Raw genomic sequence first — 57,671 nt, forward strand, 5'->3', positions numbered from 1 at the left:
CGATTTCTACCTCTGTAATGGATTCCCCCGGTGAGGGAACTTTCATTTCTAAAACCATTCTATTATAGTTTATACTTGAATTATCTTATTTGCATATTATCCTTACTCTTGTCAAAAACGTAGTCCAATACTTGGGCGTGACGTCTTTTGGATCGCACCGCGCTACCTGCTGCAGGCGCACCATAGAATCTACGGGAAGCTACCCTGAATTGCTTGGCCTCGTCCAAATGCATCAACATATGGCTCCATGCCCCCATATTCCTTGGTTCTTCCTGTGCCCAAACGATATCGTCCGCATTTTTGTATTTTTTGATAATACTACGCATTTCTTTCGCTGGCAACGGGAACAATTGCTCCACACGCACCAAAGCTACATCATCCCTGTCAAGTTCCTCTCTCTTGTCCAAAAGGTCGTAGTAAAACTTACCGGTGCAGAACACCAAAGTTTTTACCTTGGATGCTTTTGCCTCGGCATCATCAATTACCATTTGGAAACCTCCATTGGCCATTTCCTCTTTTGTGGAATGTACTTTTGGGTGTCTCAACAAACTTTTGGGCGTAAATACCACCAATGGCTTACGGAACTTTGCTTTCATCTGTCTGCGGAACAAATGGAACAGGTTAGCAGGAGTGGTCACATCTGCGACGAACATATTGTCCTTGGCGCAAAGCTGAAGGTACCTTTCCATACGTGCGGATGAGTGTTCAGCTCCTTGGCCTTCGTAACCATGGGGCAACAACAGCACCAAGCCGTTCTGCATTTTCCATTTATCCTCGGCAGAAGATAAGTATTGGTCGATGATAATTTGGGCTCCATTACTGAAATCCCCAAACTGTGCCTCCCAAATGGTCAATGTTTTTGGGCTGGCCATGGCATAACCATAATCAAATCCCATTACGGCATATTCGGAAAGCAGGGAATTGTAGATATGGAATTTACCATTTTGGTTGTCTCCCATCTCGTTCAACAACACTACTTCCTCCTCGTGCATTTCGGTTTTGATGACCGCATGCCTGTGGGAAAATGTTCCTCTTTCGACATCCTGACCGGTCATCCTAACATCATAACCTTCCTCGATCAAAGACCCATAGGCCAATAGTTCGCCCATGGCCCAGTCGAGCTTGTTGTCCTCGAAGTACATTTTATGTCTCCCTTCCACCAATCTCACCAACTTCCTCAAGAATTTTTTGTCCTCGGGCAATTTAGTGATACTCTTGGCCACCTCATCCAATTTTTTCAGATCATAGGAAGTGTCCATAGGCTTCAACATCACTTCTTCGGTGACCTGGCCAAAACCTTCCCATTCATCTTGCATGAAAGGTGTAATCCTTGTTTTCTCAATCTTACGGGAATCCAAAAGATCTTCTTCGAGATCGTTTTTGTACTTCTCCTCCAAATCCTTCACATAATTCTCATCGATGATTCCCTCGGCTATCAATTTTGCAGCGTAGATATCCCTTGGGTTATCGTGTTTGGAAATGGACTTATATAACAATGGCTGGGTGAATTTGGGCTCATCACCTTCGTTGTGTCCGTACTTTCTATAGCCCAACAGGTCCAAGAATATATCGCGCTTGTAGCGCATCCTGTATTCCAAGGCAAATGTTGTTGCATGCACTACGGCTTCGGCATCATCCGCGTTTACGTGAAGAACCGGTGAAAGGGTCACTTTGCCCACATCGGTACAATAAGTAGAGGACCTGGCATCCAAATAGTTAGTGGTAAACCCAATTTGATTGTTCACCACAATATGAATGGTTCCTCCCGTGGTATAACCATCCAAACGGGCCATTTGTATGGTTTCGTAAACCACTCCCTGACCAGCGAATGCAGCATCTCCATGTATCAAAATTGGAAGCACCTCGGAAATATTATCACCATGATCGTGATCCTGTTTTGCCCGAGTGATTCCTTCCACGATTGAATTGACGGTCTCCAAGTGTGAAGGGTTCGGTGCAATGTTCATATTGACCATTTTACCAGAATCAGTTTCACGCTTCGAGGTCCAACCCAAGTGATATTTTACATCCCCATCAAAAATGGTTTCCTCATAATCCTTACCGTCGAACTCGCTGAAAATATCCTTTGGCGATTTACCAAAGATATTGGTCAGCACGTTCAAACGCCCCCTGTGGGCCATCCCCACAACAAATTGTTTCACCCCTTTGTCAGCAGCCTTCTCAATGATCACATCCAAAGCAGGAATCAAGGATTCACCTCCCTCGAGCGAAAACCTCTTTTGCCCCACATACTTGGTGTGCAAAAAGTTTTCGAACGAAACGGCCTCGTTCAATTTCCTCAGTATGTTCTTCTTTTCCTCGGGGGTGAAATTTGGGTGGTTATCGTTTACGTTCAGCCAATCCTGGATCCATTGGATACGTTCTGGCGTACGGATATACATGTATTCCACACCTATGGAATCGCAGTAAATGCTCTCCAAATGACGTACAATTTCCTTTAGGGTCGAAGGACCGATCCCCAAAATCTTACCTGCATCAAATACGGTATCCAGATCTTCATTGGACAAGCCAAAATTGGCAAGTTCCAAAGTAGGTTCGTACTTCCTTCTTTCCCTTACCGGGTTGGTCTTGGTAAACAAGTGTCCACGCGAGCGGTAACCATCGATCAAGCGAATAACCTGAAACTCCTTTTGGAGCGCCTCGGGCATCTCAACCTTCTTTCCATTGGAAAGCACGACCATTCCGCCTTTGTCCGATTCGATTCCCAAATCTTCGAGGGAACCTTCCAAACCAAAATCAAATCCCTGAAAAAAAGCCCTCCAACTGGGCTCAATACTATCGGGGTTCGTTAGATATCTTTCGTATTGCTCCGCAAAATATGAAGTGTGCGCAGCATTTAAAAATGAATATTTGTCCATTCTTTCTATTTCTCCAAAACTTTATGGAAAATTTTGTCAAAAATACGGGTTTTACTGTTTACATGCTTGTGTTTTTCTCAATTTCTTGTTCAAAATCAAAACTCTGTTACAGAACCCACAGGAAAGCGATAAAAATTAAATTTTTAACTCAAATTAACAGGGGATACTAAAAATAATTTAACTTGACCTCCAACCTAAACCGACCAAACATGTCCAAACTAAAAAACAGGTTCCTTTCCCTTGACGTTTTCAGGGGGCTGGATGTTGCCTTGATGATCGTGGTAAACTCTCCCGGAAACGGATCGACTTCTTTTGCCCCATTACGACATGCGGAATGGCACGGTTTTACATTGACGGATCTGGTTTTTCCCACTTTTTTGTTCGTTGTTGGAAATGCCATGAGCTTTAGCATGAAAAAATATGAAAGTATGGGCAACCCCGCTTTTTTTAGAAAAGTGCTGAAACGAACGTCAATTATATTCCTACTGGGCTTTTTAATGTATTGGTATCCCTTCTTTGATGATGGACAATTGAAACCTTTTTCGGAAACGCGGGTTTTTGGCGTATTACAACGCATCGCTCTCTGCTATATGTTCGCTTCAATTATCCTTCATTTTGTGAAGACCAAAACAGCCATATGGCTGAGTGCCGTTTTTTTGGTGGCATACCATCTTATCCTAATAGGATTTGGCGACCTTACCCTTACCGGAAACGCGGTTATAAAATTGGACGAATGGTTGATCGGTGCGGACCATATGTACCACGGAGAAGGAATAGCCTTTGACCCCGAAGGTTTGCTGAGTACGCTTCCTGCGATTGTAAATGTAATTATTGGTTATTTGGCCGGTAGGTTCATACAGAACAATGGCCAGAATTTTGAAACGGTCGCCAAACTGATGATGTTCGGATGTGTTCTGGTTTTCGCAGGTTTGACATGGGACCTTATATTACCGATAAACAAGAAGCTTTGGACAAGTTCCTTTGTGTTGCTTACCTGTGGGATAGATCTCTTCGCCATAGCCATTCTTATTTATATACTGGATATGAAAAAAGCAAAAAGCTGGAGTTACTTTTTTGAAGTGTTCGGAAAAAACACCTTGTTCATTTATTTGCTCTCAGAGGTTTTTGTAATATCACTTTTTGCAATCGATATTGGGGATAGCTCCTTATATAGATGGATAGCGGACAACATTTTTATTTCTTGGTCCGGTGGCTACATGGGGTCCCTATTGTTTGCCCTATGGGTAATGCTGAGCTGCTGGGCGGTCGGATATTTTATGGACAAAAAAGGGATCTACGTAAAAGTCTGACCTTGGATCATCTGCTATACTTGGCCTTGTACCAAACTTTTTGCCATTCCCTTTTCAACAATAAAAAAGATACCTCCGCCGAAATATCAACAACATCCGACGGAGCGATCTTTTTCACCTCTTTCTCGGAAATATCCACCACATAAAGCAGGTTCAGATATTCCGGAAATTTTTCCACGATCAAAAAGTAAATTTTTTCGTGGATAGTACTTTTCAATTCTTCTGGGGATATGTCCATGGGAATATTGATCGGCACATTGGCCAGATCAAAATCCTTTTTCAATTGGAGCAATAATTTTTGGTACAGCTGTTCCTTTTGAACAACTTCCAACAACTCCGAACTGGTATTAAAGTTGGACAGCATATCCTATTTACGAAGAAATCCTAAAAAGGGATTATTCCCCTTTAAAGATTTTACCGTCCTTCATCACAAAAGCAACCTTTTTCAAGGATTCCACATCCTTATCAGGATTACCATCAACCGCAATGATATCGGCAGTAAAACCTTGTTTCAACTGACCTAGGCCATCAAGACCCAAAAGAGCTGCATTGGTCATCGTTGCAGACTTAATGGCTTCAAGTACCGGCATTCCAGCCTCTACCATATAAACAAACTCTCTGGCATTCTCCCCATGTGGATAAACTCCGGCATCCGTTCCAAAAGCAATTGGAACTCCTTTTTTATAGGCTCTTGCGAACATTGCCTGGAGCTTCGGACCGATTTCTATAGCCTTTTTAGCCACGACCTCTGGATAGTATCCTGGTTTTGCGCCATTTTCAGCGGCTTGTTTTCCTGCAGTAATCGTTGGGACCAAATAGGTGTCGTGCTTGATCATCAAGTCCATGGTTTCGTCACTCATCAGTGTACCATGCTCAATGGTTTTTATACCTCCCAATATCGCTCTTTGCATTCCTTCGTCCCCATGGGCATGTGCAGCGGTCAAAAAATTATAATCTTTTGCTGTGGAAGTGATGCTCTTGATTTCCTCTAGGGTAAACTGTGGGTTTTGCCCACTCTTGGCAACGCTCAACACCCCGCCTGTCGCGGTAATTTTGATAACATCCGCACCCTCCTTGTAACGTTGCCTCACCGCTTTTCTCGCATCTTCGACGGAATTTACCACACCTTCTTTTGGCCCTGGGTCTTCCATGAGGGATTTTTTTACACCATTGGTAGGGTCTGCGTGTCCACCTGTGGTCCCAATGGCCTTTCCAGCGGTAAAAATCCTCGGTCCAACAATAATTCCTTTGTTAATGGCATTTCTCAAGGAAATATTCACCCCACTACCTCCTAGATCGCGTACTGTGGTAAATCCGGCCATCAAGGTTTTCTTGGCATAAATTGTTGAATTAAATGCCACATCGGCCTCGTTCAGGGTGAATTTTTGAATATATGCACCTGGATTGGACTCCGACTCGATATGCACGTGCATATCGATAAACCCCGGCATCACGGTCTTGTCCTGCAAATCCACAACAAAGTCTTTGGAACCTCCTTTTTTAAATCCATCCTCTATGGATTTAATGGAAGTACCAGAGACCACAATAGTTTTCTCGGTCAAAATCTTTCCGCTTTCCACATCTACAATGCGACCACATTGTAAGTAAGTGTCCTGGGCAAATACAATTGCCGTAAATAGGAAAATGGAAAATGTAAATAGTTTTTTCATTGGTTTTGAGTTATTTGAATTAGTTACTCTTCAAAATTAACCTTTCCTATACTATTCTACACAAAACTGTTTTGCCAACGACAAAAAAAAGCCTGTCTACGGACAGGCTTTGACACTTTATAACGGATATTGTTTATCCCCTAACTATTTTCTCCCATTCCCATGCTGATTTCATGGCAACATCAAGACTGGATTTTGCCTTCCAGCCCAAAACTTCATTGGCCTTTTTGGTATCCGCATATGCCTGGATGACATCACCCGGCCTACGATCAACAATTTTATAGTTCAGTTTTTTGCCTGAAACACGTTCAAAGCTCTGAATAACCTCCAATACCGAGCTACCTTTTCCAGTTCCCAAGTTGAAAACCTCATAATTTCCTTCATTCTCGCTCTTCAATAATCGTTGAAGGGCAGCTACGTGGGCCTTTGCCAAGTCTACCACGTGAATGTAATCCCTGATACAGGTACCATCTTCGGTGGGATAATCATCCCCGAAAACGGAGAGTTGCTCTCGAAGACCTATCCCGGTCTGTGTAATAAAGGGTACCAGGTTTTGCGGCACTCCTATCGGGAGCTCCCCGATCTTACCTGATGGATGGGCCCCGATCGGATTAAAATAACGAAGGGCAATGGATTTGATCTCTGGGTTCGCCCTGCACGTATCCTTTATGATCTGTTCTCCCACTTGCTTGGTATTCCCATAGGGGGATTCGGCCGGCTTTACCGGGGCGGATTCCGTTATGGGCATCTGATCGGCCTGACCGTATACCGTACAAGAGCTGCTGAATATAAAACTTGCACCTCCCTTTTTCTTCAATTCCTGAAGGATATACACCAATACCCCCAGATTGTTCTCGTAATACAGCAGCGGTTTTTCCACGCTTTCTCCAACAGCTTTGGAGGCCGCAAAATGAATCACCCCCTCCACATCGGGGTATTTTTGAAAAAATGCCTGGACTTTTGATTTTTCCCTTAAATCGAACTCTTCAAAAATGGGACGTTTGCCAGTGATACTTTCAATTCCGTCCAAAACGTCTTTGGTGGAATTGGAAAGGTTGTCGATGATCACCACCTCAAATCCTTCGTTTTGAAGTTCAACAACAGTATGGGAACCAATAAACCCGAGCCCCCCTGTTACGAGTATTTTCATTGTTACTTATTTACGAAGTCAATAACCAAATTGGTCATAAAGTCAATCTGCTCATTGTCCAACTCCGTATGCATCGGAAGTGATATAACTTCGTTGACCAATTGATTGGTCACTGGGAAATCCTCTTCGACGTATCTCTCATCCGCATATGCTTTCTGTTTGTGCAACGGAACTGGATAATATACACCACAAGGAACGTTGTTATCGTTCAAATGTTGCACTAGCCCGTCACGTTTTCCATTGGTTATCCTTAGTGTATACTGATGGAACACATGGCAATCACATATGCTTTTCTCGGTGTCGCAGCCACAGGATATTCTTGGAACCACAATATGTTCCTGACCTTTAAAAGCCTTTGAGTATTTCGATGCTGCTTCCCATCGCTTCTGGTTATAAAAATCCAATTTTGGCAATTTTGCCCTGAGTACGGCGGCCTGAATGGAATCCAACCTTGAATTTACACCAACAACATCATGATAATACCTTTTGTACATGCCGTGATTGACAATACCGCGAATGGTATGCGCCAAATCATCATCGTTGGTGAAAATCGCTCCTCCATCCCCATAACAACCTAGGTTTTTGGATGGAAAAAAAGAAGTGGCCCCTACATGTCCAATGGTTCCTGCTTTTTGTTTGGAACCATCCTTTGAATAATAGGATCCCCCTATGGCCTGAGCATTATCTTCGATAACATACAAATCGTGCTTTTTAGCAAGCTCCATGATATCGTCCATATTAGCACATTGTCCAAACAAATGCACGGGAACGATGGCCCTTGTTTTTGGGGTAATGGCCTTTTCAATTGCGCTTACATCAATGTTAAATGTGTCCGGCTCAACATCCACCAATACCGGAGTCAATTGCAACAGACCAATGACCTCAACGGTGGCAGCAAAGGTAAAGTCGGCAGTAATCACCTCATCGCCGGGCTGCAATCCTAGACCCATCATACATATCTGCAATGCATCGGTACCGTTAGCACATGGTATCACATGCTTTACATTGAGATACTCTTCCAACTCGTTCTGAAAGGCATGGACATGAGGTCCATTTATAAATGCGGATGAATCCAAGATTTCCGCAATAGCTTCATTGACCTCGGTTTTTATACCTTCATATTGACCTTTTAGGTCAACCATTTGTATTTTCTTCATCGGAATAAATTAATAGTTCAAAATTAAGAAATAAAGACGCCATAATGGTCTATGAACTAAAGAATGTATTTTAGCAAAAAATGATGCCATTGCGTTTTCTTTACAATATACTTATCAATATAACTTGGTTTGGCCTTAAAGTGATTGCGCTTTTCAATCAGAAAATTAGGCTGTTCGTACAAGGACGAGGAAAAACTTTGTCCCTATTGAAGCAACATATAGCGGCCGAGGACAAAACCATTTGGATGCATGTGGCCTCACTTGGAGAGTATGAGCAAGGGCTTCCCATTCTGGAGCGGTTGCGAAAATCCCATCCAAAACACAAATTGATTCTGAGCTTTTTTTCACCTTCGGGCTATGAGGTCAAGAAGGACACTTCTGCAGCAGATGTCGCAGTGTATTTGCCTATGGACAGTAATGCAAAGGTCAAACGATTTTTAACCCTCGTGCATCCGGACATGGCCATTTTTGTTAAATACGAGGTCTGGCCCAATTACCTGCACCACTTAAAAAAGAGAAAAATCCCCACTTTATTGGTATCTGCAATATTTTCTGAAAGACAGATTTATTTTAAGCCCTTGGGAGGGTTTATGCGAAAAAGCTTGGGACTGTTCGACCACTATTTTGTTCAAGATAAAAAATCGCAACACCTATTGGAATCCATCGGACACAAAAACTCCACTATTGGCGGTGACACACGATTGGACCGGGTTTCCGAGATTCTTAAAAGGGACAACCAGCTGGATTTTATGGAGGAGTTCAAGAATACCGACTTGTGTATGGTCGCCGGAAGTACTTGGCCGGAAGATGAAAAAATATTGATCGACTTTATCAACACCACCAAGGAAAAAATAAAGTTTGTAATAGCACCCCACGAAATCAAAAAAGAGCATATTGACAAAATCATTTCGGCATTGCATAAAAAAACATGCCTCTACTCCAAGATGAACGATCAAAATTTAAGCGAAGCCGATGTACTTATTGTTGACACCATTGGTCTCTTGACCAAAATATACAGCTATGCAGATATCACTTATGTCGGAGGGGGGTTTGCCACGGGACTGCACAATACCATGGAACCTGCGGTGTTCGGTATCCCGATCATAATAGGCCCAAAGTTCAAAGGATTTAAAGAAGCGGAAGATTTGGTAGCGGCAGGCGGTATAATATCCGTTTCCGACCAGAAGGGTTTTGATCTTGTCATGGAAAATCTATTGGCGGACACCTCCACGATAAAAAAATTAGGCCAAATCAATTACAACTACATCAACACCAATACCGGTGCAGCAAATCTGATCATGGAACACATATCTGGAATTTTGTAAAATTTGGTTAGCTTTAACAAAATTCATCCCGTATGGACAAGCGTATTTTTAGAATATCACTGACAGCGGCCCTTGCGGGCTTTTTGTTTGGGTTTGATACCGTGGTTATCTCTGGGGCCAATCAGCCCATCAAGGAAATTTGGGGCACCAACTGGTTCTTGGGAGACTCCATTTTTACATTTCACGGTATCTTTATTATGTCCATGGCACTTTGGGGAACCGTTCTGGGTTCGCTCTTGGGAGGCATTCCCACCGATCGATTAGGAAGAAAAAAGACCCTTTTCTGGATCGGTATCCTTTATTTTGCTTCTGCAGTGGGTTCCGCCCTTGCTCCAGAAGCCTACAGCTTTTCCCTTTTTAGGTTTATTGGTGGTGTCGGTGTTGGAGCCTCTTCAGTAGCCGCTCCAGTTTATATTTCTGAGATTTCCACTGCACAGACCCGTGGCCGGTTAACGGCGATGTATCAATTCAATATTGTTTTTGGCATTTTAGTGGCCTTTATTTCCAACTATCTCATCGGGATGATCTTTGACGAAAGTATCGCTTGGCGATGGATGTTAGGAATCGAAGGGCTCCCAGCACTTATTTATACGATTATGGTATTTAAAATACCGAACAGCCCCAGATGGTTGTTAATGAAGGAACGAGCCGATGCCGTGGTCATCGAGAGCATTACCTTGCTGGGGGTTGCAAGGGACAAAGCCACGCTTCACTTGGAACAAATAAAAATAGCCCTCTTTGAAACCAAGGAGGAAGAAAAGGGCAATTTGTTTTCCGGCAAGTATAAAAAACCCTTGATATTGGCATTTTTACTTGCTTTTTTCAACCAACTATCAGGCATCAATTTTGTTTTATACTACGCACCGGAAATATTGGAACGGGCAGGACTCGCCTCGGGCGAATCGCTTTTCAGCTCCATTTCGATTGGTGTCATTAATTTGATCTTCACATTTGTGGGTATTTCCATGATCGACAAACTAGGAAGAAAACAATTGATGTACATCGGCTCCATAGGTTATATTGTAAGTTTGGCCATGGTTGGTTGGTGCTTCTATTCAGGTGCAAATTCCGTACTCCTTCTCACCTTTATCTTGATTTTTATCGCCTCCCATGCTGTTGGGCAGGGTGCAGTGATATGGGTGTTTATCTCAGAGATATTCCCCAACAAGGTGAGGTCCTATGGCCAAGCGTGGGGAACTGGGACACATTGGGTGTTTGCGGCACTTATAACCTTGTTGACACCGACATTTTTGGATGCGGAAATAGGGGTTTTCAAGGACAACCCTTGGCCCATTTTTATCTTCTTCGCCTTTATGATGGTGCTTCAATTGCTCTGGGTAATATTCATGATGCCAGAGACCAAGGGAATAACATTGGAAGAGCTTGGAAAATTACTAAGCGGTAAGAAGGAAAAAAAGAACTGATTGACTTACAGTACACACAGAAAAAATATCCGTTAATCGAATAGTGGCCACTACATTACTGTAAATGAGCAAATAATTCCTTAAATTCAAGGAAATTACACTATTATGGCAGATGAAATTAGCTTTGGAAACAAACTTATGGTCGGGTTTTTACGGATCATGGTTTTTGTGCTGATCGTAATCCTGATCGCGATTCCCGTACTTATTATATTGGATTTTTTAGGGATATTGGAGGCGATAGGACTTTCTAATTAAAAATCACATCTTGCTCACCCATGGATTTGGTGACCAACTTAATGTAAGAGCCAATGGCTTTGTTCACATTGTCCGGTTCTGTGACATCTACCTCACCTCTCCATATCAATTCTATCTCCTTTCCTACACAGATACAATATAGGGAGGTCTCTGCATGATAGATATTGAAACTATCATAATATTCCGGATCGTAATAAATGTTTTGGTGCTCTAGGTAATCGCTGGTAAAGCGAACAAACATTTTATCCACTTCGTTGATGTGCTCCCTAAAGGTTCTTCTGTTCTCGGTCCCCACGACCTTGGTAAAAAGGATGGCATCGAAGCCCTTGTCCAATAATTGTTGCTCGACTTCTTCCAATTCCTCTTCGGACCTTTTGGAGGAAGTAAATTCCACATCAAAAAGATCCATACTGCGCATGGCATCTATACCTTGTTCCTTTAGGGCATTCACAAAACTGGTCTCGAATTCCATTCGAGCATTATCGTCCTGCACCATTCCCACCACGAGAACTTGGTACGCATCGAAAAACACTATGTCGGGATTTTTCCATGTACCCACCAACTTGGTGGAGGAACAGCCCATTAACAAAAGTATGAGGCCAAAAGCCATTAATTTTGATTTCATCACAGTGTTTTTTAAGATTGATGCGCAGTATGGATTATATCTTGCCCATTTTAATGGGTAGCAAAGGTAGCCTGCCTTTTTTCAAGCTGCCTTCTGAGGTCTTCAATGGTATTGGCCATGGACTTTTCAAAATCATCCGTATTGGATTTGGCAAATATTCTAGGACCAGGGGCACTAAGCTCAATTTCACAAATCTTGCCTTCCCCGGTCTTATCGTTCTCTGTTTTAAAAAGCACGTTGGCCTTTATCAACCAGCTGTACTTATTTTCCAAACCTTCCAGTTTTTTCATTAATAATTGGGTCAATGATTCACTGGTCATCATTTTTTGATATTGAACATGTACTTCCATGATTATTGTTTTATTTATATTCAAATCTATGACTACTAAAGATAAGATTTAATGACAATTGTCAGTTTGATAATGGGCATTTATCCCAATGAGAATGGCTGTCCGGTACTTTGGAGAACCGAGAACCAAAACTCTCCTTCCAAATCAATTTTTTTCCGCTTCTTGGTCACTTCGGAGATGGGAACATATACGTAACGGTTGTTCACTCTACTGGCCACAAACTTTGTCTTTCCTGCCATGGCACCATGTACGGCATGGTACGCCAATCTGCTACAGAACACGCTGTCACTTGAATTTGCCGGGGCACATCTCACTATATAACTTGGATCGATATATTTGATGGTGACCGGGCTCCTTTCCTTGAAATATTCGGCAATTTTCTCTTTGAGCAATAGTCCGATATCCTCATGTTGTACATTGCCCGATGCATCTTTGACTATTTTTCTATCCTTGAAAAGTTGTTGTCCGGCGCCTTCCGCCACTACGATTACGGCATGTTTCTTTTGGTGCAATCGCTGTTCAAGTACTTGCAAGAACCCACCTACACCATCCAGTGAAAAATCCATTTCGGGAATCAGTACAAAATTTACCACAGGCATTGCCAAAGCAGCGGAGGCTGCAATAAAACCGCTGTCCCTTCCCATCAATTTAATGATGGAGATGCCATTATAGGCTCCCGTGGCCTCGTTGTGCGCATCCCGTAATATGGGGCTGGCCACATCAAATGCGGTTTCAAAACCAAAGGACTCATCGATAAGATCGATATCGTTGTCAATGGTCTTAGGGATTCCCACTACACTAATTTTGGCGTTTCGCTTGGATATCTCCTCTCCAATGGCGTTCACTCCCTTTAATGTGCCGTCACCACCTATGGCAAAAAGCATGTCCACTTTATTTTCCTCCAAGGTGTCCACCATTATCGAAACATCCTGCCCCCCTCTGGAAGAGCCTAAATATGTTCCTCCAAATTGATGGATGTCCTTTACTTTTTCCGGCGTCAACTCTACCAGTTCGTGCCCTTTATCAGGATTCAGTCCCTCATACCCGTAGGGTACGCCTATGATTCTTTTCACATCATAGAAATAGTGCAGGGCCATTACAAGACCTCGAATCACATTGTTGATCCCAGGGCATAGTCCACCACAGGTAACAATGGCCGCGGTAACGTTCCTCGAATCAAAATAAAGATTCTGTCTTGGACCCGCTTTCTCCAGACTAAGGGGCGCAATGCCATCTTTAAGGCATTGTTCGTACTCGGACATGGAAAGGTCAAAAACCAGCTTATCGGATTCACCGATAAAATCAAATATCTTGTCTCCCTTAACTTCACTGAGCTTTAGGGGCGACTTAAATTTTGTCGCCCCTAAACTCTCTATATCAAATTTATATTTACTGTTCACTTTGTTTTGGTTCTTATAGGTGTTCGGTCAAACTGTGGTGTGAATCGATCAGTGGGCCACCGTTCATAATTTCCTCCGAGGCCTGACTTGCAAACTTGTCAAAATTAATATGGAACGAATGCGCCAATTGAATGGCCTTGCTGACATAAGCTCCTTTTTGCAGCCAAGTATTCATGGGATCGAGAATTTCTGTCGGGACCCCTGGACAATATTTTGGCATATTGAGCCCAAAAATCGGATGGGTATCATAATCCACATCGTCCAATTTACCTTCTAGGATCGCAGAGATCATGGCCCTTGTATATTTGAGCTTGATTCTGGAGCCCACTCCATATGGGCCACCGCTCCACCCAGTGTTCACCAACCAGACATTTACCCCTGAAGCCTGCATTTTTTCACTCAACATCTCAGCATATACTGCTGGGTGCAATGGCATAAAGGGCTCTCCAAAGCATGCGGAGAAGGACGGTACCGGCTCTGTTATTCCAGCTTCGGTCCCGGCAACCTTAGCGGTATAGCCAGAGATAAAATGGTACGCAGCTTGTCCCGGTGTCAACTTACTGACCGGGGGCAATACGCCAAATGCATCACAAGTTAAGAAAAAGATATTTTTAGGATTGGATGCATACGATGGCTCTTGAATATTATCTATATGATAAATGGGGTAACTGACCCTGGTGTTCTGGGTAATGGAGCTATCAAAGTAATCAACTTCCTTTGTTCCTTTTTTGAATACCACATTTTCCAAGAGGGCCCCTGGGCGAATGGCCCTGAAAATATCGGGCTCCTTTTCTTCGGTAAGATCTATCACTTTGGCATAACAACCACCCTCAAAGTTAAAAATGGTATCCTCTTTGGTCCATCCATGCTCATCGTCACCGATAAGTTTTCGGTCTGGATCGGCAGACAAAGTAGTTTTTCCCGTTCCCGATAGACCGAAGAAAATAGCTGTATCGCCTTCTTCTCCCACGTTGGCCGAGCAGTGCATTGGAAGCACATCCTTTTCTACGGGAAGTATTAGATTTAGGGCGGAGAATATACCTTTTTTCATTTCTCCGGTATAGGCCGAACCGGCCACCAGTGCAATTTTTTTCGTAAAATTCAAGATGGAGAAATTACCGCTCAAGATTCCAAATTCGGATGGGTTCTGAGCTTCATATCCCGGAGCACAAAGCACGAGCCATTCCTCTTCAAAATCATCAAGTTCGCTCTCCTTTAATCTCAAGAACATATTTTTGATGAAGTAGTTGGACCAAGGGTATTCGGTAATGGTCCTTACGTTCATTCTATATTTAGGGTCAGCACATACATAGGCATCCCTAACGAAAACTTCCTTGCCATCCAGATAGTCAACGACCTCGTTGTACAACTTATCAAAATTTTCAGGGGATACTGGTTTGTTTATCCTGCCCCACCATATTTTGTCCTTGGTGTAATCATCTTTCACCAAAAAACGATCTTTGGGAGATCTTCCCGTAAACTTACCCGTGTTCACACATAAGGTACCGTTTTCCGTTTCTACCCCCATACCCTTTTCAAGGGTGAGTTTTTGTAAGGTTTCCGCATCCAAGTTCCATTGTGGTCGGACATTTTTTAATCCATACTTGCTTAGATCTTTGATTGTGGTCATATCAGTGGTTTTTAATGGTTAGAAGCTCCATATCCATGGAACCAATAATAATGTTGCTATAAAGAAAAGTAGCAGTAAAGGTCCTCCTACTTTTACATAATCAATGAACTTATATCCTCCTGCGGACATCACCATGGCATTGGTGGTTGTACCTACAGGAGTCAAGAAGGCCGTAGAGGCGCTTATCGCCACGGCTATCATGAAGGGTTTCGGCGAAACGCCCAATGTTGTCGAGGCCATAATGGCTATAGGCGCCATCAGGACAGCTGTTGCCGAATTGTTAATGGTCTGACTAAAGGCCGCCGTCAATAAAAATATACCTGCCAACAAAGCCACCGGATGTATACTGCCCAATGAATTCACCAAGCTATTGGCGGCCAACTGGGCAACACCTGTTTTTTGCAGTGCAAGCCCCATCGGTATCATCGCAGCGATCATCACCACACTGGTCCAACTTATGCCCTTGTAAGCCTTGGATATGGGCACACAACCGGTCAACATCATAATTCCGGCACAAACCAGTGCCGCAATGGCACCGGGCAATATATTGAGTACTAACAACAGTATCATCAATACCAATGTTCCCAGTGCTATATAACTTCTTGTGGTCAATTCATCCACGTTCTTTGACAGTGCTTCCGGGCTTCCCGAAATCACTAGATTTTCATACATGGATTTCAAGGCAATAATATTTTCCCATTGCCCACGGATAACAAAGGCATCGCCTGCCTTAATCCTGATCTTTCCGGTCAATGGGGCATTGTCCCTTGATAGGGCAAGGAGCTGGACACCTGCCTGACGCAAGTAGTGTCCCAGATTAATGGTCTTGCCCACAAAAACCGATTTAGGGGTAATGATCATTTCAGCCATCCCTACTTCTTGATTGATCAATTCTTTTTTGAGCATATCCTTCTCCGGTTTTAAGGGAATAACGCCCAAGTGGAACTTCAACACAAGTTTATCCACATCTTCGGGTTCTCCCTTGACCGTAATAATGTCGTGATACCTCATCTCGGTGTCAAGACCTGGCATCTCCACAAACTGTGGAATCCTGTGCAGTTTATTGGGATGTCTTCTTTTTAAACGCATTACGGATACTTTGTGCTCAGTTTCAAAGTTCCAATCCCCGATCTTGGTATTGATCAGCTGTGACATGGACCGTATCCGTAATCGATATAGGTTATCCCCTATACTATAGTTCTCGATCCATTTGTGCATCTCCTGATCAATCGCCATTGGTTTGTTGTTTGTCCTATGGTCGGGCAATAATTTGTGGCCGATATACCTAAAATACAATACGGAGATAATGAGCAAGGGTACTCCGATAAGTCCAAATTCAAAGAACGAAAATCCGGTAAAACCATTTTCGGCCAAGGCATTGCTCACAATAATATTGGGCGGTGTACCCGTTAAGGTGAGCAACCCTCCCGTATTGGAACCAAATGCAACCGGAATCAAAAGCTTTGATGGCAGCGTTCCGGCATTCCATGCAGCTGTTACCGTTACCGGTAACAATGCCGCCACTGTTCCCGTATTGCTGACAAAACCGGACAATAAGCTGGAGCCCAATGTTACGATTACGAGCAAACGAGAAACATTCTTTCTGGCCCACTTTACAAAATATTGTCCCGCCATCGCCGTCCAACCAGTTCTGGACAACCCCTCTCCGATAATGAAAAGAGCGGCAATCATGATCACTGTTGGATTGCTAAAACCGGCCAAAGTCTCTCCCAAGTCCAGAATCCCTGTAAGAAAGAGTGAAAGCATTGCCATTAAGGCCACTACATCAGGAGGAAATTTTCCCCAAACAAACAATAAAATCGTAATACTTAAAATAATTAGCAGTGGCAGCATGCGCAAGGTTTCAACATTAGTCCAGCGCCAAAACCGGTATCTCGGAATGTAAGGTCAACAATTTGGTCAACCTACCTTCGGACGGGGTACTCTTCTCGGTATGGTTCCGTGGCAAAATGGTTAAAAGATCAATGTTTTTTTCGTTGATGTAATCCAAGATACCCTGTTCCACATCTTCATTTTTACTAAAGGAATGGTCGGCATAAAAATGCTCCAAATAATATTCCAATAGATTTTCATTCGATTCCTTGATAGCCTCTTCGTCGTATATGGAATCTTTATAGATGGTAAGGGCATGTACACGGGCATCGAATGTGCGGGCCACTTCCAAAAGCATCTCCAACACCTCTTTGTCGTCTATTTTTTCCCCTCCCATCACCAAAGCAATGTTCTTGGGTTCCTTAATGGCCGTTCCATAGGGCACCGAAATGACCGGGCAATTGGCCTCCAATACCAATTTTGATGTATTGGTGATGGCTTCATCCGTAATTTTATCGCCCATGGTTCCCATCATGATCAGATCGGCGTTGCTTTTTTCTTGTGTGGCCAATATTGTCTTGGTCACTTCTCCGGTATCGGTCAAAAATTTGGCCCCTACTTTTAATTTGACATCGAAAGATTCCAACATCTTAGAAAAATCCTTGGTCAACTTTACAGCATCCGATTCACTAATGGGCATACTACCTACATAAAGACCCAAGATCTCAATAGATCTTTCTGTCCCCACAAAGTTGACCACGTATTCCAGAGCGTTCACGGACGCCTCGGAAAAATCAAAAGGAATTAATATTTTATTTAAACTGCTCATACCTATTATAATTTATTGGTTTTTATATGCTATCCAAAAGTAGAATCGGCCCTTGACCTAAAACATGACAGAAGTCATCCTTTTCCAACTTTTGCATGATATTAGGAAAAAATCCGCCTCCATAAAAATACGGGAAGTTATTTTTTTGACACCATAATACTTATATTTAAAACCCTTAAAAAAACTCGGATTTAAATATGGATTTAGTGATCGGCATAGACATAGGAGGTACCAAGACCAAGATAGGTTTGGTGGATGAACATGGAGAATGCTATGAAAAGACTTTTTTTAGAACAAAGGAATATCCCAACCTGGACAACTATTTGGATAAAATTAAATCCACTTGCGATGAACTTATCGCACAATTCGGGGAACAGGCGAATATTATAGGTTGTGGGATTGGTGCTCCCAATGCATCCAGTAAAAACGGGACCATTGAAAGTGCAAGCAATCTGGCATGGAAAGGGAGTGTTCCCTTGGTAAAACTGCTACAACAGCGAATGGATATGCCAATCCGTATTATGAACGATGCCAGTGCCGCTGCCTTGGGAGAAATGCTTTTTGGTGGGGCTCAGGGCATGACGGATTTTATTGTAGTGACTTTAGGTACTGGTTTTGGTGCCGGAATAGTGGCCAACGGGCAATTGATAGATGGGTTTGATGGTTTCGCCGGAGAATTGGGGCATGTAGATATGACCATTGGCGATGGCAGGTTAACGGGATTGGGCGTAAAAGGTGGTCTTGAAGCGTATGTATCCGCCACTGGCCTAAAGCGTACCGTTATGTACATGCAAAGCAAATATCTGGTCGAGAGCCGCTTTAGGGATATCGCTTATAACGACCTGCATGGGGAGGACATAACCCGGGCAGCGGAAGAAGGGGACGAAATCGCCCTCAAGGCTTTTGATTACACTGCGAGGATCATGGCCCAAGCGCTCGCTAATTTTACGGCTTTCACCCAACCAGAGGCATTTATTTTAATGGGAGGGCTTACCAATAGTGGAAAATGGATCATGACTCCATTAGAAAAATATTTTAACGGCTTTCTGTTGGATGTATATAAGGGCAAGGTTAAACTGATACATTCGACCATGCATGGAAAAACCGCTGCCATTTGTGGGGCGGCCGCCCTTATCTGGGAAAACAAAAAGAAACAAAGCGCCCAATAAACCTGGATACCTAAGATTAGGCCAATCTATGACAAACATCATACTATAGCCGTTATTTTAATGGCAAACTTTGTACTCCTACAATCCAAAATACATCGCTCATGGAGTTTACAAAGTATAGCTCAACATTGCTTTGTTCCATAATGCTATCTGCTTTCTTGCACCACTCAGTTTATGGTCAAAATTCTGAAGAAAACGAGTATGGGTCATGGTTCGTACTTTGCGGCACTACCAAAATCCATAAAGATTGGAGCGTACCCGCCGTTGGTATCCTAAAGCACAACCATATGGTGGACAAATACGGGTTTTTCTTCTTCAGGACAGGTGCTTCCTATCATATTAGTAGTGCTTCCACAGTTACAGGAGGCATGGCTCTGCTCAACTCAAATTCCTATTTGGAGCAAAACGATGTCGTCAACACAAATCAAATTTGGTTTTATGGCGAATACACGCTCAAATCCAAAATCCACGGTCAATCCATTTCACAACGGGTTCGGTTTGAAAATAGACGATTGATCCATACAGAAGACCCAAAGACCAACAATAGGATCAGGTACCGGCTACAATATGTAAGACCCCTCTATAAAGATGTATACCTTAAGGCTTTTGATGAAGTGTTCCTTAATATGGAGGGCACTACTTTTAGTCAGAACAGGATATTTTTTGGTGTTGGCCGACAACTTACCAAGAATTTGAAGGGGGATATTGGTTATTTTAACCGTAGGTTCAGAAACTCAAGTGAAAATATGATCCGACTTGGACTCACTTTTCAATTTGACTTGACGGACAATGATTTGGCCGGACTTCCACACACAGACATAAACAACTGATTATCTGTTGTTTTACACCCCTTCATAAACCTGACTATTATCATATTTTCTGATTTTGAAGAAAACTACCTTTAACATAGTTAAATAGTAAAAGTCATGAAACCAAAAAAGAACCCAGACGTAGAAATTGGACGTAATAGTAGTCTTTATTTCATGATAGGACTTACTTCGGTATTGTTCATGACATGGCAATCCTTTGAAGTAAAGTTCTATGAAGAGGAATCCAAAGTTTCTGAAGTTGTTCAATTAACCGACGAACTTAAGGAAGATGTACCGATCACTGAAATGATCAGAACCGCTCCACCTCCACCCCCTCCTTCAGCTCCTAACGTGATCGAGATCGTGGAAGATGTGGAAGATGTAAAAGAGACTATCATCGAGAGTACCGAAAGTAGTCAAGAAACATTTATCGAAGATGCTGTGGTACGCATTGAGGATGTAGATGTAGAAGAAGTGGAAGAAGAGATCATCGTACCCTTTGCAGTAATCGAACATGTACCGGTATTCCCCGGTTGCGAGGACCTTCAAACCCAAGCTGAGCGTAAAGAGTGCTTTAACCAGAAGGTACAGGAGCACATCAAGGAAAACTTCAGTTATCCTCCCGCTGCTTTGGAGATGCACATTACAGGCAGGGTATATGTCCAGTTCGTAATCGACACCCACGGTAGGGTAAGTGGAATACAAAAAAGAGGTCCTGACAAATTATTGGAAAAAGAGGCTGAGAGAATCATTGCTTCCCTACCAAAAGTCAAGCCCGGTGAACAACGCGGAAAAGCTGTCAACGTAAAATACAGTATCCCGATCAACTTTATAATGCAAAACTAAACATACCCTAATACTTAAAAAGGCCCAAGAAATATCTTGGGCCTTTTTTATTTATTGAACCATCTCGTATTGGAATACTCTGAAGATTTCGAGGCACTTTCCCTGTTCTTTGCCCTTAAATGGGACCTGTCAAATTTTCTGGCCCTATAACCCATTAAGTGTAAAAAGGATTTGGCAAAAAAGCGTGCCACTCTCTGGTCTACCACCAAAGTAGCCTTTTCTGGATCGCCCCATTCCACACCCGGCAATTTTACCAAGATATGATCCACCCTAAATCGCCTTAGTTGTTTGGACAACCAAAGCAAAAATTTAGGTATGGGCCTTATAAAATAGAAACCTTCATTCCCTTGCGCCTGGTATAACGGCATAAATATTTGACGCCGTTTGGTAGTCTTTAGCTCAACCCCGTCCACAAGTGCCAAACTAGCTCCTTTTGGTATTATCTGAAAATTGATGAACCCCGGGAACATCTTAAAATTATTCTCTGGCCCAATATCGTGCTGGTGGTAGATTTCATAAAAGGTATGGGAATCACGTCCTGAATCGGATATCGCCTTCCTTAACCTTTCCAGCTCATCCTCGGAAGTTTCCAAAGATTGGGTTAGGGCCAAAGAATATCGAATAAAATCCATACAGTTGGTCACAGCTTGCCCATCATCGTGCTGGCCGCTTTCAAAACCTAGGGATACATAGCCCAACTCATTGATATAACTGAGCAATGCCCCTTTTAAATACTCCTCGATTCCCAAAATAATGGGCAAAGGAAAATGGGAGGCAAATTTTCTGTTCAGTAGACTGTCGTTCAGCACCATAAAAGGAATGGTATCACTAGAGGTGGTATGAAGGTCCAGAAAGTAAAATGGCGATGTTCCTCGCCTTAATATATCCTGTAGCAATACATAAAGATGATTCAATTCATTCTCTTCACTATGATGTGCCCTATTACTTTCGATGATGTCCTCGATACGTTCCGGAAACCATATTCTATTGAAGTCTTCCTTTTGAAAACGCTGTCTGGTCTCCAGAGCTCCCAAGTTTCCCGATACACCATAGATATCCCCATGAACAATCGTGTTTTGGCCCCTAATTTGCTTGAAGACTTCCTTTAAGGCAAAAACACCTGCCGTTTCATTACCATGTACACCTCCAAAAAAAACCACGGTAGGACCGCCCGGTTTCCCTTGAACATGGTCAATGATGCGATCTACATGTACATCCTTGTTCAGTGCTATGCTATGGACCAATGGCATGATTATAAATCTGTTTTACTAATGATTCCCACGGTATGGTCATCCACACAGACGGGCAAACACCCAATATTATATTTCTCCATCATCAATTCTGCTTCTTTAATCTCGGTCTTGGGACCGACCGTTATTACTTCCTTGACCATAATATCCGAGACTTTAGCCTCCTTTTTATCCAATTTTTCAAATCTTTCTATATGGCTCCAAGTAAGTAGGCCCACCAATTTTCCCCTTTCATTTTCAACCGGGATATGGTGGATATTGTTCCATTGCATGATCGCAATGGCCAAGTTGGCATAATCGTCCTCGTAAAGTTTCAACAGCTTAGTGGACATGATCTGCCCTACCCAGTGAAAAGATTCCTTGGTCTTTGCCATACCCTTGATTGGCCCCCATTTGTGGACCGGTTCCAAGGTCTCTTGGTTATTGTACATGGCCCTGGTCAATTGGACAATGGCACTGTCCAGTTTCATCTGTTTACGTAAGGCCCTAAAATTCTTTATTTGCCATTCGGCTCCGGTACCACTTGTTAATCTCGACTCTATTACTCCCAATAACATTTTGATATCCTCCTCGTCAATATTGAATTTTCGCAAACCGTTGTAGGCAATCGGTAGAAGTTCTTGCTGTACCATTTTCTTTACCGTCATAGTCTTGCCCATCCAAGAAAACACGGTGTGCCTTCCACTCATAGCCGCCCGGATAAAGTTGAGTTTGGCCACCTTAAAATCCATTAAGCTAGGCATATCATCATACTTTTTGGGCCTGCCGGCCATTAGGCCCACCCAAAAGGCAAAATTGGCCATTTCATCCATTTCGGTTGGGCCGGATGGGATGTATCTATTCTCTATCCGTAAATGCGGTTTTCCATTGCCCACACCATAGCATGGTCTGTTCCAGCGATAGATCGTACTATTAAAAAGACTCAAGGCTTCCAACTTTGGAATATGGCCTTCTTCGAGCAGGTCCATAGAACTCTGCTCAATGGGCTTGGTCAACAAAATACGATGGGAAGATATATCTTGTTTAAATATCTCAGCGACCGATGCCTTTTGCCATCGCTCACCAAAACCTACCCTCGCCACTTGTTCCTTCACAGCTTTGGTCCATACCCTTGCATCGAGGCTTTGTTGGAACAGGGCAATACGGGTCTCCCTCCAAAGTTCCTTGCCCAAAAGGAGCGGTGAATTGCAGCAAATTCCCAAAACCGGTCCCGAAATGGCCTGGGCCCAATTGTAACTTTTGATAAAATCGTCCGGTGGTATCTGCAGATGTAGTTGAAAACTGGTGTTACATGCTTCAAAAAGTACTGAATCATGATGTAATGAAAGCTCATCCGCGCCTTTGATCCTTAAAGAAAAATCATCACCGCGCCAAGTCTTCAGCACTTCATTTATTCTAGAGTACCTCTTAATGGGCGTCATAAAATCCATCCCAAGTTCATCTTTGCTGATGGTGGGAAGTATCCCTGTAAGAACAATTTTGGAACCATGCATTTTTGCTACTTTTTTTGCCTTTTCCAGCAAAGTGTGCAACTGATTCCCCATACTTTTAAAACAATCCTTCTCCAGTTGTATGGGATCTAGGTTGGCTTCAATGTTATAGGTTGCAAATTCTGTGGTGAAGTGACCATCGTCTAAATCTTTCAATATATCCAATGATTTGGGGGAAGGCCTGAATTCATCATTGATCAAACACATTTCCTGTTCTGCCCCGATACGCACAATATCATCCTCGATCAATCCATCCTTGATCATTTTTTCCAACGCTTGGATATCCTCGATTAGGTGCTGAACAAATGCTTTTCGCTCCTGTTCACTGAACGAACTTTCCACATGCTCTCCCATTCTGATAGATTTTAAACCGTTATAAATCAGTATAAATGTAAGGTATAGAACAGCTTAAAAATATGATACTCATCAGGCTCAATATATCGTATTTGGGGCCTTAGGACCGAAAGCCTGACAATTATCATGTTTTATACAAGGCATCAAAGGTAATTTTGACCTATAATGAAATGGTATGTAGCTTATGTGCGAATTAATTCAAAAATATAATGTCCCAGGTCCAAGGTACACCAGTTACCCGACCGTTCCATATTGGGATCTTGAAACATTTTCAGGCAAAAAATGGAAATCCAGTGTACTCAGGGCCTTTGAAGAAAACCCGGACGAAGGAATCAGTGTTTATATACATCTCCCCTTTTGTGAGAGCATGTGTACCTTTTGTGGGTGCCATAAACGCATTACCAAACGTCACGAGGTTGAATCACCTTATATAAAAGCGGTTTTAAAAGAATGGGAACTATACGTTGACCTAATGGGTTCAAAACCCGTTATAAAAGAATTGCATTTAGGTGGTGGCACCCCTACTTTCTTTTCCCCCGAAAACTTAAAGTATCTTATTGAAGGTATTGTTCGTCTGAGCAAGAAAACCGATGACATAGAATTCAGTTTTGAAGGACACCCAAACAATACGACCAAAGAACATCTACAAGCACTGTACGATGTTGGTTTTAGAAGGGTTTGTTATGGTGTTCAAGATTACAACTTGACCGTACAACGCGCCATAAACAGAATTCAACCCTTTGAGAATGTCAAGAACGTGACGGAATGGGCACGAGAGATCGGTTACACCTCTGTTGGACATGATATCATTTACGGATTGCCATTTCAAAATTGTTCGGATGTGGAAACGACCATCATGAAGACAAACGCTATTAAACCGGACAGGATCGCTTTTTATAGTTATGCACATGTTCCTTGGTTAAAAGGAAATGGACAACGCGGTTATAAAGAAGAAGACCTTCCTTCTTCCGTGGAGAAAAAAGCACAGTACGAAATGGGTAAAAGAATGCTGGGCGAATCCGGTTACAAGGATGTTGGGATGGATCATTTTGCACTTCCTACCGATAGCTTGTACAAGGCTTTGGAAAACGGCACCCTGCACAGGAATTTTATGGGTTACACCCCATCCAAGACCAAACTAATGATAGGCCTGGGAGCATCCAGCATTAGTGATAGCTGGTATGGTTTCGCACAGAATGTCAAAAACGTGGAGGAATACGAAAATTTGGTTTCACATGGAGTTATCCCTATTTTTAGGGGGCATATCCTCAATGCCGAAGACGAAATTATACGTAGGCACATCCTCAATATCATGTGTAGGTTCGAAACCACATGGAGCCAAGAGGAAGAGGAGGTAGTTGATTTTGAGAGTATTTTGTCCAACCTTTCCGAACTCGAGGCGGACGGATTGGTCGAAATAGAAGAGACCCAAATAAAGGTCACCGACAAAGGAAGACCTTATGTTAGAAACATTAGTATGGCCTTTGATCTAAAAATGCATAGAAAAAAACCAGATACCCGAATATTTTCCATGACCGTTTAACCTAAAAATGCAATAAAATGAAAAGTATAATCGTACCGGTTGATTTTTCAAATCAATCCGAAAAAGCCCTTAAAGTAGCCGCATCCCTTGCCAAGCAACACGATGCGGAACTATTGGTGCTCCATATGTTAGAGCTTTCTCCCGCCATTATGGGGGAATCTGGATACATATCCCAAGAGCAGGTAGTCCATTTGATTAAACTTGGCGAACAACGCTTCAGCGACTTTTTGGACCAACCCTATTTAAAAGGGATCAAAGTGGTTCCAGTAATCAAGCATTACAAAGTATTTAGTGAAGTGGCCGAGGTCGCAGAAAAGCACAAAGCCGATTTAATTGTTATGGGATCGCACGGTGCCGACGGACTTCAAGAAATATTTATCGGCTCCAATACCGAGCGCGTTGTTCGAACTTCAGATATTCCCGTTTTGGTAATCAAGGGGGATGTTGAGGAATTCAAGCCCAATCATTTTGTCTTTGCCTCCGATTTTGAGGAAGAGAGCGTTCCCGCTTTAATAAAGGCCAATGAAATGGCAGATTTGCTCGGGTCTCAATTACACTTGGTATACATCAACACACCAGGGGACGAGTTTTTGAGCACTGAGGATGCCAACGCCAAAATTTCCAAATTCCTGGATGCCGCCAAGGTAGGAATGGAAGTAGAAATATATAATGATTACACCGTTGAAAAAGGTGTACTAAACTATAGTGATAAAGTATCAGCGGACCTTATCGGAATACCCACACATGGAAGAAGAGGCCTATCGCACTTTTTCATGGGAAGTATCGGCGAGGACATCGCCAATCATTCCGAAGCACCGGTGATCACCTTTAAGATCTGATGGGTTGCATTTTTGATTGGTTTCATGCAATTCAAAAAAAGAGGGGACAATTTTAAAATTGCCCCCTCTTTTAGTTTAATACGTTACCATGGTTATCCATGAAACCTTTCATAGGCCGCTTTTTCGAGCGACTCCCTATGATCTGGATGCGCAATGGAGATCAAAGCTTCCGCACGCTGGTGCAAGTTCTTACCGAAAAGGTTGACCACACCATATTCGGTGGCCACATAATGCATGTGGGCACGCGTAGTGGTAACCCCTGCACCCTGCTTTAAGAAAGGTGTTATTTTAGAAACTCCTTTTTTGGTGGTAGAGGACATAGCTATTATGGGCTTTCCTCCCTTTGAAAGGGACGCACCTCGCATAAAATCCATTTGTCCACCAACTCCTGAAAATTGATAGCCTCCGATTGTATCGGCACAGACTTGGCCGGTCAAATCAATCTCGATAGCACTGTTTATAGCGGTTGCCTTAGGGTTTCTACGAATTCTTGCCGTGTCGTTGGTGTATCCGGAGTCCCTGAAATCACAAATGGGGTTATCGTCGATAAAATCGTATAGCTTTTGTGAACCAACGGCAAAGCAACTAACGATCTTGCCCCGTTTCACGGCCTTTTCCTTACCATTGATCACACCGCTTTCCAGTAATGGCAAAACTCCATCGGAAAACATTTCGGTATGGATACCCAAATTTTTATGGTTGCCAAGGTTGGAAAGCACTGCATTTGGTATGTTCCCGATACCCATTTGTAGGGTAGCACCATCTTCGATCAATGAAGCCACGTGCCTTCCGATTTCATGTTCTACTTCCGATGGCTCTGTTGGATCGTGTTGGTGAATTGGCCTATCCACTTCTATGGCGAACGCTATTTCATCGATATGGACAATCCCTGTTCCATGGGTCCTAGGCACTTGCGGATTGATCTGTGCCACAATTTTCTTTGCGGTCCTCACAGCGGGCAGCGCCACATCTACCGAAACACCCAACGAACAGTACCCGTGTTTATCTGGAGGTGACACTTGTACAAAGGCCACATCCAAGGGCAGGTATTCATCGGCAAACAGCCAAGGTATCTCACTCAAGAAAACTGGGATATAATCCCCCATGTAGGTATTTACATAGCTCCTTACATTGCCTCCGACAAAGCATGCGTTCAATGTAAAGGCCTCGCAATAGGGCTGTCTTGTATATTTTGCATCCCCTTCGGTATGTATGGATATGATCTCAACATCTTTGATCTGCTGGTGCCTATCGCACAGGGCATCGATCAATTCGTTAGGGGTCATTGCCGCTCCTTGGAAGAAGACCCGGTCTCCTGATTTTACAATTCCTACCGCTTCTTCCGCTGACGTTATTTTCATTGTGGATTTAAATTTTAGGGTTGATGGCATTCTATGGTCGCCGATACTGTATCTGCCGGGGCCGCTTTTGGGGAAACATATGGTATTCCCAACCCAAGCCCACGTACAATAAACAAAATACCTATGATGACCACAAATACCGGTATCAATTTCTGGATTTTAAATTTAATGGAATTACTGAACATTCCTTTGGAATACACGACCAATGACATCAACGGGACCGTACCAAGACCAAATATCATCATATAAAGTCCGCCCTCTAAGGCATTGCCCATGGCAAGTGCCCCCAAGAGTGCCATATACACGAGTCCGCAGGGTAAAAACCCATTTAGAAAGCCTATGGTCAAAAAAGTGTCAGGGGTCTTTTTTTTGAGCTCTGATCCCAATTTGGATTTCACCTTCCCGATTATCGAGTATATTGGTGATAAGATCCGATGTCCGTTCAGATATTTGGCTGGAATCAATACCAAGATGATCATAAGTGCCCCAATTCCTATAGAAAGCTTCTGTTGTATGCCAAATAGGGATAAGCCTTTCCCCAAGAGACCAAAAAGCACACCAATGATCCCATAGGCCAATAACCTACCAAAATGGTAGATGGCCAACTGACCTGTTTTCTTGACATTATTGGTTTGATCCAATGGAAGCATAAAAGCTATTGGCCCGCACATGCCCAAGCAATGCAAGCTACCCAATAGACCCAAAACCAATGCAGACGTCAACATGATCAGTACACTAATTTTTCTTTATGTAAAAAGGAGTTACCTTCGTATTGCCAGTTTATGGATATGTCCCAGCGACCGTCTACCAAGCGATTGTCAGGTATGAGCAAATGTGTTTTGGACAAACTTATAGGAAAGTTAGTATCCAAGTGCTTGTTAGACGGTCTATATAGGGACACTTTACCACTAATTTTTTTGGGGTCGAAACGTTCAGGGAAATAAATCATCAAACCTTCTTCGGTCTTTTCTACCTTTAAGTTGGCATTCATTTCAGATGCTGTTTTAGAGGCATCTATTTCCTGTTGATAGGATAATTCCTTTTTATAATATTCTTCCGTTACAAGATCGTGGTTGGCCCTGTCATCAGTACTCATCCGAACCACAAAGTATAGGATGAAGCTGATAAACCCAATAAATGCCAACACGATTCCTGTTCCCCAATTAATTTTCATCTCAGTGTTTTTAATTATAACTCCTCGGTGCCAAAAACTGTGTCACCGTGGTCTCTATGAGTTTATCACCACTGTAAACCCCAATCTTCAATTTATCCTTGTCACCATTCAATGCCGAAGCGTTTATTTCGATGAACAATGTTCCCTCGGCCAATTCCTCGGCAGGAACTGTGAACTTATCCTGTGACACCATTTTTATCTCTCCTTTGTGAGACATGAGCTCAAAAGACACATTTTCAATATCCTTTGTGGTCTTGTTCACCAATTTATAGGTATACACATTACTTATAATGTTGTTTTCCTTACGCTCGTACAACTGCCCAGGTAACCGAAGTACGTTTGCCTCGACTTCGTTTCTCATAAACAACATCCCTATCAAAATACCGATCAATACCACCAATACTGCGGAATACCCTTTCATACGGGCAGTAAACTTGAACTTGTTCTTGTTGGTAATCTCATCTTCGCTGGCGTATCTGATCAAGCCTTTGGGTTTGTTGATACTGTCCATGATATGATCGCACTCGTCTATACAGGCCGTACAGTTGACGCATTCCAATTGTGTTCCGTTACGGATGTCGATACCGGTAGGACAGACATTCACACATTGCAGGCAATCAATACAGTCACCATGTCCAAGAGCTTCACGGTCTTCATTCTTTCTAAACTTTTTTCGGCCATTTTCTCCTTCACCACGTTTATGATCGTAGGCGACCACAATGGATTTATCATCCAGAAGCACCCCTTGCAACCTTCCGTAAGGGCAAGCAATAATACATACTTGTTCCCTGAACCACGCAAAGATGAAGTAAAACACTGCGGTAAAAATCAACAATGGTACCATGGTGCTCAAGTGCGCCATTGGTCCATCCGTGATGTACGCGATCAATTGATCGCTACCGATCAGGTAAGCCAAAAAAACATTGGCGATAAAAAAGGAGATGATAAAGAAGATAATCCACTTTAAAACCCTTTTTCGAATTTTGGTACCATTCCATGGCGACTTGGCCAGCCGCATTTGGGCACCCCTGTCACCGTCTATCCAATACTCAATGCGTCGGAAGACCATTTCCAGAAATATGGTCTGGGGGCACATCCAGCCGCAGAAAATCCGTCCGTAGGCTACCGTGAACAGTGCAATGAATATTACACCAATGATCATGGATATTACGACTAAATGGAAATCTTGTGGCCAGAAAGGAAATCCAAAAATATTGAATCGCCTATCCAGTACATTGAACATCAAAAATTGGTGCCCGTTGATTTTGACAAAGGGAGCTGCTATCAAAAAAATCAGCAGAAAGTAACTTACGTACTTTCGGTAATCATAATACCTTCCGCTGGGTTTTTTTGGATAAATAAAGTTCCTTTTGCCTTCTTCTGTGATTGTGCCTATGGAATCCCTAAAATTCTCTTCCATCGCATTTGTGGTTTATGGATAAATATTTATCACCAAAGTGTCCAAAAGGACTAGTTCATGGCGACTTCTGTGGAATCTGTTACCTGTTCCATTTCCGCCGGGGCGGTTTCCTCGGTTTCAGACTCTGTTCCATTGGTTTCTTCCGGGGCATCTGGGTCTACCCAGATTTCACCTTCAGGATCCTTTGGATTGGCCGGTGTTGTGCCGCCCAAGGTAATCACGTAACTGGCAACCTGAGCCATTTCGGCTGGCTTCAAGGTTTGTTTCCATGCAATCATCCCCTTGCCATCACGACCACCTTCGGAAATTGTGGTAAAGATATTTTTGATACCTCCACCCAATATCCAATGGTTGTCTGTAAGGTTAGGGCCAATTCCACCACCGCCATCTGCCATGTGACAAGCAACGCAGTTAGCTTGGAAAATCTTTTCGCCGGCCGCCAAATCAGATTCATCTGATAGAAATTCTACTGTACTGGCATCCACCAAGTCCTTTGCTGTTTTTTTATACTCTTCGATTGCTAATTGGGCTGCGGCAACTTCTTGTTCGTATTCCAATTTTTGATCGTATTCCCCAATTACATGGAAACGCACCAGATATACTACTGCAAATACAATGGTAGCATAGAACAGGTACACCCACCACGGAGGCAACACATTGTCCAGTTCTCGGATGCCATCATAATTGTGGTCCAGGACAATCTCACCTTCCCGCTCAATGGAGCGGCTCTTGGTGAGTTTCTTCATGAGGTTTTTGGCCCATGTCCATTCAAACTTCTTGCTTTTGGCTTCCAAGTAGCGTTCCTTTCCTTCTTCTGAAAGGGTTTGGAACATAATATTTTCGATAGAAGCTAATATCAATTCTATGGCAATCAAGATCATCAAAACCAACAGCATAAAAAACTGTGTGATGGGATATTCTATGATTGCGGGTTTGTCACCAGAGTCTATAAAGTATTCCATTAATCCGAAGATCAAAAAGAATAAAACTGGGACTCGTATCCACCAAGGTGTTCTTGTACTCATAATGTTATAGTTTGTTTTGTTGATCTTCGTTATCCAATGGTAGTTCGGACATCTCCCTTATGTGTTCCTTGGTAGCGGTAAAGACCCACCAGAATAACAATACGAAAAACACAAAGAAGATTAACAGGGAAACCATGGGATAGTTGGCTATCCCATCAATGGTTTCCATATGTTCTTTTACAAATTTCAACATGGTTATTTGTTTTGAGATATGGTTTCTTCAGTTCCTTCAATCTTAATATCGGTACCCAATCTTTGTAGATAAGCAATCAAGGATACGATTTCACGATCACGCATTTCCACAAATTCCAATCCGTTTTCCTCAGCATATTTTTTATCCGCCTCGTAGGTTTTTGCGAACTCAGGATCCGTGTAAAGGTTCTTTTCGATTTGCTCTGCTTGCTCGGCCATAGATTGGGGAGCATTGGCAATATCTTCTTCGGTATACGGAACACCGAGTTTTACCATGGTTTCCATTTTGGCCTGTACATCGCTACGATCATGCTCATCTGTTACCAACCATTCATAGGATGGCATAATAGAGCCCGCAGATGTACTTTGCGGATCGTACATATGGTTCAAGTGCCAGTTATCTGAGTACTTGCCTCCCACACGCAACAAATCGGGACCGGTACGTTTACTTCCCCAAAGGAATGGGTGATCATAAACAAACTCCCCTGCTTTGGCATATTCACCATAACGCTCCACCTCGCTACGGAACGGTCTGATCATTTGAGAGTGGCAGCTTACACAGCCCTCCCTGATATATAGGTCACGACCTTCCAGCTCCAAAGGAGTATATGGTTTAACACTTGTTATGGTAGGAATGTTCGATTTCACCAGTATTGTTGGTACAATTTGTACAATACCACCAATCAAAATGGCCACGGTAGCCAAGATGGTCAACTGAACAGGTTTTCTTTCCAACCAGTTATGGAAGGTTTCTCCAGCCACTCTTCTTTTAGCAACACGTTCCAATGCTGGAGCTTCTGCGGCTTCATCTTCCACTTTACTACCAGACCTTATGGTTCTTAATACGTTATACAGTAGCACGAACATACCCAATATGTACAGTGACCCTCCAATGGCCCTCATCCAGTACATTGGAATAATTTGGGTTACGGTTTCCAAGAAGTTACCGTACACCAAGGTACCATCTGGGTTGAATTCTTTCCACATCAACGCCTGGGTAAATCCGGCAACGTACATCGGAAGGGCATAAAGTACAATACCCAAGGTTCCAATCCAGAAGTGGAAATTAGCTAAACCTTTGGAGTGCAGTTCTGTTTTGAACATTCGTGGCACCAACCAATAGATCATACCAAATGTCAAGAAACCATTCCAAGCCAATGCACCAACGTGCACGTGTGCAATGATCCAGTCACTAAAGTGAGCAATGGCATTTACGTTTTTCAGGGAAAGCATAGGACCTTCGAAGGTGGCCATACCATAACCGGTAATAGCAACCACCATGAATTTTAACGTGGCATCACTTCTTACTTTATCCCACACTCCACGAAGTGTCAACAGACCATTGATCATACCACCCCAAGATGGTGCGATCAACATCACGGAGAACACCACACCTAAGTTCTGTGCCCAGTCCGGTAGTGCTGAATACAACAAATGGTGAGGACCTGCCCAGATATAGATGAATATCAACGACCAGAAGTGGACGATGGAAAGTCTATAGGAATAAATGGGTCGGTTGGCCGCTTTTGGAACAAAGTAGTACATCAATCCCAAGAACGGTGTGGTCAAGAAAAACGCCACCGCATTGTGACCGTACCACCATTGTACCAAGGCATCCTGAACACCTGCATAAACAGAATAACTCTTGAGTCCTGTCAATGAAACTGGCAGCTCCAAGCTATTAAAAATGTGCAATACGGCAACGGTAACAAAAGTTGCCAAATAAAACCAAATTGCAACGTAAAGGTGCCTCTGCCTTCTTTTTAAGATCGTACCGATCATGTTCCATCCAAATACTACCCAGACAACGGCAATGGCCAAGTCAATGGGCCATTCCAATTCTGCATACTCTTTGGATGTTGTGTATCCCAACGGCAAGGTCAACGCAGCAGCGACAATGATCAATTGCCAACCCCAGAAGTTGATGTTGCTCAGGGCATCACTGAACATTCTTGCTTTTAGCAAGCGTTGCAGAGAGTAATATACCCCCGCAAAAATGGCATTACCCACAAATGCAAAGATCACGGCGTTGGTATGCAATGGTCGTAAACGCCCAAAACTAAGCCATGAAATACCCTCTGTAACATTGGGGAACAAAAACATAAAGGCCAACAAAAGGCCTACTGCCATACCCACCACGCCCCATAAAATGGTAGCGTATAAGAACTTTTGCACGATTTTGTTATCGTAGCGGAACTGTTGTATTTCCATATTTATTGGTTTGTACTTTTAGTTTGTTTGATTTCCTTTTTATTTAGGTTTGATTTATCCACGTCTTTGACCACCTCATCTTCGAACAGCATTCTTACCGAAGGGGTATAGGTATCATCGTATTGTCCGCTTTTTACCGAAAAAACAAAGGCTACAAAAAAGACCACGGCCACCGTTATGCTTATGGCCAACAACACATAAATAACACTCATACCTGCCTGAATTTGGGGGTAAAACTACTGTGATGGTATTCTTCAAAAAATGACATATGTCAGCTTTATTTAATTTTTTAAATCTTTTCCAATAAAGTTTGTTGCCAAGGTTGTGAACACTACTATACTGATGGAACTCAATGGCATCAAAATAGCAGCTATTACTGGTTGCAATTGACCTGTGACCGCAAAATACAAGCCCACGATATTATAACAGAGGGACAACAAAAAACTCATTTTAATTATACGCATGGACCTATTGGACAGTTTGATAAACCTAGGGAGCATCCTCAGCTTGCTCGCATCCAAAATTCCATCACAGGCCGGCGAAAACACGTTGATGTTCTCCGACACTGCCAATCCAACATCACTCTGGGCCAGCGCACCTGCATCGTTCAAGCCATCGCCGACCATCAATACTTTATGCTCTTGCTGTAGGGCTTTAATGTATTCCAGCTTATCTTCTGGTTTTTGGTCAAATAGCATCCTTGTCTTTGCTGGCAGTACTTTTTGGAGCTGTTCCTTTTCTCCGTCATTATCGCCTGAAAGGATACCAAGTTCCAAATGATCTGACATTTCATCAAATATTTCACGCATCCCTTCGCGATAGGTGTTTTTGAATACAAACCTGCCCTTCACATCTTCATCGGCACTGACGTATACCGTGGTATTGGTAATCGAACTGCCCTGGTTTTCGCCGACATAAGAGGCCGAACCCACCTTTATGGAGTGGTGGTTATATTTTCCTTCAATGCCTTGACCTGTATGCTCCTGAAATTCTTCAAGCGTCATTATGGCATTGGATTTTAGAATATTGTACAATGATCTGCTCAAAGGGTGGTTGGAGGCTCTCAAGGTCGTCTTTAGGAGCGCTGTTTCCTCATCCGTGAGTTCCATCCCTTCATAGTGGATGGTATCTTTTTGACTGGTGGTGAGCGTACCCGTTTTATCAAAAATTGCCGTATCGATTTTAGACAGACGTTCGATTACATTGGCATTTTTTAGGTAGAATTTATGCTTGCCAAAAATTCGCAACATATTGCCCAACGTAAACGGAGCTGCCAATGCAATGGCACAAGGACAAGCGATGATCAATACCGATGTGAATACATTGAGTGCCAAACCAGGGTCGGTCAACAGCCAAAAAACGGTAGCCAATGTGGCAATGCTCAATACCGCTATTGTAAATCGTTTACCAATACTATCGGTGAGGGTCTGGAATTGGCTGGCCTTGTCTTTTGAGAATACGGAGTTGCCCCACAGTTGTGTGAGATAACTTTGCGAAACGGATTTCAACACCTCTACTTCCAAAACCCCAGAGAGTTGTTTGCCTCCGGCAAAAAGCTTTTCGCCTGACTCCTTAAAGACCGGTTCCGACTCGCCGGTCACGAAACTATAGTCGATTTCCGCCGTTCCCTTGATAAGTATACAATCAACCGGAATGATCTCGTGACTGCGGATCAGGACCCTGTCCCCTACCTCAATATTATAGATTTGAACATTCTCTTCACCTCCATTTTTATTTAGCCGGGTTACCGCTATCGGAAAATAGGATTTGTAATCCCTTTCAAAAGAGAGGTAAGCGTAAGTTTTTTGTTGGAAGAATTTCCCTAAGAGGAGGAAAAATACCAAACCGGTGAGACTATCAAAAAAACCCGACCCCAAATCGAAAACAATATCGAATGTACTCCTTAAAAAGAGTACCAGAATTCCCAAGGCTATCGGCACATCAATATTCAATAATTTGGAACGGATGCCTTTATATGCGGATATAAAATAGTCCTGAGCTGCATAAAACACCACAGGAATGGAAAAAGCGAACATCAACCAACGAAAAACGTGCTTGTATTGGTCCAACCAAAATTCTTCTACCTCAAAATATTCCGGGAAGGAGAACAACATCACATTACCAAAGGCAAATCCGGCAACACCCAACTTATAAATTAGGGAGCGGTCTACATTTTTTCCTTTTTTGGTGTATTCCTCCAAAGAGATATAGGGCTCGTATCCTATACTTCCCAATAAAAGCACCAGGGCCTTGAGTGAAAAATCCTCTGTTTTATAAGTGACCCGAATTGTTTTTTTGGGGAAATCTACTTGGGAAACCGTAATGGCCGAATGCAACTTGTTCAAATTTTCCAGCACCCATATACAAGAACTGCAATGTATGGTAGGAATACTTAGACTTACGACCTGAACTCCTTCTTCATTGAACTCCACCAACTGCCCTACAATTTCTTGGTTGTCCAAAAAATCGTACTTCTGTCTAATTTCGTTTGGCGTGGTTCCCGCTTTTCCCTCTATTTCGTAATAGGTGGAAAGGCCGTTGGATGTAAAAATCTCGTAAACGGTCTTGCAACCATTACAGCAAAATTCTTTGTCATCAAACTTTACTCCGTTGTTACCACACTCGTCTCCACAATGAAAACATGTCGAGTCTGCCATTTCACATTTGCTTTACCTGATGCAAATTTGTAATACTCTTCTTCTTAAAAATATGATATTTATCAGTAAATTGTGCTTGTTTATCAACTATTTTTGTTGAATCAGGTAAACTAATCATTATTATGGAAAGCAGGTGTGAAAATTGTATAATCAGGCAGTTCAATTCTTTACGTGCCATGAGCAAAGAGGAGTTGAAGAAAGTATCCGACTCCAAAACCACCAAAACCATAAAAAAAGGGGAGCCCATTTTTGAAGAGGGCGACAAACTCAATGGTGTATATTGTGTTAGGAACGGAATTTCCAAACTTTCCAAGCTTAGTGCGAACGGCAAGGACCAAATTGTAAAATTGGCCAGTAAAGGAGAAGTTCTGGGACAACGCTCCGTTATTTCCCAAGAGAGCACCAATTTATCCGCCATAGCCGTAGATGACATGGAAGTCTGTTTTATTCCCAAGGAAAGTATTACGAACACCCTGCAAAAAAACCCAAACTTTACTTTGGAAGTATTGCGCCATATGGCACATGACCTAAAAGAGGCAGACGATGTTATTGTAAACATTTCCCAAAAGACTGTAAAACAACGTATGGCAGAAGCTTTTCTTTATCTAAAGAACAACTTTGGCGAAGATGCCGATGGCTTTTTGGCTCTAACCCTTTCCAGGGAAGATATTTCCAATGTAGTGGGCACGGCGACCGAATCAGCGATTCGAATTATTTCAGAATTTAAAAAGAAAGGATTGATCCATACTTCAGGCAAAAAAATCGGTATAAAAGACGAGCGAAAACTGCTTGAAATGGTCGAGGGCTTTTAGTCCATTTTCCAAAAGCTGACAATTGTCATAGTATCCCCTGACCCATAGGTCTAATTTTATCGCATCGAAAATCTTAGTCCGATGCAAAAGATTCTAATACCTACGGATTTTTCGGAGAATGCATGGAATGCCATTGATTATGCCATGCAATTGTTCCGCAATAGGCGCTGTACATTTTATTTGCTCAACACCTATACACCTGTAATTCCAAGTAGCCGATTTATGGCTAAAATGATTGACGGAGTACGCATTGTTGATGCAGTAAGAGAGAATTCGGAACAGGGGCTGAGCCGCACTGTAGAGCGCATAAAAACCAAATACGGAAACCCGAACCATAGTTTTGAGACCATTTCCTCCTTTAATCTGTTGGTGGAAGAGGTAAAGGATATTGTGGACACCTTTGGCATCAATCTAGTTGTGACCGGTACGAAGGGAGCATCCGGTGTGGACGAGGTGTTTATGGGCAGCAATACCGTACGTATTATAAAATGTACAAAAAAATGCCCGATTTTGGCCATACCATACCACTTTGAGTATGTGACCCCCACAGAAATTGCTTTTGCCACGGATTTTAATCGATTTTATACCACTTCGGAACTCACCCCACTGCTGGAAATGGCAAAAATGTTCAATGCTACCATACGTATAGTTCATGTACAATATGGTATAAAAGCTTTGACGGAGTTACAGCAATTCAACCTTAACATGTTAAGACGGTATTTAGGGGACGTGGAACACTATGTCCATACGGTATCCGAACTCAATTCGGTATCGCATACCCTAGAAACTTTTTCCAAAGAATTGGACATCCATTTATTGGCCATGTTGAACTATCAACACAGCTACATGGAGAAGATGACCCGCGAACCTATCATCAAACGGACAGCTTTCCACACACAAATTCCCTTATTGGTTATTCCGGAATTGGGCATGGAAGGAATTTCGCTGGAAGAAAAAGAAGAAGAAGAGGTCGAGTCGCACAATTAAACTTCCATTACTATCTTTAAACCGAGTTGGAAGTATCAATCCAACCGGTTAATGGATAATTTATGGACAAACAACAATTGCACGACTGCCATAATCGGATAAAACCCTTTATCCATAATACTCCCGTGCTCACCTCCAGACTCATTGATAAGATTTCCGGAGCACATCTTTTTTTCAAGTGCGAAAATTTTCAACGGATGGGGGCATTTAAGATGAGGGGTGCTGCCAATGCCATTATGCAACTTACGGATAAGGAGAAACAAAATGGTGTGGTCACCCATTCGTCGGGCAATTTTGCCCAGGCACTTTCCCTTTCCGCACAAAGTTTGGGGGTCAAAGCATATATTGTAATGCCAAGTTCAGCACCTAATGTAAAAAAGGAAGCCGTAAAGGGATATGGGGGCATGTTGATCGAGTGTGAACCCAACCTTAAGGCCAGGGAATTTGCATCACAACAAATTGTGCAAAAACATGGCGCCACTTTTATACACCCTTCCAATGACGACCAGGTTATTTTAGGACAAGGTACGGCATGCAAGGAGTTGCTGGAAGCACACCCTGAACTAGATCATGTGGTCACTCCGGTAGGTGGCGGTGGATTGATTGCAGGAACAGCGCTCTCGGCACTTTATTACGGCAAAAACTGTACAACCATTGGCGGTGAACCTATGGAGGTGGATGATGCATTCAGATCCTTGAAAAGTGGAAAAATCGAATCCAATACAACTACCAATACGATAGCAGATGGCTTAAAGACCCAATTGGGCGACAGAAACTTTCCCATTATCCAAGAACACGTGGAGGAAATTATAAGGGTGGAAGAAGAAGAAATCGTTTCTGCCATGCAGATTATATGGGGAAGGCTCAAAATTGTCTGCGAACCTTCGAGCGCCGTTGCTTTGGCAGCCGTTTTAAAAGCTAAGGAAAAATTTGCGGGCAAAAAAGTAGGGATTATTATATCCGGAGGAAATGTAGACTTGGGCAATCTACCGTTCTAAGTCAGCGCTGTTTTGGCAAAAGTGATGGTAAAAGTGGTTCCCACCCCCTTTTCACTGGTCACCTCTATTTTACCGTCCATGGCCTCTACTTGGGTTTTTACTAAATAAAGTCCAAATCCTTTGCCTTCGGTGGCACCGCTCAACCGTCCGTACATATCAAAAATCTTTCGCTCTTTTTCTGGTGTAAGCTCCATTCCGATGCCATTATCGGTAAATTTTAGGACAACAGAATCAATGCTTTGTTCAGAATTGACTTGAATGATAGGGGGGACATCTTCTTTGGAATAATTTATTGCATTGAGAATGAGGTTATAAAAAATATTGACCACGTAGCTTTTAGTGCCAAATATGGCCTCAGCCCCAGAAAAATCAGTATTTACTGTTGCTCGATTCTTGATGATCTCTTCAGAAAGCAATCCATCAACATCCTTCATAACATCTTTGAGTAATACCTCCCTGAACATTTCCTTGTCCGCTGATTTCAAAGACAAAGAAAGGTGAAGATCCTTAATGGTCTGATCCAAGGCCTCGGTGGTCAACTCAATCTTTTTAAGAATGTCATCGTTCATTTCATCCTTGCCCCATTCATAGATTTTAGACAGCATTAGAAGGTTGGAAATGGGTCCTCGAAGATTGTGGGAAATAATTCTTACAAAATTTTGAAGCTCGTGGTTCTGTTCCACGATCTGTTGATTTGCCAGCACATCCTTGGTAACATCCTGTGTGGTTCCAGACATACGGTACGGCATCCCATTTTCGTCGTAATAAGGCCGACCTTTTTGGTGCATGTACCGAATGGTCCCATTATCAAGAAGAACCCTGAAAACCATATCGTGTATTTTATTTTCCTTGATGCACCGGTCAACGTCGTCTATGAGAACTTGACGATCTTCTGGGTGAACAATTTTTACGGTAGCATCAAAAGTGGTATTAAATTCCCCCGGCTCTCTTTCGAACATTCTAAATAGCTGGTTCGACCATTGAATCTTATCCTCCCGTAGATCCCAGTTCCAATGTCCAAAATCTGTAATCTCCTGCGCTTCCCTATATCTTAACTGACTTTCCAGCAAGCGTTCCTTGTTTTCCTCTTCCCTAGTAATATCCTTTTGCCAAATACAGCAACCTTTAACATCACCCTCAGTGTCCATAAAAGGTTGAAAAGTGAATTCGTGCACATGAAGCCTACCGTTTTCATCATGTGTAAGCCTGGAAGTTGTGGGAAAGAGCTGTAAGGCCTGTTGACAGCCTTTATCACAGGGCCCAAAAAATTTCCCGGCTTTATAAACCTCTTTCAGGTCCATACCACGTTCCACCATGGTCCATCCGTCCTGCTCCATCCTTTTTTTAAAGGATAAATTAAAGGCGGTCAGCCGGTAGTTTTCATCCATTGCCCAAACAGCGTCCTCCCTATCTTCTACGATTTCAACCTTATTATGAATTAATACATGTTTATGCTGCACCGGTTAAAATTTATAAAAATTTCAATTTTTTCTATAGGGGGAAAGGATTTAAATAATATTATGTTTAAAGGTATTTTACTTGTTGGCACTTTGCAAATAGTCTTCCAAATGCTCTATCCTAAGAGGTTTGGTAATAAACTCCTTTACATACTTGGTATACTTGTCCGCTTCTTCCTTATCGGCCTCGGCCTCCGAAGAAGTTACCAAAAGTACCTCATTGGACTCGGGAAATTCTTCGAGCATCATGAATTCCAAAAACTCAAAACCACTCATTTCCGGCATATTGATATCCAATAAGATCAAAGTTTTTACTTTCGGGTCATCTCTGTACCTGAGATCGTCCAGAGCAAGTTCCGGGTTTGTAAAGCTTTTAACCCGATCTTCCATACCCATTCGTCTAAAGTGAATCGAATTAACGGTATTCACTAGGTCTTCGTCATCGACCAAATAAATTTCCTTGTACATAGTTCAGTTGTTGGCCTGTTAATTTAGTTTAGTTTCAGTTTGGTTCGACCAAAAAATTGACAAATATCAATATTTTGTATATCATACAACTGCAATTAATAGCATTTTATTGTAAAAAAAAACATTAAACAATAAAATCGGTATTAGGCAGAAATCGTAATCGGTCTCAACCTTAAAACACCTATTATTTATTGGTCTGATTGTCATAAATTTATGATTATTATTTCAATTTTAACAAAAAATCAACCTATTTTTTAATTTCTGTAATTTAATCACCAAACCATTTACATTTTATATGATCCAATAACATCGTTATGGGCAGAGCAACCACTATTAAAGTTGAACTTGCGGATTGTTATAATCGATCATCTTTCTAAATCCCTTAACTCCTATTGTTTCCGAAATTTGATGTTCACGACCTAAAATAACATCATTACTTACTGATTTTCTTTCACTTAAATTGCTTTTGACCAACAGGTATCATTAAAAACAATCTCAGATACAATGAAAAATTCAAGTGATATGAACAAAGTATCCCTTTGGGTTCATTCAAAATATAATAGCCAACAATGGGTTCATATTTGTTTAACGTTTTAGAAAACAAATATTTCAAATTTCAGTATATACGTAAATAACACCTACGTGAATCTGTCAACTTCCTTTTACTATTGTTTGGCGAAACTGGAATAACTATCTTAATACCAACAACAACCTCAACTATGTGCTATGATGTCAATGCACAGCTTAGCGCCCAATTAAAAAGGGCCTTAAGAGATGGCAATGAACAAATGATTAAGGAAATTAAGGAGCGAATGGTCCGGGACACCGATTTGCCGCTTTTTCATGTTTCCGGATTTCAACATCCAAAAATGTTCATCTACACCTCGGAAAGTCCCAATGTACCCGTTGTTTCCCAATGGGGACTTATTCCTGATTGGGCACACGATAAAACAGAAATATGGAACAAGACTTTAAATGCTAGGGGCGAGACTATTTTTGAAAAAAACTCATTTAAAACGTCCGCAAAAGAAAAGCGCTGCATTATTTGTATTGATGGTTTCTACGAGCACCATCATCATGGGAAAGAAACCATACCCTACTATATCTCCAGAAAAGATAAAAAGCCCATTTCCTTGGCCGGGTTGTGGAATGAATGGTCCGACCCTGAAACCGGCGAAACACTACATACATTTTCCATAGTGACAACTGAGGGCAATTCAATGATGGGGGAAATACATAACAATCCCAAGCTCAAAGGACCAAGAATGCCCGTAATACTGCCCGATGAATTGGAGGATGAATGGTTAGCAGAATGTAAGGACATGCTGGACCAAAAGAAATTAGAGGAACTTTTAAAGCCTTATCCTCAAACAGAAATGACAGCACATACCGTTGGTAAACTTAGAGGGAAGCATGCAGTGGGCAACCAACCGGAGGCCACGGATTATTTTGAATATGAAGGGGTAAAGGAGGAATATTGATCGGGTTAAATAAAACCCAACGCAAATAAAAAAAGCTCCTCAGTACCTGAAGAGCTTCTTGTGCGGGTGAAGGGAGTCGAACCCCCACGCCTTGCGGCACTAGATCCTAAGTCTAGCGTGTCTACCAATTCCACCACACCCGCGAAATGGAGTGCAAATATAAATCAATTTTCCGATCTGCAAATACACTCCCTTTAAAAACTTGTTTTTTGTACTTTTAGGCTACTTTTTAAATGATTTATGAAAGACATCAATAATTACATTAATTCGAACAAAGACAGATTTATCAACGAATTGATCGACCTCCTTAAAATCCCCTCCATTAGTGCAGACAAGGCTTATGCCAAGGATGTTTTAGAGGCAGCAAAGGCCGTTAAAAAATCATTGGACGATGCGGGATGCGACAACACGGAGATTTGTGAAACCAAAGGATATCCTGTGGTATATGGTGATAAGATCATAGACCCAAATCTACCAACAGTGCTGGTCTATGGCCACTACGATGTACAACCGCCGGACCCAATGGGCCTCTGGACCTCACCTCCTTTTGAGCCTGTGATCAAGAAGACGGAACTTCATCCAGATGGGGCCATCTTTGCAAGAGGGGCTTGCGACGACAAAGGCCAGTTTTTTATGCACGTCAAGGCAGTGGAATACATGATCCAAAATGATGAATTGCCCTGCAACGTCAAGTTTATGATTGAGGGCGAAGAAGAAGTTGGAAGTGACAGTTTGGAAGATTTCCTAATGGAAAATAGTGAAAAACTTAAAAATGATATCATTTTAATTTCCGATACCGGAATGATCGCCAACGACGTTCCATCCATCACTACCGGTCTTCGGGGATTGAGCTATGTGGAAGTGGAAGTTACTGGGGCCAACCGTGATCTGCACTCGGGAATTTATGGTGGAGCTGCACCGAACCCGATCAATATCCTGGCAAAAATGATTGCCCAGTTACATGATGAGGACAACCATATTACCATCCCAGGTTTTTATGATAAGGTTCAAGTAATCCCTGACGATGAACGTGCCGAAATGGCAAAAGCTCCTTTTGATCTAGAGGCCTACAAAAAATCATTGGACATTGGTGATGTGCATGGCGAAAAAGGCTATTCCACACCGGAACGATTCGGTATTCGACCCACTTTGGATGTTAACGGAATCTGGGGCGGCTACACGGGTGAAGGTGCCAAGACCGTAATCGCCAGTAAGGCATATGCCAAAATATCCATGCGATTGGTCCCTGATCAAGATTGGCATGAGATTACCGATCTTTTCACCAAGTATTTTGAATCTCTGGCTCCAAAAAGTGCCAAGGTAAAAGTTACTCCACACCATGGCGGACAAGCTTATGTGACCCCAATAGATAGCGATGGATATCAAGCCGCTTCGAAAGCTATGGAAACCACCTTTGGAAAAACACCTGTACCACAACGCACTGGTGGAAGTATTCCGATTGTTGCCCTGTTCGAAAATGTTTTCGACAGTAAAACCATATTATTGGGCTTTGGATTGGATAGCGATGCCATCCATTCCCCCAACGAACATTTTGGTGTGTGGAACTTTTTAAAGGGTATTGAGACCATACCCTATTTCTACAAATATTATACGGAGATGAAGGCCTAAAGCTTTTTTACGTACTTGGTAATGATCACAATTTGTTGACCATCTACCTTGCCTTCAATATATTCTGCATTCTCGTGATCCAGGGAAATCCGTCTAACGGCGGTTCCCTGTTTTGCGACCATGCTTGAACCTTTAACTTTTAGGTCCTTTACCAAAACTACGCTATCCCCATTTTCCAAAATAGCGCCGTTCACATCCCTATGGATGATTTTTTCACTTTCTTCTTGACCCTCACCAGTTGCTTTGGCCCATTCCAAAGTTTCATCTTCCAAATACATCATACCCAAAAGATCCTGGGGCCACCCTTCAGTTTTTAGCCTATTGAGCATGCGCCATGCCACGACTTTTACAGCATCGTGTTCGCTCCACATACTATCATTAAGACATCTCCAATGGTTTGGGTCCGTATTATCGGGATTCTCGATTTGATTAAGACAGGTTGCACAACCTAACAAACTACCGTCCAACCCACCTGTGGAAACTGGTGGAACTTCGTACACCTGTAAATTATCCGCCGATCCGCACAATTCGCAGACATTACCACTTCGTTCCTTTAAATCTTCCAGTAATCCCATAATATTCTATTTGACGGCAAACTTAACATTTTTAGGAAATCATCTGAGTTCCCTGCCGTGATAAATTCATTCTACATTTGTAGAATTATAATTTTTATTCTATGTTTGTAGAACACAATTAAAAAACAAGGTACATGCAATTGTCAAAATCGGAAGAAGAATTAATGAACATTGTCTGGAAGCTAAAAAAGGCTTTTATGAAAGATTTGTTGGATGCCTACCCCGAACCAAAACCAGCGACCACTACTGTGGCAACATTGCTTAAACGCATGACGGACAAAGGTTTTGTGGCATATAACAGCATTGGCAGAAGCAGGGAGTACTATCCTTTGGTGAAGAAGAAGGATTACTTTTCCAAGCATGTAAATGGACTTATCAAAAACTTTTTTAATGATAGTGCCAGTCAGTTTGCCTCCTTTTTTACACAAGAAACAAACTTGAGCAAATCAGAATTGGAGGAGTTGAAAAAATTGATAGACAACGAAATCAAAAAGAAATAATTATGCTCCCTTTCATTCTCAAATCAACGGCCTGTCTGGCCATTTTCCTTGTTTTTTACAAATTGGTGCTGGAAAATGAAAGCGTGCACCACTTTAAACGATTTTATCTTTTGGGGGCCTTTTTGGCCGCCATCATAATCCCCAATTTGGTTTTTGTGGAGTATGTAGAGGCCACCCAAAGTGCTACCATTCTAAATTCTGTTAAAGACATAAATGACTCTCCTGGGGCAATGGTTGAAGTAACCCATACAGAATGGAATGATATTTTATGGGGGATCTATGCGCTCGGCGTGGTTGTATTTGCCATCCGGTTCTTTAAAAATCTGGGGCAAATTGGGTATCGCATCCGCAAAAACCCAAAGCTTAAGCAGCAATCGACCACTAGGGTATTAATGGGACAGCCCATTCCGCCTCATACGTTTTTTAGCTATATCTTTTTGAACAAAAGACACTATGAGGATTGTACTATTCCTGAAGAAGTGCTGCTCCATGAAGAAACCCATGCCAAACAAAAACACAGTTTGGACATTCTATTGATTGAACTGGCACAAGTCATATTTTGGTTCAATCCACTCATTTACCTTTTAAAGAACAGTATCAAATTAAATCATGAGTTTTTGGCTGACCAAGCCGTAGTAAATAAAAGCCAAGATCGTGTCCATTATCAAAACACCCTATTATCGTATTTATCACACGATAGTTTTGAAACATATCAGTCGACCGGCATAGCAAATGCCATTAATTATTCATCAATCAAAAAACGTTTTACAGTCATGAAAACAAACACATCAAAAAAAGCATTTATCCTAAAGAGCTTTTTGCTTTTACCAATAACAGCCTTGTTACTGTTTGGATTTAGCGAACGACATCAAATTGAAATGGAAACCTCTGTAGACCATATCATCAATATGGAGCTGCTCGATAACAATAGAGTAAAATTGAACGATGGAATTTTTCATTTTAGTGAGATTGCAAAAACTATAAACCAACACTATTTGCCAAATTTTGATTCAAACGCCATCAAAGTTAAAATCAGTGCCCGTGGACCAGTGCATTACAACACCTTGACAGATTTATCCCAAGTAATTAGAACAACAGGAATTGATTTGATCGAAGTAATGGCAGAAGAGGTAATTATGGAAGAAGATCAGTTCAAAAACAATGTTTCGGTCAGCCCTGGGACGACCCTCTTAAACACTGATAAAATGACCTTGGTAGACAATGGAGCTCTGCCGGAACAACAAAGCGCTACTAGAGAGGAAATGAAGGAGTACAATGCTCTGGCGAAAAAGTACAATAAAATGGATTCTGACCACATGATCATTAAAAAGAGTGAGGTGATGCGATTGAAGGTCATTTATGGGAAAATGTCCGAAAAACAGCGTGCAGATGCGGAACCATTTCCAAACTTTCCACCACCGCCACCGGCACCAGGTTCACCAGAAGCACCCAAGTCACCAATGGACACTAAAGAGATCATTGAAATAGAACCGAACAATCCCCCATTGCCCCCAGCTCCTCCCAGCCCTCCAAAGCCTATTGAGCACATTAAAAAAATGGTGGCAAAAGGAGCAAGTTTCACCTTAAACGGAAAAGAAATATCAGGTAAAAAAGCCATTGAAGTGGTTCAAAAAAATCAACATATAAATATTGATGCCAGGGAGGCCAATGGAACCGAACCCATTGTAAAACTATCCACCGAACCCATTGTCATCGAAAATTAAGCTTCTGTGACTTAAAAATTGTTAAAAGCCCCAATTTCGGGGCTTTTTATGTAACAAATCACCCAAAATCACGTTCTAATACCCTATCAATCAAAGAGAACACCTTATGTTATTACGCTTTTTTATTTTCTGCTCAGGAGCGGACACCCAGATTTTAGAAACTTGTTCCAACGGAGAGCGCAACAAATATGCTGGTATCGGCGCCACGGTTTTTTTTACGGCAGTAATGGCTTTTATTGCCTCTGGTTATGCCCTTTACACGGTTTTTGACAATATTTATACATCAATCTTTTTTGGTCTGATTTGGGGTCTACTCATTTTCAACTTGGACCGATACATCGTCTCAACCATTAAAAAACGAGATAATTTTAAAGGGGAACTGTTACAAGCCGCACCCAGGATTGTATTGGCATTGATAATCGCCGTGGTCATTTCCAAACCATTGGAAATGAAGATCTTCGAAAAAGAAATCAATCAGGTATTGTTGGAAGAGAAAAATGCCATGACCCTGAACAACAAAGAACAATTGGCACTCCAATACACTCCAAAAATAGAGGACCTCAACCAGAACATCAGCAACCTAAAAGGTGAGATTGCGTCCAAAGAGGCTGAGACCAATGCACTGTACGATACCTACATTTCCGAAGCAGAAGGTACAGCTGGGACAGGTTTATTGGGCAAAGGGCCCGTGTATCAGGAAAAACGTGATAAACATGATGCAGCACTCGCGGAACTCAATGCCCTAAAAGAAACCAATGGTGACAAAATTGCGAATATTGAAGCTGAAATTGCTGCTTTGCAATCGGATTACGACACCGCAGTTGCCGGTTCCCAACCCATTATTGATGGTTTCGATGGTCTCATGGCTCGTATCGATGCTTTAGGTAAATTACCTTGGTTTCCATCCTTTTTTATCTTTTTATTGTTCCTTGCCATAGAGACAGCCCCGATAATTGCCAAATTATTGGCACCCAAAGGCGAGTACGACTACAAATTTGAAGAACAGGAAAGTGTTGTTGCCACATGGGTGACCCAAAAAGTAGAGCAACGCAAATTGTTGTTGGCCACCGATGGGGAACTCAATCAACAGATTTATGCCGACATCAAAAGTGAGGAAGAACTATACCGTTACAAAAAAGAGAAAGCCGAGGAATTGCTTCGCTTACAGGCAGACTCTTTTCATAATGTACAGGTAAAAGGTCTTTAATCCACAATACCCATATTTTTTAACAGGAATGATGCATTCATGTTTTGGCAGACCCCTTCTTTGAACTTATAATCGAAGAAGAGCTCCCCATTCACTATTTGTGCATCAAAATAACGGTTTTCCACCTCGGGAAGTTCATCAGCCAAGGTGCACAGGCTTAAATCATGCGTGGCCACCATTCCCGTAGAGCCATTTTTAACCAAACGTTCTACAAACTTTTTGGAGCCCTCGGCCTTGTCCACGCTATTGGTACCCTTCAGGATTTCATCCAGAATTACAAAACAATTGTCGTTTTCCAATTCTTCAACAATATATTTTAAGCGTTTTAGCTCTGCATAAAAATAAGAAGTTTCGTCCGCTAAAGAATCGGAAGACCTCATACTAGTGAGCAAACGGACAGGACTGTATTGTACTTCTTTTCCTTTAACGGGCAAGCCTAAATTTGCCATCACTATCTGTAACCCAACAGCCCTTAGAAAGGTACTTTTACCGGCCATATTGGCTCCAGTAACAATACAAAAACGTCCCTTTTGTATTTCAAAATCATTCAAAACGTTCTTATCCGGGTCTACCAATGGATGACCGACTTCATTAGCTTTCAAAACCATTTTGTCACCCACCAAAGTCGGATAGGTGTGATCGGGGTGATTAAAGGCATATGTACCCAAACTGATATAGGCATCGAACTGGGCAATGGCAGCAAACCAATCTTCCACCTCATCCCCATATGTTCCGATCCATGATTCGACCCTATGGGCATAATAAAGACTATACAATCCAAACCCTTGCGCAAACATGGAGATAATAAGATTGAACTGTTGTTCCAGCATGGACATATCCCGGGCAAACCGCTTCAATATTTTGGAAGTGGGCTCACCTTGAATGATCAATTTGTTTTGAAGCTCCTTTAACAGTTCAGAGGAAAAGGTCCGACCTTCCAATTCGGAGATCAATCGCTGATGTTGTTGAATCGTGTCCTGTGCCTCGGAAACCTTCATGGTAAAACCAATAATTTTCTTGGCATAAAGGCCAACAATCCCTACTCCTATGAAGTACCAAAACAGAACCAAACTTTCGGGCACCCATCCAGAAAAAGCAAGAAAAATGAACGCTATGGATAGTAGTGTAAAAATCAGAGGTACCATACCGGCCCATTTAGGGGTGAATATTTTGTGGTTTTTCATCCAGTCGGAGACTACTTTTGGAGTTACTTTGGGTTGGGTTTCCCCTGCCAATGCAGAAAAGTGTTGCCTCCACTCAGGTAATTTGGACAGTTCTTGGATTGCTTCTTGTTTTTTGGCTATTTCCTTTGGGTTTCCAGCCAACAATAGACCTGAGAACACTTCCCTTCCCTGCATCAGTACAGTACGGTTGACATATTGATAAAAGGAGCCACGACCAAATAGATCTAAATCCTGCGCATAGGGGTGCTCGGGCTGTAAAAATTCCTTCCCATCCGGCAGATGTTGAAATTTACGGTCCATCACCTCCAACTCCTTTGTATTGATCTCGACTAGTCTTTGTAGATATTCCTTATGGCGCTTTACAATACTGAATCGGGTAACCAAGAATAAAAACAGAATTATACCCAGTGGCAACAACACATAAAGCAATGTACTGCCCCAAAGAAAATACATCCCAAGTGCCAATCCCGCAAATACAGCTAACCGCATGGTGGCTAAAAATCCCAATTTACCTTTTACCTGCTGAAGTTCCTGTTGATGTTTGTCTTTTTGGGACAAATAAAATTTCCTTAACTCCTCCATTAAATATCAGCCTAAATTTTTTAGTTCCTGTTGCAGCTTTTTGGTTAGACTTGCCACAACCAATTCGTAAGAGTGATCTAAAAGTTCCTTTATAAGATATGCTGGTAATTGCCCTATAAAAAGTGTGTTCCAATGTGTTTTGCTCATGTGATAACCTGGGGTGATCACACCATCAAACTCTTCACGGAGCGCTACAGCACGTTCCGGTTCACATTTAAGATTGCACTGGGCAGGGAGTCGCTCCAGGGGCACCAAGGCAAACATTTTGCCCATTACCTTGAACACCAAAGTATTTACATCAAAAGGAAATTCTTCGGTAACCCCCTTCTTGGATATACAAAGATCTCTTAGTTCCTCTACATTCATTGCTGGATTCCCTGAGAGTCGTAAACGATCACCTTTTCCCAAAGATCTTCACATTCTTCGATAAACACAAGGTGAGGTGGTTCATCTTGGTAAGCGGCCTGATCTTCTGCCGATTCAAAAGTGAGAATCAAGGAGTAGGTAAAGCTGTCATCCACCACATCGCGAATGGCCTTTGGCGGTTTGCCAATAAATTTGGTCTTGGCATATTGGGAATTGTCCAAGAATTTGGTCAACGATTTTTCAAAAGTCTGCCTGGCTTCATAACTGTCCGGCTCTTTGAACCAGAAATAGACCACATGGGCAAATGTATGGTCGAAATTATTGGTTTCGTTTTTTATCTGCACACATCCACTGGCAAATACGCCCATCAATAGCAGGGTAATAATTTTTGCTCTCATAACTACGCTTCTATAAATTGTTTTTCCCTATTAGATATTTCCAGGGCGGAATAATCAAGCTTCCAACCAATGGTCTCCACTATTTTTTCAACGATAAGTACAGCCTCCAAAGCTTCCTTTCGTGCAGTCTCCATTAATCCGCTTTCCGGTATTTTTTGTATGATATGCTCTTTTGCCTCCTGATTTAGATTGGTCAGATCTGTTGGTGAAAAGCTATTGAATATGCCATTTTTTATGTCGTAAAATTGAAGGTCGGGCTCAATGGACAACACTTCTGGTTCCGGAAAATTATTAAGTATGATTTTCTTTTTATCGTTATCGGCACGCATATCCAATTTGTTCAGGTCGTATCCTATATGCGCTTTGGCCTTTATAACGATCAAGGCTTTCTTCTTGCTTCTAAAGAGGCTCATAAAACTGTCCTTGGTATTTTCGTAATGATATATTTCAGCAAAATCCCCTTCAACGGAAACCAATTTACACACACTTCGAATCTTGTTCAGGATAACGGTAGATTGTTCTTCGGTAATTTCCTTGCTCCTTTTTTTCCGGAACAGGGAATACGCCCAATACATGAGAATTGCTCCCAATACCAAACCGAGGATAGTGTCAAATACTTCTCCCATATTACTTGCCTATTTCTCCCAAATGGGTAAACTTAAATCCTTTCTCATATTTTAGTCCATAACCCAGCATACGATCGAGTGCCGAATGTGAAAACAAAATCACTCCGATAAGTTGGCACAAAGGCAGGGCATAGTATAGACCAAACAGATACACTAGTATCGCCACTCCCTTGTGATGAAACAAATTGTAGGACAAGGCTCCCGCCCTATTTCCAAAAAGATACCCTACCATACCTATATCCGGGGTCAATATCAACACTAAAAACCACCACCAGGTGTAATCCAACAAATTGAACAGATAAATGCCCAATACGAACATCATCAACTCCTCCAATTTAAGTACTGTTTTCATCTATTATTCTTCAATTTTGTATAAAACCGGCCTGCTTGGGCTTGCATCGTTCTCAAAAGGGGCCACTTGTAAATTCAAAAAGTAAGTACCATCCTCCACTGGATTGGGCACATAAATAAACTCGGTAATCGTTGCCTTGGCCCTGGGTTTTCCGCCCATATCCCAAAAAGCTTTGTGAGCCAATAGCTCACCTCCATCCTTCTCCTTGTCCACAGAGGGCAGGTCTACCAGCAAATGTTCCACACCTTTCTTCACCAAATATTTGGCGGCGTCCTCCAAAAGGTAGGCAGGGTTGGTATCCGAGTACTTCTTGGATTTTTTATCCCCGAGATTGGGCAAGGTCCTTATCACTACAGCTTGCCTTTTTTTATTCCCTAGAGCATACTTAATCTGTTTTTCCGATATCACAAAATCACCATTCAATTGTTCGGGGGCTACGGTAATCACTTCTGCCAAATAGAAAAACTTCTTTAATTTTTTGTTGATGGAATTGAATTCCTGTGATATATGTCCCAAACATTCGGTATGTGTTACATGCGAATGTGGATTAAACCAAATATCGTTGAAATTGGTAGATGCACCTTCGGCTACCTTACCCACAAATCCATCTTGCCTGTGCGGAGCTATTTTTGGGGGTTCCAGATACCAGGCGTTTACGTTGTTGTCTCCACCTTTAAGAGGTATGGATATATCCAGAGGTTTGGTCAGGTTTATTTTATAGTTTCGGGAGTTGTGTTTTATCGAGGCGATCAAATCAGGTTGCTTTTAAACTTTCCCAATATTCCGGGAATCAATTCTACTTCATTTCTGCCTGCACATATGCAGAACGGACAATTTACTACTTTAAATTAAGCATAAAAAGGTCGGATGCAATTCCATCCGCTAAAAACTTACCCTTTTTGGTCGTGAGCAGTTTACCATCGTCCACAAAGAGCAACTCCTGTTCCAGATATTTGGACGATTGTTGGCTGAGATATTTCAGATAATTCTCCCCAAATTCTATAGCTACCCTACCCAAATCCACACCCCAAATGGTACGCAGGCCCGTCATCACATATTCATTATACCTGTCGGTTTTGGAAAGGGTCTCAATCTCATTGGGAAGTACACCTGTTTCTATTTTTTTGATGTAGGTTGGATTGTTCCTAATGTTCCAACTTCGATGTTCACCATCAAAAGAGTGCGCCGACGGCCCTACACCCAAATACGATTTACCCAACCAGTACGATGTGTTGTTTTTTGAGAAAAACCCCGGTTTTCCAAAGTTGGAAATTTCATAGTTGACAAAGCCTTCTGCCTCCAACCTTTCCACGAGTATATAGAATTGCTCTTGTGCCTGTTCATCATCAACATCAGGTACAACTCCTTTTTCTATAAACTTTTTGAGGGCGGTCCGGGGCTCCACCGTCAATGCATAACTGGAAATATGGGGCAGCTTAAAATCCAATGCTTTTTGCATGTTGGCTTTCCATCGCTCATTGTCCATTCCTGGAATTCCATAAATCAAATCAATGGTGATGTTGTCAAAATACTGTGTTGCCAAATTGATACATTCTTCTGCTTCACCTGCACTATGAGCTCGATTCATCAACTTTAAATCCTCGTCAAAAAAGGATTGGATACCAATACTGAGTCGGTTTATAGGACTATTGGATAGTTGGATGATTCGATTGTTGGTCAAATCATCTGGATTGGCTTCCAAAGTGATTTCCGGATTGTCAATTACTTTGTAATTGTGATACACGGTTTGGATCAACCCTTCAATCTCGGCATTGGAAAGTACCGATGGAGTTCCACCTCCAAAGTAAATGGTTTCAACCTCATCATCGATTTCCGATTTCCGCAAAACCAGTTCTTTGGCAATGGCATTGACCATGGTTTCCTTTTTTCCCAATTGCGTGGAAAAATGGAAATCACAATAATGACAAGCTTGCTTGCAAAAAGGAATATGAATGTAAATACCACTCATTCAGTTGACAATTAACAATTAGCAATGCACATTGATCATTTACTTATCAATCGGATATCAGATTTCTGATACCCAGTGTATATTGTTATCTTATTTTATCCGGATTCTGTTTGATAAAAGCCTCCCAACCGGTATAACTTTTTCCGACCTCTACCCTGCCCTCATTGTAGAAATGGCATACCGCCGCAGCCAAACCATCGGTACTATCGAGGTTTTTTGGCAAGGATTTTAATTTCAAGACACTTTGAAGCATTCGGGCCACCTGTTCCTTACTTGCATTTCCGTTGCCCGTAATCGCCATTTTTATCTTTTTGGGCATATATTCTGTAATCGGTATCTCTCTGGATAATCCTGCGGCCATCGCCACTCCTTGAGCGCGGCCCAATTTGAGCATGGACTGCACATTTTTTCCATAGAATGGAGCTTCAATAGCAATTTCATCAGGGTGATAGGTATCAATGAGTTCCAACGTGCGCTCAAAAATAAGCTTGAGTTTGGTATATGGGTCATCATACTTACCTAACATCAACTCGTTCATCTGTACGAATTGCATCTGTTTATTGATGACCTTAATAATACCAAATCCCATGATCGCGGTTCCCGGATCTATTCCCAATATAATTTTTTCTGTTGCCAAATCAATAGGTGTTTAATACCAGTGGCAGCTTAAAACGTAGGCTAACGGGGTTCCCTCTTTTTAATGCAGGTGCCACTGTGGTCAAATCGTTTAGGCGTTCGGAGATTTTTGTATTGAAATCCGATATTTCGTTCAATACAGCGTTTTTTTCCTCAACGTTCAACACCGAAATAAAGCCGTGCTCATCTATGAGAAAATCAATATAGACGGTATCGTTCATATCGTTTCGAACCTGAAACTCGAGTCCTGCCAAAGCTTCTGAAAAATACTCTGTGATTACGTTTTGGAAGCACTCTTGTTGTGCATCTTTAGGCGCTGTTTCATCACAATTTTCAAAAAGGGGGTATTGGTCCACATCGTTCCAATCGATTGCCATAAGTTCTTCATTGACCAATTTTTGGGTCTTGTCCTCCTTGGACTCAAACAGCTCGCAGGACACGAACAAACCCATAAAAATGATTAATAAAACAAACTTCTGCATGACAGCCCCTAGAATTTGGCTGAAATTACGACATTTTGAAGAAATCAGTTGCTGGCAAAATGGATTTCCTCCTTTATCTCACTGATACGGTTTGTTACCCTTTCCTTTAACCAAGGAACTAGATCGGGGTACATTTCGAGCAACTTTTCGTAATAGTTTAATCCAGTTTTGGGGTCCTTATAGTATTCGTCGGCCAAAACACATACTTGATAGTAGTTATAATAATTATCCTTGTTCTCTTCCCACGCCTTTACATAATAATCCATGGACTTTTTGGTGTGTCCCTTTAATCGAGCGATGCGGCCTAGGCTTGCATATTCCTGTGGAAAGTAAGCCATTCGCTCCTCTATGGACTTTTCGATATAGTATTGGGCACTGTCCAACTCTTTTTCCTTAAAAAATACATCTCCCAATCCAGAATAAGCTGCTGCCAATTTATCAGGGAAAGATTCTAACCTATGATACGTTGCCAATGCCTTTTCCGGTTCCCAGTTTCGGAAATAACAATACGCCAGTTTCTCATAAACAAAAGGTTTTTGCTCCCCTAATTCCAACAATCGCTCAAAATGGGGAATAGCCAATTGAAACTGACCATTATTAAAATAGGCCAATGCCTTTAAATTGATCATGGCCACATCGTTCTCGTAAAATCGCAACCCCTTATCAATATAAACAAGTGCGGAATCCTTGATTTCTTGACCCACATAATATTTGCCCAATGCATACAAGCTCCGTAAGTGTGTGCTGTCCAATCCCACTGCGGTCTTGAACGCCTTGTTTGATTCATTTGTTTTACCTAAGGATTCGTAAGTTCGACCCAGATAATAGAAGTACTCGGGATTCTGTTGCTTGGACGAAGTCAATACCTGAAACATCTCCAATGCAGATCCATAATTTTTTGTTTTCAATAATAGCTTGCCCAGTTCAAAACGTGCCAATTCAAATTCAGGGCTGTTGTCCAAAACAGCAGTGTATTGTACGATTGCTTTATCGAAGTTGCCTATGGCATTGTAGGCCCTTGCTATCTGAAGGTTTGATATTTTATCCCCAACCTTTGCGTAAGCATTGATGGAGGTGGTATAATTTCCAACGGCATACAGACTATCCGCCATTGCTAAAGCCGATGTTTGGGCACCGGCTTTAAGATATATGAACAGAAAGAGAACAAATATAATCTTCAATTGGACGGTTTATTTTAATTTAAAAGTTATGGGAATGGAAAATATTACATCGGCCGGCTTTCCTTCCTGTCGTGCAGGTTCCATCTTGGGCAATCTCGCAATTATTCTGTGTGCTTCCGCCTCCAAAATAGGACTTGGCCCTTTTGATTTGATATCCACTATATCCCCATCCGCACTGATACCGAACATTATGGCGACTCGCCCTTGTATCCCCTGTTCCTGGGCTTCTTCCGGATACCTAAAGTGCTTACGGACATGTCTTTGTACATTTTCCAAGAAACAGGCTCGTTTGTCGGAAGCATTCTCGCATCCAGGAAAAATAGGTGCTTCATCAATAGCTGTAAAAGGAACCCAATTCTCACCTCGCTTACCAAAATTTTGAATCTCTTTGTTTAGTTCTTCATCATCATTTCCCTGCAGCCTAAACGTAATTGGAATAGAAAAAGGGACTTTAACCGTTTCTCCCTCATGTTTTCCTGGCTGCATTTGAGGTAGTTTGGACAAAATGCGTTCGGTTTCCCTTTCCAAAAGCTCGTGAGGCCCTCTCATTCTGATATCCACAACGTTACCTTCAGTATCTATTATCAATATAGAGGAGACCCTTCCTTGAATTCCTTGTTCTTGAGCTAATTCGGGATAATGAAAGTTTTTGCGGATATGGGCTTGCATTTTTTCTTGGAAACAAGCTTTTTTATCCGTTGCATCTTCACAACCCGGAAAAATAGGTACCTCGTCGATAACTGCAAAAGGAATAGAAATAGCATCTTCATTTATGATACTCTCATCCATGTTTACTGTCATTCTTAGCTTGATATTTTTACTATCCACTATTTCCAATGTGGATACCTCTTTGTTACTTCTTAATTCTTCCAAAAGTTGAGCTCGTTTATATTTTTCATCTTCCGTTAATGCTCCAAGATCACCCACTTTTAAAGTGACTATGTTATTTTCTCCGTCGTCATCTACATTTACCTGTTTTTTATCTGGAACTACTCCAATTTTATCGGTTTTTGATTCAGTTTCGCTCTCACAGGACGTATATACCAACATACCCAATACCATGGGCAACAACAATACATACTTTAACTGCCATACAGCCTTGGACTTCTTCTTTTGTAACATGACTATTCGTTTTTTGATTAGTGATTTATTAAAAAATTGATTCACAAAACTGATGTTCTGTGTTTGGAACGCTTCGGACAACAGCATTTCAAAATGCGCGGCCTTATTTTGCTTCACGGCTTTTTCATCGGCAATGAATTCGTGAAGTTCTGCAACCCTGTTCTGGTAGATGTACACCAATGGATTGAACCAAAAGACGATTCTTGCAAGTTCAAAAAAGAGCAGGTCCAAAGAATGCCATTGCTTTACGTGCACCAATTCGTGGGCCAGAATATTGGCCTCTTTTTCTTTTTTGATCTCATCCCCCATAAAAATATTTCGGAAAAAGGAGAAAGCGGAAGTACTCTTAGGCACCGTGACCTTTGTGAAATCCTTATAATTCTCTACGATACTCCTATTTCTGAGCTTGCCTATTTGAATCAATTTGTAGGCGAACCAAATAGCTGCCAAAATGCTTCCCGCACCCAATGCCAAATATGGCCAAGAGATGCGTTCCAAGAAACTGGTTTCTTCCGCTCCTGGACCAAGTACTACCCCGTTCAGTTGAGCAAGAAATATGGTTGTTGTTTCCAATGGTTCTGGCATCGAAGTTTGTAGGGCTTGAATTTTTACCCAAGGCAATATGAGGGAAAGAGCAAACGTGCCTAAGAGATATACACGGTTCCATTGAAAAAAGGTCTCTTTCTTTAGAAAAAGGTCGTAGGCCAACAAAAAAACAAGTTGAAACGCTAAAGATTCTAATAGGTAAGTAATCATTG

The 57,671-nt window shown here is 42.0% G+C and carries 55 protein-coding genes and 1 tRNA gene (2 of these 56 cut by a window edge); 17 read left to right on the forward strand and 39 right to left on the reverse strand.

Annotation, left to right across the window (positions count from 1 at the left end; translation table 11 throughout):
• Both odhB and PY091_RS10070 read right to left on the reverse strand, forming a co-directional pair.
• Positions 1–58, reverse strand: partial view of a 2-oxoglutarate dehydrogenase complex dihydrolipoyllysine-residue succinyltransferase gene (gene odhB / locus PY091_RS10065; RefSeq protein ID WP_275649539.1) — the beginning only. Its footprint begins 1,163 nt before the window's first position; the window shows 58 of its 1,221 coding nt (coding positions 1–58); it begins with the start codon at positions 56–58; the stop codon falls past the left edge of the window.
• Between the two features lie 22 nt (positions 59–80).
• Complete coding sequence (locus PY091_RS10070) at positions 81–2,879, reverse strand: 2-oxoglutarate dehydrogenase E1 component (RefSeq protein ID WP_275649540.1); 2,799 nt, start codon at positions 2,877–2,879, stop codon at positions 81–83.
• Between the two features lie 209 nt (positions 2,880–3,088).
• Here PY091_RS10070 and PY091_RS10075 point away from each other — a divergent pair, with 209 nt between their 5' ends.
• Positions 3,089–4,189 carry an acyltransferase family protein gene (locus PY091_RS10075; RefSeq protein WP_275649541.1) on the forward strand — a complete coding sequence of 367 codons (1,101 nt, stop codon included), beginning with the start codon at positions 3,089–3,091 and terminating at the stop codon, positions 4,187–4,189.
• 7 nt (positions 4,190–4,196) lie between these two features.
• On the opposite strand, the gene PY091_RS10080 is transcribed toward PY091_RS10075, so the two are convergent.
• The 4 genes from PY091_RS10080 to PY091_RS10095 form a co-directional block, all read right to left on the reverse strand.
• Positions 4,197–4,553, reverse strand: a complete 357-nt coding sequence (locus tag PY091_RS10080) for a hypothetical protein (protein WP_275649542.1) — start codon at positions 4,551–4,553, stop codon at positions 4,197–4,199.
• A 31-nt stretch (positions 4,554–4,584) separates the two neighbouring features.
• Positions 4,585–5,859 (reverse strand): metal-dependent hydrolase family protein, encoded by a 1,275-nt coding sequence (locus tag PY091_RS10085; RefSeq protein WP_275649543.1) that lies wholly within the window; start codon positions 5,857–5,859, stop codon positions 4,585–4,587.
• Between the two features lie 133 nt (positions 5,860–5,992).
• Complete coding sequence (gene galE, locus PY091_RS10090) at positions 5,993–7,009, reverse strand: UDP-glucose 4-epimerase GalE (protein ID WP_275649544.1); 1,017 nt, start codon at positions 7,007–7,009, stop codon at positions 5,993–5,995.
• A gap of 2 nt (positions 7,010–7,011) precedes the next feature.
• Entirely contained in the window at positions 7,012–8,166 is a 1,155-nt protein-coding gene (locus PY091_RS10095) for a DegT/DnrJ/EryC1/StrS family aminotransferase (protein ID WP_275649545.1), read from the reverse strand.
• 80 nt (positions 8,167–8,246) lie between these two features.
• Here PY091_RS10095 and PY091_RS10100 point away from each other — a divergent pair, with 80 nt between their 5' ends.
• From PY091_RS10100 to PY091_RS10110, 3 genes are all read left to right on the forward strand, one after another.
• The gene (locus tag PY091_RS10100; protein WP_313790383.1) at positions 8,247–9,491 is read left to right on the forward strand and encodes a 3-deoxy-D-manno-octulosonic acid transferase; all 1,245 of its coding nucleotides are present in this window, start codon (positions 8,247–8,249) and stop codon (positions 9,489–9,491) included.
• A 32-nt stretch (positions 9,492–9,523) separates the two neighbouring features.
• Entirely contained in the window at positions 9,524–10,915 is a 1,392-nt protein-coding gene (locus tag PY091_RS10105; protein WP_275649546.1) for a sugar porter family MFS transporter, read from the forward strand.
• A gap of 105 nt (positions 10,916–11,020) precedes the next feature.
• Positions 11,021–11,170 (forward strand): hypothetical protein, encoded by a 150-nt coding sequence (locus PY091_RS10110; RefSeq protein WP_275649547.1) that lies wholly within the window; start codon positions 11,021–11,023, stop codon positions 11,168–11,170.
• Here PY091_RS10110 and PY091_RS10115 read toward each other — a convergent pair.
• From PY091_RS10115 to PY091_RS10140, 6 genes are all read right to left on the reverse strand, one after another.
• Complete coding sequence (locus PY091_RS10115) at positions 11,163–11,795, reverse strand: hypothetical protein (RefSeq protein WP_275649548.1); 633 nt, start codon at positions 11,793–11,795, stop codon at positions 11,163–11,165. The two genes, PY091_RS10110 and PY091_RS10115, sit on opposite strands and share 8 nt — an antisense overlap.
• A 50-nt stretch (positions 11,796–11,845) precedes the next feature.
• Positions 11,846–12,145: an HPF/RaiA family ribosome-associated protein gene (locus tag PY091_RS10120; protein ID WP_275649549.1), complete on the reverse strand. Its 300-nt coding sequence runs from the start codon at positions 12,143–12,145 to the stop codon at positions 11,846–11,848.
• Between the two features lie 80 nt (positions 12,146–12,225).
• Positions 12,226–13,545: an ATP-dependent 6-phosphofructokinase gene (locus tag PY091_RS10125; RefSeq protein ID WP_275649550.1), complete on the reverse strand. Its 1,320-nt coding sequence runs from the start codon at positions 13,543–13,545 to the stop codon at positions 12,226–12,228.
• A gap of 13 nt (positions 13,546–13,558) precedes the next feature.
• Positions 13,559–15,175 (reverse strand): phosphoenolpyruvate carboxykinase (ATP), encoded by a 1,617-nt coding sequence (pckA, locus tag PY091_RS10130; RefSeq protein ID WP_275649551.1) that lies wholly within the window; start codon positions 15,173–15,175, stop codon positions 13,559–13,561.
• Between the two features lie 18 nt (positions 15,176–15,193).
• Complete coding sequence (locus PY091_RS10135; RefSeq protein ID WP_275649552.1) at positions 15,194–17,029, reverse strand: SLC13 family permease; 1,836 nt, start codon at positions 17,027–17,029, stop codon at positions 15,194–15,196.
• Positions 17,030–17,045: 16 nt separating this feature from the next.
• The gene (locus tag PY091_RS10140; protein ID WP_275649553.1) at positions 17,046–17,837 is read right to left on the reverse strand and encodes a universal stress protein; all 792 of its coding nucleotides are present in this window, start codon (positions 17,835–17,837) and stop codon (positions 17,046–17,048) included.
• A 197-nt stretch (positions 17,838–18,034) separates the two neighbouring features.
• Between PY091_RS10140 and PY091_RS10145 the strand changes: the two genes are divergently transcribed.
• The 3 genes from PY091_RS10145 to PY091_RS10155 all read left to right on the forward strand — a co-directional run bounded on the left by PY091_RS10145 (position 18,035) and on the right by PY091_RS10155 (position 20,661).
• Entirely contained in the window at positions 18,035–19,006 is a 972-nt protein-coding gene (locus PY091_RS10145; RefSeq protein WP_275649554.1) for an ROK family protein, read from the forward strand.
• A 101-nt stretch (positions 19,007–19,107) separates the two neighbouring features.
• Positions 19,108–19,836, forward strand: coding sequence for a DUF2490 domain-containing protein (locus tag PY091_RS10150; RefSeq protein WP_275649555.1), 729 nt, complete (start codon positions 19,108–19,110; stop codon positions 19,834–19,836).
• A gap of 96 nt (positions 19,837–19,932) precedes the next feature.
• The gene (locus PY091_RS10155) at positions 19,933–20,661 is read left to right on the forward strand and encodes an energy transducer TonB (RefSeq protein ID WP_275649556.1); all 729 of its coding nucleotides are present in this window, start codon (positions 19,933–19,935) and stop codon (positions 20,659–20,661) included.
• Positions 20,662–20,708: 47 nt separating this feature from the next.
• Here PY091_RS10155 and PY091_RS10160 read toward each other — a convergent pair whose 3' ends face one another.
• Positions 20,709–21,911, reverse strand: coding sequence for a succinylglutamate desuccinylase/aspartoacylase family protein (locus PY091_RS10160; RefSeq protein ID WP_275649557.1), 1,203 nt, complete (start codon positions 21,909–21,911; stop codon positions 20,709–20,711).
• 2 nt (positions 21,912–21,913) lie between these two features.
• Positions 21,914–23,755, reverse strand: a complete 1,842-nt coding sequence (locus PY091_RS10165) for a CBS domain-containing protein (protein ID WP_275649558.1) — start codon at positions 23,753–23,755, stop codon at positions 21,914–21,916.
• Between the two features lie 184 nt (positions 23,756–23,939).
• Between PY091_RS10165 and hemN the strand changes: the two genes are divergently transcribed.
• Both hemN and PY091_RS10175 read left to right on the forward strand, forming a co-directional pair.
• A complete protein-coding gene (gene hemN / locus PY091_RS10170; RefSeq protein WP_275649559.1) occupies positions 23,940–25,298 on the forward strand; it encodes an oxygen-independent coproporphyrinogen III oxidase in 1,359 nt (452 codons plus the stop codon).
• Positions 25,299–25,315: 17 nt separating this feature from the next.
• Positions 25,316–26,137: a universal stress protein gene (locus PY091_RS10175; RefSeq protein ID WP_275649560.1), complete on the forward strand. Its 822-nt coding sequence runs from the start codon at positions 25,316–25,318 to the stop codon at positions 26,135–26,137.
• Between the two features lie 92 nt (positions 26,138–26,229).
• Here the strand turns inward: PY091_RS10175 and PY091_RS10180 are convergent, their stop codons facing one another.
• The 9 genes from PY091_RS10180 to PY091_RS10220 form a co-directional block, all read right to left on the reverse strand.
• Positions 26,230–27,498 carry an acetyl-CoA hydrolase/transferase family protein gene (locus PY091_RS10180; RefSeq protein WP_275649561.1) on the reverse strand — a complete coding sequence of 423 codons (1,269 nt, stop codon included), beginning with the start codon at positions 27,496–27,498 and terminating at the stop codon, positions 26,230–26,232.
• Between the two features lie 14 nt (positions 27,499–27,512).
• Positions 27,513–28,223 carry a sulfite exporter TauE/SafE family protein gene (locus PY091_RS10185; RefSeq protein WP_275649562.1) on the reverse strand — a complete coding sequence of 237 codons (711 nt, stop codon included), beginning with the start codon at positions 28,221–28,223 and terminating at the stop codon, positions 27,513–27,515.
• Between the two features lie 2 nt (positions 28,224–28,225).
• Entirely contained in the window at positions 28,226–28,672 is a 447-nt protein-coding gene (locus PY091_RS10190) for a FixH family protein (protein WP_275649563.1), read from the reverse strand.
• A gap of 10 nt (positions 28,673–28,682) precedes the next feature.
• Complete coding sequence (ccoG, locus tag PY091_RS10195; protein ID WP_275649564.1) at positions 28,683–30,092, reverse strand: cytochrome c oxidase accessory protein CcoG; 1,410 nt, start codon at positions 30,090–30,092, stop codon at positions 28,683–28,685.
• A gap of 50 nt (positions 30,093–30,142) precedes the next feature.
• Positions 30,143–31,117: a cbb3-type cytochrome c oxidase N-terminal domain-containing protein gene (locus tag PY091_RS10200; protein ID WP_275649565.1), complete on the reverse strand. Its 975-nt coding sequence runs from the start codon at positions 31,115–31,117 to the stop codon at positions 30,143–30,145.
• Between the two features lie 4 nt (positions 31,118–31,121).
• Positions 31,122–31,310, reverse strand: a complete 189-nt coding sequence (locus PY091_RS10205; RefSeq protein ID WP_119607564.1) for a CcoQ/FixQ family Cbb3-type cytochrome c oxidase assembly chaperone — start codon at positions 31,308–31,310, stop codon at positions 31,122–31,124.
• Between the two features lie 2 nt (positions 31,311–31,312).
• Positions 31,313–33,520 (reverse strand): cytochrome-c oxidase, cbb3-type subunit I, encoded by a 2,208-nt coding sequence (ccoN, locus tag PY091_RS10210; RefSeq protein ID WP_275649566.1) that lies wholly within the window; start codon positions 33,518–33,520, stop codon positions 31,313–31,315.
• A 2-nt stretch (positions 33,521–33,522) separates the two neighbouring features.
• Complete coding sequence (gene ccoS / locus PY091_RS10215; protein ID WP_275649567.1) at positions 33,523–33,732, reverse strand: cbb3-type cytochrome oxidase assembly protein CcoS; 210 nt, start codon at positions 33,730–33,732, stop codon at positions 33,523–33,525.
• Positions 33,733–33,801: 69 nt separating this feature from the next.
• Positions 33,802–36,177, reverse strand: coding sequence for a heavy metal translocating P-type ATPase (locus tag PY091_RS10220; protein ID WP_275649568.1), 2,376 nt, complete (start codon positions 36,175–36,177; stop codon positions 33,802–33,804).
• A gap of 176 nt (positions 36,178–36,353) precedes the next feature.
• On the opposite strand from PY091_RS10220, the gene PY091_RS10225 reads away from it, so the two are divergent.
• From PY091_RS10225 to PY091_RS10235, 3 genes are all read left to right on the forward strand, one after another.
• The gene (locus PY091_RS10225) at positions 36,354–36,989 is read left to right on the forward strand and encodes a Crp/Fnr family transcriptional regulator (protein WP_275649569.1); all 636 of its coding nucleotides are present in this window, start codon (positions 36,354–36,356) and stop codon (positions 36,987–36,989) included.
• A gap of 81 nt (positions 36,990–37,070) precedes the next feature.
• Entirely contained in the window at positions 37,071–37,976 is a 906-nt protein-coding gene (locus tag PY091_RS10230) for a universal stress protein (RefSeq protein WP_275649570.1), read from the forward strand.
• A gap of 62 nt (positions 37,977–38,038) precedes the next feature.
• On the forward strand, positions 38,039–38,974 hold the full coding sequence (locus PY091_RS10235) for a pyridoxal-phosphate dependent enzyme (RefSeq protein ID WP_275649571.1): 936 nt from the start codon (positions 38,039–38,041) through the stop codon (positions 38,972–38,974).
• Here PY091_RS10235 and PY091_RS10240 read toward each other — a convergent pair.
• Positions 38,971–40,434, reverse strand: coding sequence for a sensor histidine kinase (locus PY091_RS10240; protein ID WP_275649572.1), 1,464 nt, complete (start codon positions 40,432–40,434; stop codon positions 38,971–38,973). The genes PY091_RS10235 and PY091_RS10240 overlap by 4 nt on opposite strands.
• A 75-nt stretch (positions 40,435–40,509) precedes the next feature.
• Positions 40,510–40,899 (reverse strand): response regulator, encoded by a 390-nt coding sequence (locus PY091_RS10245; protein WP_275649573.1) that lies wholly within the window; start codon positions 40,897–40,899, stop codon positions 40,510–40,512.
• 719 nt (positions 40,900–41,618) lie between these two features.
• Here PY091_RS10245 and PY091_RS10250 point away from each other — a divergent pair.
• Positions 41,619–42,380 (forward strand): SOS response-associated peptidase, encoded by a 762-nt coding sequence (locus tag PY091_RS10250; RefSeq protein WP_275649574.1) that lies wholly within the window; start codon positions 41,619–41,621, stop codon positions 42,378–42,380.
• Positions 42,381–42,441: 61 nt separating this feature from the next.
• Here PY091_RS10250 and PY091_RS10255 read toward each other — a convergent pair.
• A tRNA-Leu gene (locus PY091_RS10255) sits at positions 42,442–42,523 on the reverse strand.
• A gap of 97 nt (positions 42,524–42,620) precedes the next feature.
• On the opposite strand from PY091_RS10255, the gene PY091_RS10260 reads away from it, so the two are divergent.
• The gene (locus tag PY091_RS10260; protein ID WP_275649575.1) at positions 42,621–44,009 is read left to right on the forward strand and encodes a dipeptidase; all 1,389 of its coding nucleotides are present in this window, start codon (positions 42,621–42,623) and stop codon (positions 44,007–44,009) included.
• Here PY091_RS10260 and PY091_RS10265 read toward each other — a convergent pair.
• Positions 44,006–44,584, reverse strand: a complete 579-nt coding sequence (locus tag PY091_RS10265; RefSeq protein ID WP_275649576.1) for a PhnA domain-containing protein — start codon at positions 44,582–44,584, stop codon at positions 44,006–44,008. The genes PY091_RS10260 and PY091_RS10265 overlap by 4 nt on opposite strands.
• A 134-nt stretch (positions 44,585–44,718) precedes the next feature.
• On the opposite strand from PY091_RS10265, the gene PY091_RS10270 reads away from it, so the two are divergent.
• The 3 genes from PY091_RS10270 to PY091_RS10280 all read left to right on the forward strand — a co-directional run bounded on the left by PY091_RS10270 (position 44,719) and on the right by PY091_RS10280 (position 48,015).
• Positions 44,719–45,084, forward strand: coding sequence for a BlaI/MecI/CopY family transcriptional regulator (locus tag PY091_RS10270; RefSeq protein WP_275649577.1), 366 nt, complete (start codon positions 44,719–44,721; stop codon positions 45,082–45,084).
• Positions 45,085–45,086: 2 nt separating this feature from the next.
• Positions 45,087–46,808, forward strand: coding sequence for a M56 family metallopeptidase (locus PY091_RS10275; RefSeq protein WP_275649578.1), 1,722 nt, complete (start codon positions 45,087–45,089; stop codon positions 46,806–46,808).
• Between the two features lie 106 nt (positions 46,809–46,914).
• Entirely contained in the window at positions 46,915–48,015 is a 1,101-nt protein-coding gene (locus PY091_RS10280; protein WP_275649579.1) for a DUF4407 domain-containing protein, read from the forward strand.
• On the opposite strand, the gene PY091_RS10285 is transcribed toward PY091_RS10280, so the two are convergent.
• The 12 genes from PY091_RS10285 to PY091_RS10340 form a co-directional block, all read right to left on the reverse strand.
• Complete coding sequence (locus PY091_RS10285) at positions 48,012–49,781, reverse strand: MutS-related protein (RefSeq protein ID WP_275649580.1); 1,770 nt, start codon at positions 49,779–49,781, stop codon at positions 48,012–48,014. The two genes, PY091_RS10280 and PY091_RS10285, sit on opposite strands and share 4 nt — an antisense overlap.
• A 6-nt stretch (positions 49,782–49,787) precedes the next feature.
• Positions 49,788–50,147 carry an MmcQ/YjbR family DNA-binding protein gene (locus tag PY091_RS10290; RefSeq protein WP_275649581.1) on the reverse strand — a complete coding sequence of 120 codons (360 nt, stop codon included), beginning with the start codon at positions 50,145–50,147 and terminating at the stop codon, positions 49,788–49,790.
• On the reverse strand, positions 50,144–50,545 hold the full coding sequence (locus PY091_RS10295) for a Dabb family protein (RefSeq protein WP_417957040.1): 402 nt from the start codon (positions 50,543–50,545) through the stop codon (positions 50,144–50,146). The genes PY091_RS10290 and PY091_RS10295 overlap by 4 nt, the downstream gene beginning before the upstream one ends.
• Before the next feature lie 2 nt (positions 50,546–50,547).
• The gene (locus tag PY091_RS10300; RefSeq protein WP_275649582.1) at positions 50,548–51,171 is read right to left on the reverse strand and encodes a DUF4230 domain-containing protein; all 624 of its coding nucleotides are present in this window, start codon (positions 51,169–51,171) and stop codon (positions 50,548–50,550) included.
• A 1-nt stretch (position 51,172) separates the two neighbouring features.
• The gene (locus tag PY091_RS10305; protein WP_275649583.1) at positions 51,173–51,523 is read right to left on the reverse strand and encodes a DUF4260 domain-containing protein; all 351 of its coding nucleotides are present in this window, start codon (positions 51,521–51,523) and stop codon (positions 51,173–51,175) included.
• A 3-nt stretch (positions 51,524–51,526) separates the two neighbouring features.
• On the reverse strand, positions 51,527–52,276 hold the full coding sequence (locus PY091_RS10310; protein WP_275649584.1) for a cyclase family protein: 750 nt from the start codon (positions 52,274–52,276) through the stop codon (positions 51,527–51,529).
• Positions 52,277–52,361: 85 nt separating this feature from the next.
• Complete coding sequence (gene hemW, locus PY091_RS10315) at positions 52,362–53,492, reverse strand: radical SAM family heme chaperone HemW (RefSeq protein WP_275649585.1); 1,131 nt, start codon at positions 53,490–53,492, stop codon at positions 52,362–52,364.
• Positions 53,493–53,577: 85 nt separating this feature from the next.
• The gene (ruvC, locus tag PY091_RS10320; protein ID WP_275649586.1) at positions 53,578–54,129 is read right to left on the reverse strand and encodes a crossover junction endodeoxyribonuclease RuvC; all 552 of its coding nucleotides are present in this window, start codon (positions 54,127–54,129) and stop codon (positions 53,578–53,580) included.
• Between the two features lies 1 nt (position 54,130).
• Complete coding sequence (locus PY091_RS10325) at positions 54,131–54,610, reverse strand: hypothetical protein (protein ID WP_275649587.1); 480 nt, start codon at positions 54,608–54,610, stop codon at positions 54,131–54,133.
• Between the two features lie 44 nt (positions 54,611–54,654).
• A complete protein-coding gene (locus PY091_RS10330) occupies positions 54,655–55,791 on the reverse strand; it encodes a tetratricopeptide repeat protein (RefSeq protein WP_275649588.1) in 1,137 nt (378 codons plus the stop codon).
• Between the two features lie 9 nt (positions 55,792–55,800).
• Positions 55,801–57,669: a M56 family metallopeptidase gene (locus PY091_RS10335; protein ID WP_275649589.1), complete on the reverse strand. Its 1,869-nt coding sequence runs from the start codon at positions 57,667–57,669 to the stop codon at positions 55,801–55,803.
• A protein-coding gene (locus tag PY091_RS10340; protein WP_275649590.1) for a BlaI/MecI/CopY family transcriptional regulator crosses the window boundary here: on the reverse strand, positions 57,666–57,671 show its 3' end. Its footprint extends 357 nt past the window's final position; only the last 6 of its 363 coding nucleotides appear in the window; its start codon lies off the right edge, out of view — the gene reads right to left on this strand; its stop codon occupies positions 57,666–57,668. Before PY091_RS10340 ends, PY091_RS10335 begins: the two co-directional genes overlap by 4 nt.

The sequence above is a fragment of the Flagellimonas okinawensis genome, assembly GCF_029194005.1.
Taxonomy (GTDB): domain Bacteria; phylum Bacteroidota; class Bacteroidia; order Flavobacteriales; family Flavobacteriaceae; genus Flagellimonas; species Flagellimonas okinawensis.

What these genes read in the sequence shown, in the direction of transcription:
- PY091_RS10285 (WP_275649580.1), bottom strand. Translation starts at nt 49,781, where the DNA reads ATGGAGGAGTTAAGGAAATTTTATTTGTCCCAAAAAGACAAACATCAA.
- ccoN (WP_275649566.1), bottom strand. Translation starts at nt 33,520, where the DNA reads ATGGAAATACAACAGTTCCGCTACGATAACAAAATCGTGCAAAAGTTC.
- PY091_RS10190 (WP_275649563.1), bottom strand. Translation starts at nt 28,672, where the DNA reads ATGAAAATTAATTGGGGAACAGGAATCGTGTTGGCATTTATTGGGTTT.
- PY091_RS10160 (WP_275649557.1), bottom strand. Translation starts at nt 21,911, where the DNA reads ATGCCATTGGTCCATAGCATAGCACTGAACAAGGATGTACATGTAGAT.
- PY091_RS10135 (WP_275649552.1), bottom strand. Translation starts at nt 17,029, where the DNA reads ATGCTGCCACTGCTAATTATTTTAAGTATTACGATTTTATTGTTTGTT.
- PY091_RS10140 (WP_275649553.1), bottom strand. Translation starts at nt 17,837, where the DNA reads ATGAGCAGTTTAAATAAAATATTAATTCCTTTTGATTTTTCCGAGGCG.
- PY091_RS10095 (WP_275649545.1), bottom strand. Translation starts at nt 8,166, where the DNA reads ATGAAGAAAATACAAATGGTTGACCTAAAAGGTCAATATGAAGGTATA.
- PY091_RS10185 (WP_275649562.1), bottom strand. Translation starts at nt 28,223, where the DNA reads ATGTTGACGTCTGCATTGGTTTTGGGTCTATTGGGTAGCTTGCATTGC.
- PY091_RS10300 (WP_275649582.1), bottom strand. Translation starts at nt 51,171, where the DNA reads ATGGGAGAAGTATTTGACACTATCCTCGGTTTGGTATTGGGAGCAATT.
- PY091_RS10235 (WP_275649571.1), top strand. Translation starts at nt 38,039, where the DNA reads ATGGACAAACAACAATTGCACGACTGCCATAATCGGATAAAACCCTTT.
- PY091_RS10290 (WP_275649581.1), bottom strand. Translation starts at nt 50,147, where the DNA reads ATGAATGTAGAGGAACTAAGAGATCTTTGTATATCCAAGAAGGGGGTT.
- PY091_RS10120 (WP_275649549.1), bottom strand. Translation starts at nt 12,145, where the DNA reads ATGGAAGTACATGTTCAATATCAAAAAATGATGACCAGTGAATCATTG.
- PY091_RS10295 (WP_417957040.1), bottom strand. Translation starts at nt 50,545, where the DNA reads ATGAGAGCAAAAATTATTACCCTGCTATTGATGGGCGTATTTGCCAGT.
- PY091_RS10230 (WP_275649570.1), top strand. Translation starts at nt 37,071, where the DNA reads ATGCAAAAGATTCTAATACCTACGGATTTTTCGGAGAATGCATGGAAT.
- ccoS (WP_275649567.1), bottom strand. Translation starts at nt 33,732, where the DNA reads ATGAGTGTTATTTATGTGTTGTTGGCCATAAGCATAACGGTGGCCGTG.
- PY091_RS10175 (WP_275649560.1), top strand. Translation starts at nt 25,316, where the DNA reads ATGAAAAGTATAATCGTACCGGTTGATTTTTCAAATCAATCCGAAAAA.
- PY091_RS10220 (WP_275649568.1), bottom strand. Translation starts at nt 36,177, where the DNA reads ATGGCAGACTCGACATGTTTTCATTGTGGAGACGAGTGTGGTAACAAC.
- PY091_RS10305 (WP_275649583.1), bottom strand. Translation starts at nt 51,523, where the DNA reads ATGAAAACAGTACTTAAATTGGAGGAGTTGATGATGTTCGTATTGGGC.
- PY091_RS10115 (WP_275649548.1), bottom strand. Translation starts at nt 11,795, where the DNA reads ATGAAATCAAAATTAATGGCTTTTGGCCTCATACTTTTGTTAATGGGC.
- PY091_RS10225 (WP_275649569.1), top strand. Translation starts at nt 36,354, where the DNA reads ATGAGCAAAGAGGAGTTGAAGAAAGTATCCGACTCCAAAACCACCAAA.
- PY091_RS10105 (WP_275649546.1), top strand. Translation starts at nt 9,524, where the DNA reads ATGGACAAGCGTATTTTTAGAATATCACTGACAGCGGCCCTTGCGGGC.
- PY091_RS10335 (WP_275649589.1), bottom strand. Translation starts at nt 57,669, where the DNA reads ATGATTACTTACCTATTAGAATCTTTAGCGTTTCAACTTGTTTTTTTG.
- PY091_RS10265 (WP_275649576.1), bottom strand. Translation starts at nt 44,584, where the DNA reads ATGGGATTACTGGAAGATTTAAAGGAACGAAGTGGTAATGTCTGCGAA.
- PY091_RS10250 (WP_275649574.1), top strand. Translation starts at nt 41,619, where the DNA reads ATGTGCTATGATGTCAATGCACAGCTTAGCGCCCAATTAAAAAGGGCC.
- hemN (WP_275649559.1), top strand. Translation starts at nt 23,940, where the DNA reads ATGTGCGAATTAATTCAAAAATATAATGTCCCAGGTCCAAGGTACACC.
- PY091_RS10180 (WP_275649561.1), bottom strand. Translation starts at nt 27,498, where the DNA reads ATGAAAATAACGTCAGCGGAAGAAGCGGTAGGAATTGTAAAATCAGGA.
- galE (WP_275649544.1), bottom strand. Translation starts at nt 7,009, where the DNA reads ATGAAAATACTCGTAACAGGGGGGCTCGGGTTTATTGGTTCCCATACT.
- PY091_RS10085 (WP_275649543.1), bottom strand. Translation starts at nt 5,859, where the DNA reads ATGAAAAAACTATTTACATTTTCCATTTTCCTATTTACGGCAATTGTA.
- PY091_RS10165 (WP_275649558.1), bottom strand. Translation starts at nt 23,755, where the DNA reads ATGGGAGAGCATGTGGAAAGTTCGTTCAGTGAACAGGAGCGAAAAGCA.
- PY091_RS10075 (WP_275649541.1), top strand. Translation starts at nt 3,089, where the DNA reads ATGTCCAAACTAAAAAACAGGTTCCTTTCCCTTGACGTTTTCAGGGGG.
- PY091_RS10270 (WP_275649577.1), top strand. Translation starts at nt 44,719, where the DNA reads ATGCAATTGTCAAAATCGGAAGAAGAATTAATGAACATTGTCTGGAAG.
- PY091_RS10260 (WP_275649575.1), top strand. Translation starts at nt 42,621, where the DNA reads ATGAAAGACATCAATAATTACATTAATTCGAACAAAGACAGATTTATC.
- PY091_RS10070 (WP_275649540.1), bottom strand. Translation starts at nt 2,879, where the DNA reads ATGGACAAATATTCATTTTTAAATGCTGCGCACACTTCATATTTTGCG.
- PY091_RS10280 (WP_275649579.1), top strand. Translation starts at nt 46,915, where the DNA reads ATGTTATTACGCTTTTTTATTTTCTGCTCAGGAGCGGACACCCAGATT.
- pckA (WP_275649551.1), bottom strand. Translation starts at nt 15,175, where the DNA reads ATGACCACAATCAAAGATCTAAGCAAGTATGGATTAAAAAATGTCCGA.
- hemW (WP_275649585.1), bottom strand. Translation starts at nt 53,492, where the DNA reads ATGAGTGGTATTTACATTCATATTCCTTTTTGCAAGCAAGCTTGTCAT.
- PY091_RS10325 (WP_275649587.1), bottom strand. Translation starts at nt 54,610, where the DNA reads ATGCAGAAGTTTGTTTTATTAATCATTTTTATGGGTTTGTTCGTGTCC.
- PY091_RS10200 (WP_275649565.1), bottom strand. Translation starts at nt 31,117, where the DNA reads ATGAGTACAAGAACACCTTGGTGGATACGAGTCCCAGTTTTATTCTTT.
- PY091_RS10150 (WP_275649555.1), top strand. Translation starts at nt 19,108, where the DNA reads ATGGAGTTTACAAAGTATAGCTCAACATTGCTTTGTTCCATAATGCTA.
- PY091_RS10205 (WP_119607564.1), bottom strand. Translation starts at nt 31,310, where the DNA reads ATGTTGAAATTTGTAAAAGAACATATGGAAACCATTGATGGGATAGCC.
- PY091_RS10275 (WP_275649578.1), top strand. Translation starts at nt 45,087, where the DNA reads ATGCTCCCTTTCATTCTCAAATCAACGGCCTGTCTGGCCATTTTCCTT.
- PY091_RS10245 (WP_275649573.1), bottom strand. Translation starts at nt 40,899, where the DNA reads ATGTACAAGGAAATTTATTTGGTCGATGACGAAGACCTAGTGAATACC.
- PY091_RS10100 (WP_313790383.1), top strand. Translation starts at nt 8,247, where the DNA reads ATGATGCCATTGCGTTTTCTTTACAATATACTTATCAATATAACTTGG.
- PY091_RS10080 (WP_275649542.1), bottom strand. Translation starts at nt 4,553, where the DNA reads ATGCTGTCCAACTTTAATACCAGTTCGGAGTTGTTGGAAGTTGTTCAA.
- ccoG (WP_275649564.1), bottom strand. Translation starts at nt 30,092, where the DNA reads ATGGAAGAGAATTTTAGGGATTCCATAGGCACAATCACAGAAGAAGGC.
- PY091_RS10145 (WP_275649554.1), top strand. Translation starts at nt 18,035, where the DNA reads ATGGATTTAGTGATCGGCATAGACATAGGAGGTACCAAGACCAAGATA.
- PY091_RS10155 (WP_275649556.1), top strand. Translation starts at nt 19,933, where the DNA reads ATGAAACCAAAAAAGAACCCAGACGTAGAAATTGGACGTAATAGTAGT.
- PY091_RS10110 (WP_275649547.1), top strand. Translation starts at nt 11,021, where the DNA reads ATGGCAGATGAAATTAGCTTTGGAAACAAACTTATGGTCGGGTTTTTA.